The organism is Streptomyces sp. NPDC017225, assembly GCF_044331465.1.
GTDB lineage: Bacteria > Actinomycetota > Actinomycetes > Streptomycetales > Streptomycetaceae > Streptomyces.
Genome location: NZ_JBIRNE010000003.1, coordinates 342,219 through 396,577 on the forward strand (window position 1 = coordinate 342,219; position 54,359 = coordinate 396,577).

The 54,359-nt window shown below is 72.1% G+C and carries 52 protein-coding genes and 3 pseudogenes; 22 read left to right on the top strand and 33 right to left on the bottom strand.

The features are described 5' to 3' along the window. Positions 1 to 133: 133 nt before the first annotated feature. From ACH4NX_RS08760 to ACH4NX_RS08775, 4 genes are all read right to left on the bottom strand, one after another. Positions 134 to 1,822 carry a glycoside hydrolase family 13 protein gene (locus ACH4NX_RS08760; RefSeq protein WP_351388630.1) on the bottom strand — a complete coding sequence of 563 codons (1,689 nt, stop codon included), beginning with the start codon at positions 1,820 to 1,822 and terminating at the stop codon, positions 134 to 136. 120 nt (positions 1,823 to 1,942) lie between these two features. Further along, entirely contained in the window at positions 1,943 to 2,854 is a 912-nt protein-coding gene (locus ACH4NX_RS08765) for an ABC transporter permease subunit (protein WP_351388627.1), read from the bottom strand. A gap of 13 nt (positions 2,855 to 2,867) precedes the next feature. Next, a complete protein-coding gene (locus ACH4NX_RS08770; protein ID WP_398127768.1) occupies positions 2,868 to 3,872 on the bottom strand; it encodes a carbohydrate ABC transporter permease in 1,005 nt (334 codons plus the stop codon). Positions 3,873 to 4,016: 144 nt separating this feature from the next. After that, complete coding sequence (locus tag ACH4NX_RS08775) at positions 4,017 to 5,288, bottom strand: extracellular solute-binding protein (protein WP_351388621.1); 1,272 nt, start codon at positions 5,286 to 5,288, stop codon at positions 4,017 to 4,019. Positions 5,289 to 5,681: 393 nt separating this feature from the next. On the opposite strand from ACH4NX_RS08775, the gene ACH4NX_RS08780 reads away from it, so the two are divergent. Together ACH4NX_RS08780 and ACH4NX_RS08785 are read left to right on the top strand one after the other, a co-directional pair. Beyond that, positions 5,682 to 6,716 carry a LacI family DNA-binding transcriptional regulator gene (locus tag ACH4NX_RS08780; RefSeq protein WP_398127769.1) on the top strand — a complete coding sequence of 345 codons (1,035 nt, stop codon included), beginning with the start codon at positions 5,682 to 5,684 and terminating at the stop codon, positions 6,714 to 6,716. 84 nt (positions 6,717 to 6,800) lie between these two features. Beyond that, positions 6,801 to 7,661 (top strand): phosphatase PAP2 family protein, encoded by an 861-nt coding sequence (locus ACH4NX_RS08785; RefSeq protein WP_351388616.1) that lies wholly within the window; start codon positions 6,801 to 6,803, stop codon positions 7,659 to 7,661. 65 nt (positions 7,662 to 7,726) lie between these two features. Here the strand turns inward: ACH4NX_RS08785 and ACH4NX_RS08790 are convergent, their stop codons facing one another. Beyond that, positions 7,727 to 10,729, bottom strand: coding sequence for a bifunctional [glutamine synthetase] adenylyltransferase/[glutamine synthetase]-adenylyl-L-tyrosine phosphorylase (locus ACH4NX_RS08790; protein WP_351388613.1), 3,003 nt, complete (start codon positions 10,727 to 10,729; stop codon positions 7,727 to 7,729). 174 nt (positions 10,730 to 10,903) lie between these two features. Between ACH4NX_RS08790 and ACH4NX_RS08795 the strand changes: the two genes are divergently transcribed. The 3 genes from ACH4NX_RS08795 to ACH4NX_RS08805 all read left to right on the top strand — a co-directional run bounded on the left by ACH4NX_RS08795 (position 10,904) and on the right by ACH4NX_RS08805 (position 11,960). After that, positions 10,904 to 11,167: a type II toxin-antitoxin system prevent-host-death family antitoxin gene (locus tag ACH4NX_RS08795; protein WP_345594094.1), complete on the top strand. Its 264-nt coding sequence runs from the start codon at positions 10,904 to 10,906 to the stop codon at positions 11,165 to 11,167. Then, positions 11,164 to 11,418, top strand: coding sequence for a Txe/YoeB family addiction module toxin (locus tag ACH4NX_RS08800; protein ID WP_279563696.1), 255 nt, complete (start codon positions 11,164 to 11,166; stop codon positions 11,416 to 11,418). The genes ACH4NX_RS08795 and ACH4NX_RS08800 overlap by 4 nt, the downstream gene beginning before the upstream one ends. Before the next feature lie 95 nt (positions 11,419 to 11,513). Then, positions 11,514 to 11,960 (top strand): VOC family protein, encoded by a 447-nt coding sequence (locus ACH4NX_RS08805; RefSeq protein WP_351388612.1) that lies wholly within the window; start codon positions 11,514 to 11,516, stop codon positions 11,958 to 11,960. 69 nt (positions 11,961 to 12,029) lie between these two features. Here ACH4NX_RS08805 and ACH4NX_RS08810 read toward each other — a convergent pair whose 3' ends face one another. From ACH4NX_RS08810 to ACH4NX_RS08820, 3 genes are all read right to left on the bottom strand, one after another. Continuing rightward, complete coding sequence (locus ACH4NX_RS08810) at positions 12,030 to 12,656, bottom strand: DUF305 domain-containing protein (RefSeq protein WP_351388610.1); 627 nt, start codon at positions 12,654 to 12,656, stop codon at positions 12,030 to 12,032. Beyond that, positions 12,653 to 13,321, bottom strand: coding sequence for a DUF3105 domain-containing protein (locus tag ACH4NX_RS08815; protein WP_351388607.1), 669 nt, complete (start codon positions 13,319 to 13,321; stop codon positions 12,653 to 12,655). Before ACH4NX_RS08815 ends, ACH4NX_RS08810 begins: the two co-directional genes overlap by 4 nt. A gap of 63 nt (positions 13,322 to 13,384) precedes the next feature. After that, on the bottom strand, positions 13,385 to 14,629 hold the full coding sequence (locus ACH4NX_RS08820) for an RNA-guided endonuclease InsQ/TnpB family protein (RefSeq protein ID WP_398127770.1): 1,245 nt from the start codon (positions 14,627 to 14,629) through the stop codon (positions 13,385 to 13,387). Between the two features lie 604 nt (positions 14,630 to 15,233). On the opposite strand from ACH4NX_RS08820, the gene glnA reads away from it, so the two are divergent. Then, positions 15,234 to 16,595 (top strand): type I glutamate--ammonia ligase, encoded by a 1,362-nt coding sequence (gene glnA, locus ACH4NX_RS08825; RefSeq protein WP_351388604.1) that lies wholly within the window; start codon positions 15,234 to 15,236, stop codon positions 16,593 to 16,595. Here glnA and ACH4NX_RS08830 read toward each other — a convergent pair. The 5 genes from ACH4NX_RS08830 to ACH4NX_RS08850 form a co-directional block, all read right to left on the bottom strand. Then, a complete protein-coding gene (locus ACH4NX_RS08830) occupies positions 16,555 to 16,794 on the bottom strand; it encodes a DUF397 domain-containing protein (RefSeq protein WP_398127771.1) in 240 nt (79 codons plus the stop codon). The genes glnA and ACH4NX_RS08830 overlap by 41 nt on opposite strands. After that, positions 16,791 to 17,645 (bottom strand): helix-turn-helix domain-containing protein, encoded by an 855-nt coding sequence (locus ACH4NX_RS08835; RefSeq protein ID WP_398127772.1) that lies wholly within the window; start codon positions 17,643 to 17,645, stop codon positions 16,791 to 16,793. Before ACH4NX_RS08835 ends, ACH4NX_RS08830 begins: the two co-directional genes overlap by 4 nt. A gap of 168 nt (positions 17,646 to 17,813) precedes the next feature. Next, entirely contained in the window at positions 17,814 to 18,560 is a 747-nt protein-coding gene (locus tag ACH4NX_RS08840; protein ID WP_351388589.1) for a DUF3618 domain-containing protein, read from the bottom strand. Next, complete coding sequence (locus ACH4NX_RS08845) at positions 18,536 to 18,967, bottom strand: phage holin family protein (protein WP_398127773.1); 432 nt, start codon at positions 18,965 to 18,967, stop codon at positions 18,536 to 18,538. The genes ACH4NX_RS08840 and ACH4NX_RS08845 overlap by 25 nt, the downstream gene beginning before the upstream one ends. Before the next feature lies 1 nt (position 18,968). Continuing rightward, positions 18,969 to 19,655: a hypothetical protein gene (locus ACH4NX_RS08850; RefSeq protein ID WP_398127774.1), complete on the bottom strand. Its 687-nt coding sequence runs from the start codon at positions 19,653 to 19,655 to the stop codon at positions 18,969 to 18,971. Positions 19,656 to 19,918: 263 nt separating this feature from the next. On the opposite strand from ACH4NX_RS08850, the gene ACH4NX_RS08855 reads away from it, so the two are divergent. After that, on the top strand, positions 19,919 to 20,113 hold the full coding sequence (locus tag ACH4NX_RS08855; RefSeq protein ID WP_398127775.1) for a hypothetical protein: 195 nt from the start codon (positions 19,919 to 19,921) through the stop codon (positions 20,111 to 20,113). Positions 20,114 to 20,183: 70 nt separating this feature from the next. Here the strand turns inward: ACH4NX_RS08855 and ACH4NX_RS08860 are convergent, their stop codons facing one another. Further along, complete coding sequence (locus ACH4NX_RS08860) at positions 20,184 to 21,425, bottom strand: MFS transporter (protein WP_398127776.1); 1,242 nt, start codon at positions 21,423 to 21,425, stop codon at positions 20,184 to 20,186. A gap of 113 nt (positions 21,426 to 21,538) precedes the next feature. After that, positions 21,539 to 22,591 (bottom strand): endonuclease/exonuclease/phosphatase family protein, encoded by a 1,053-nt coding sequence (locus tag ACH4NX_RS08865; RefSeq protein WP_351388576.1) that lies wholly within the window; start codon positions 22,589 to 22,591, stop codon positions 21,539 to 21,541. A gap of 312 nt (positions 22,592 to 22,903) precedes the next feature. On the opposite strand from ACH4NX_RS08865, the gene panB reads away from it, so the two are divergent. The 3 genes from panB to ACH4NX_RS08880 all read left to right on the top strand — a co-directional run bounded on the left by panB (position 22,904) and on the right by ACH4NX_RS08880 (position 25,846). Continuing rightward, entirely contained in the window at positions 22,904 to 23,779 is an 876-nt protein-coding gene (gene panB, locus ACH4NX_RS08870) for a 3-methyl-2-oxobutanoate hydroxymethyltransferase (protein ID WP_351388573.1), read from the top strand. Between the two features lie 190 nt (positions 23,780 to 23,969). Beyond that, positions 23,970 to 24,995 (top strand): ATP-binding cassette domain-containing protein, encoded by a 1,026-nt coding sequence (locus ACH4NX_RS08875; protein WP_351388570.1) that lies wholly within the window; start codon positions 23,970 to 23,972, stop codon positions 24,993 to 24,995. After that, positions 24,992 to 25,846: an ABC transporter permease gene (locus ACH4NX_RS08880; protein ID WP_398127777.1), complete on the top strand. Its 855-nt coding sequence runs from the start codon at positions 24,992 to 24,994 to the stop codon at positions 25,844 to 25,846. The genes ACH4NX_RS08875 and ACH4NX_RS08880 overlap by 4 nt, the downstream gene beginning before the upstream one ends. 31 nt (positions 25,847 to 25,877) lie before the next feature. On the opposite strand, the gene ACH4NX_RS08885 is transcribed toward ACH4NX_RS08880, so the two are convergent. Next, positions 25,878 to 29,225: an AfsR/SARP family transcriptional regulator gene (locus tag ACH4NX_RS08885; protein ID WP_398127778.1), complete on the bottom strand. Its 3,348-nt coding sequence runs from the start codon at positions 29,223 to 29,225 to the stop codon at positions 25,878 to 25,880. A gap of 361 nt (positions 29,226 to 29,586) precedes the next feature. Between ACH4NX_RS08885 and ACH4NX_RS08890 the strand changes: the two genes are divergently transcribed. Then, positions 29,587 to 30,384 (top strand): site-2 protease family protein, encoded by a 798-nt coding sequence (locus ACH4NX_RS08890; RefSeq protein WP_351388561.1) that lies wholly within the window; start codon positions 29,587 to 29,589, stop codon positions 30,382 to 30,384. Positions 30,385 to 30,390: 6 nt separating this feature from the next. On the opposite strand, the gene ACH4NX_RS08895 is transcribed toward ACH4NX_RS08890, so the two are convergent. Both ACH4NX_RS08895 and npdG read right to left on the bottom strand, forming a co-directional pair. Continuing rightward, positions 30,391 to 30,582, bottom strand: coding sequence for a hypothetical protein (locus ACH4NX_RS08895; protein ID WP_351388558.1), 192 nt, complete (start codon positions 30,580 to 30,582; stop codon positions 30,391 to 30,393). A 94-nt stretch (positions 30,583 to 30,676) separates the two neighbouring features. Further along, the gene (gene npdG, locus ACH4NX_RS08900) at positions 30,677 to 31,384 is read right to left on the bottom strand and encodes an NADPH-dependent F420 reductase (RefSeq protein WP_351388556.1); all 708 of its coding nucleotides are present in this window, start codon (positions 31,382 to 31,384) and stop codon (positions 30,677 to 30,679) included. Positions 31,385 to 31,574: 190 nt separating this feature from the next. Here npdG and ACH4NX_RS08905 point away from each other — a divergent pair, with 190 nt between their 5' ends. Next, on the top strand, positions 31,575 to 32,177 hold the full coding sequence (locus ACH4NX_RS08905) for a hypothetical protein (RefSeq protein ID WP_351388553.1): 603 nt from the start codon (positions 31,575 to 31,577) through the stop codon (positions 32,175 to 32,177). A gap of 78 nt (positions 32,178 to 32,255) precedes the next feature. Here the strand turns inward: ACH4NX_RS08905 and ACH4NX_RS08910 are convergent, their stop codons facing one another. Next, positions 32,256 to 32,498 (bottom strand): hypothetical protein, encoded by a 243-nt coding sequence (locus tag ACH4NX_RS08910; protein ID WP_351388550.1) that lies wholly within the window; start codon positions 32,496 to 32,498, stop codon positions 32,256 to 32,258. Positions 32,499 to 32,564: 66 nt separating this feature from the next. On the opposite strand from ACH4NX_RS08910, the gene map reads away from it, so the two are divergent. Continuing rightward, positions 32,565 to 33,422 (top strand): type I methionyl aminopeptidase, encoded by an 858-nt coding sequence (map, locus tag ACH4NX_RS08915; protein ID WP_351388549.1) that lies wholly within the window; start codon positions 32,565 to 32,567, stop codon positions 33,420 to 33,422. A 155-nt stretch (positions 33,423 to 33,577) separates the two neighbouring features. After that, complete coding sequence (locus ACH4NX_RS08920) at positions 33,578 to 34,225, top strand: biliverdin-producing heme oxygenase (protein ID WP_351388546.1); 648 nt, start codon at positions 33,578 to 33,580, stop codon at positions 34,223 to 34,225. A gap of 77 nt (positions 34,226 to 34,302) precedes the next feature. Here ACH4NX_RS08920 and ACH4NX_RS08925 read toward each other — a convergent pair whose 3' ends face one another. Together ACH4NX_RS08925 and ACH4NX_RS08930 are read right to left on the bottom strand one after the other, a co-directional pair. Beyond that, positions 34,303 to 34,947 carry a PhzF family phenazine biosynthesis protein gene (locus ACH4NX_RS08925; protein ID WP_398127779.1) on the bottom strand — a complete coding sequence of 215 codons (645 nt, stop codon included), beginning with the start codon at positions 34,945 to 34,947 and terminating at the stop codon, positions 34,303 to 34,305. Positions 34,948 to 35,062: 115 nt separating this feature from the next. Further along, positions 35,063 to 35,206 (bottom strand): hypothetical protein, encoded by a 144-nt coding sequence (locus tag ACH4NX_RS08930; protein WP_351388542.1) that lies wholly within the window; start codon positions 35,204 to 35,206, stop codon positions 35,063 to 35,065. On the opposite strand from ACH4NX_RS08930, the pseudogene ACH4NX_RS08935 reads away from it, so the two are divergent. Both ACH4NX_RS08935 and ACH4NX_RS08940 read left to right on the top strand, forming a co-directional pair. Continuing rightward, positions 35,205 to 35,357, top strand: a pseudogene (locus ACH4NX_RS08935) (ABC transporter substrate-binding protein); the annotation flags it as partial. The gene ACH4NX_RS08930 and the pseudogene ACH4NX_RS08935 overlap by 2 nt on opposite strands. Then, positions 35,354 to 36,456, top strand: a pseudogene (locus ACH4NX_RS08940) (FecCD family ABC transporter permease). The pseudogenes ACH4NX_RS08935 and ACH4NX_RS08940, both read left to right, overlap by 4 nt. A gap of 94 nt (positions 36,457 to 36,550) precedes the next feature. Here ACH4NX_RS08940 and ACH4NX_RS08945 read toward each other — a convergent pair. Continuing rightward, complete coding sequence (locus tag ACH4NX_RS08945) at positions 36,551 to 37,708, bottom strand: RNA-guided endonuclease InsQ/TnpB family protein (RefSeq protein ID WP_398127780.1); 1,158 nt, start codon at positions 37,706 to 37,708, stop codon at positions 36,551 to 36,553. 175 nt (positions 37,709 to 37,883) lie between these two features. Here ACH4NX_RS08945 and ACH4NX_RS08950 point away from each other — a divergent pair, with 175 nt between their 5' ends. From ACH4NX_RS08950 to ACH4NX_RS08960, 3 genes and pseudogenes are all read left to right on the top strand, one after another. Beyond that, positions 37,884 to 38,723 (top strand): heme ABC transporter ATP-binding protein, encoded by an 840-nt coding sequence (locus ACH4NX_RS08950; protein ID WP_398127815.1) that lies wholly within the window; start codon positions 37,884 to 37,886, stop codon positions 38,721 to 38,723. A gap of 3 nt (positions 38,724 to 38,726) precedes the next feature. Beyond that, a pseudogene (locus ACH4NX_RS08955) lies at positions 38,727 to 38,849 on the top strand (iron transporter); the annotation flags it as partial. Next, on the top strand, positions 38,824 to 39,837 hold the full coding sequence (locus ACH4NX_RS08960; RefSeq protein ID WP_351388537.1) for a hypothetical protein: 1,014 nt from the start codon (positions 38,824 to 38,826) through the stop codon (positions 39,835 to 39,837). The pseudogene ACH4NX_RS08955 and the gene ACH4NX_RS08960, both read left to right, overlap by 26 nt. A gap of 52 nt (positions 39,838 to 39,889) precedes the next feature. Here the strand turns inward: ACH4NX_RS08960 and ACH4NX_RS08965 are convergent, their stop codons facing one another. Together ACH4NX_RS08965 and ACH4NX_RS08970 are read right to left on the bottom strand one after the other, a co-directional pair. After that, positions 39,890 to 40,621, bottom strand: a complete 732-nt coding sequence (locus ACH4NX_RS08965; RefSeq protein WP_351388535.1) for a bifunctional DNA primase/polymerase — start codon at positions 40,619 to 40,621, stop codon at positions 39,890 to 39,892. Positions 40,622 to 40,733: 112 nt separating this feature from the next. Then, positions 40,734 to 41,384, bottom strand: a complete 651-nt coding sequence (locus ACH4NX_RS08970) for a TetR/AcrR family transcriptional regulator (RefSeq protein WP_351388532.1) — start codon at positions 41,382 to 41,384, stop codon at positions 40,734 to 40,736. Between the two features lie 99 nt (positions 41,385 to 41,483). Between ACH4NX_RS08970 and ACH4NX_RS08975 the strand changes: the two genes are divergently transcribed. Continuing rightward, complete coding sequence (locus tag ACH4NX_RS08975) at positions 41,484 to 41,747, top strand: DUF6243 family protein (protein ID WP_351388530.1); 264 nt, start codon at positions 41,484 to 41,486, stop codon at positions 41,745 to 41,747. Here the strand turns inward: ACH4NX_RS08975 and ACH4NX_RS08980 are convergent. The 6 genes from ACH4NX_RS08980 to ACH4NX_RS09005 form a co-directional block, all read right to left on the bottom strand. Next, positions 41,742 to 42,749, bottom strand: a complete 1,008-nt coding sequence (locus ACH4NX_RS08980) for a type II CAAX prenyl endopeptidase Rce1 family protein (protein ID WP_398127781.1) — start codon at positions 42,747 to 42,749, stop codon at positions 41,742 to 41,744. The two genes, ACH4NX_RS08975 and ACH4NX_RS08980, sit on opposite strands and share 6 nt — an antisense overlap. A gap of 180 nt (positions 42,750 to 42,929) precedes the next feature. Continuing rightward, positions 42,930 to 43,592: a response regulator gene (locus ACH4NX_RS08985; RefSeq protein WP_398127816.1), complete on the bottom strand. Its 663-nt coding sequence runs from the start codon at positions 43,590 to 43,592 to the stop codon at positions 42,930 to 42,932. A gap of 37 nt (positions 43,593 to 43,629) precedes the next feature. Next, positions 43,630 to 45,054, bottom strand: coding sequence for a sensor histidine kinase (locus ACH4NX_RS08990; RefSeq protein WP_398127782.1), 1,425 nt, complete (start codon positions 45,052 to 45,054; stop codon positions 43,630 to 43,632). A gap of 24 nt (positions 45,055 to 45,078) precedes the next feature. Then, on the bottom strand, positions 45,079 to 46,098 hold the full coding sequence (locus tag ACH4NX_RS08995) for a small ribosomal subunit Rsm22 family protein (RefSeq protein WP_351388523.1): 1,020 nt from the start codon (positions 46,096 to 46,098) through the stop codon (positions 45,079 to 45,081). A 160-nt stretch (positions 46,099 to 46,258) separates the two neighbouring features. After that, complete coding sequence (locus ACH4NX_RS09000) at positions 46,259 to 47,317, bottom strand: serine hydrolase domain-containing protein (RefSeq protein WP_351388520.1); 1,059 nt, start codon at positions 47,315 to 47,317, stop codon at positions 46,259 to 46,261. Positions 47,318 to 47,394: 77 nt separating this feature from the next. Then, a complete protein-coding gene (locus ACH4NX_RS09005) occupies positions 47,395 to 48,900 on the bottom strand; it encodes a multidrug effflux MFS transporter (RefSeq protein ID WP_398127783.1) in 1,506 nt (501 codons plus the stop codon). A gap of 106 nt (positions 48,901 to 49,006) precedes the next feature. Here ACH4NX_RS09005 and ACH4NX_RS09010 point away from each other — a divergent pair, with 106 nt between their 5' ends. Further along, positions 49,007 to 50,050, top strand: coding sequence for a Gfo/Idh/MocA family oxidoreductase (locus tag ACH4NX_RS09010; RefSeq protein WP_351388516.1), 1,044 nt, complete (start codon positions 49,007 to 49,009; stop codon positions 50,048 to 50,050). On the opposite strand, the gene ACH4NX_RS09015 is transcribed toward ACH4NX_RS09010, so the two are convergent. Further along, positions 50,037 to 51,689 (bottom strand): alkaline phosphatase D family protein, encoded by a 1,653-nt coding sequence (locus ACH4NX_RS09015; protein WP_398127784.1) that lies wholly within the window; start codon positions 51,687 to 51,689, stop codon positions 50,037 to 50,039. The genes ACH4NX_RS09010 and ACH4NX_RS09015 overlap by 14 nt on opposite strands. A 132-nt stretch (positions 51,690 to 51,821) precedes the next feature. On the opposite strand from ACH4NX_RS09015, the gene ACH4NX_RS09020 reads away from it, so the two are divergent. Further along, on the top strand, positions 51,822 to 52,652 hold the full coding sequence (locus ACH4NX_RS09020; RefSeq protein WP_398127785.1) for an SDR family oxidoreductase: 831 nt from the start codon (positions 51,822 to 51,824) through the stop codon (positions 52,650 to 52,652). Between the two features lie 114 nt (positions 52,653 to 52,766). Here the strand turns inward: ACH4NX_RS09020 and ACH4NX_RS09025 are convergent, their stop codons facing one another. Further along, positions 52,767 to 53,762: an aldo/keto reductase gene (locus ACH4NX_RS09025; protein WP_351388507.1), complete on the bottom strand. Its 996-nt coding sequence runs from the start codon at positions 53,760 to 53,762 to the stop codon at positions 52,767 to 52,769. Between the two features lie 176 nt (positions 53,763 to 53,938). Next, positions 53,939 to 54,265: a nuclear transport factor 2 family protein gene (locus ACH4NX_RS09030; protein ID WP_351388505.1), complete on the bottom strand. Its 327-nt coding sequence runs from the start codon at positions 54,263 to 54,265 to the stop codon at positions 53,939 to 53,941. Positions 54,266 to 54,359: the final 94 nt, after the last annotated feature.

Here is a 54,359-nt window from a genome sequence, read left to right on the forward strand (position 1 = left end):
CGGACGGCGAGGGGCCGCCCCGGACGGCGAGGGGCCGCCCCGGACGGCGAGGGGCCGCCGCTTCCCTGGCGGGAAGCGGCGGCCCTCGGCCCTTCGGACGGTGAAACGCGTGGTCGGACGGTCGGACGCGCGGTCAGGCCGTCGTCCACCACACCGTCGTGTCCGCCGGGACCTTCGCCTCGCCGGCCGCCTCGGTCACCTCGCCGCTGGCCAGCAGCACCCGCCCGTACGCGGGCATCGGCACCGACTCGCCGGTGGTGTTGGCCACGCACACGAACTCGCCGCGCCGGAAGGCGACGACGCCCTCGGGGGCGCGCAGCCACTCGACGGTGTCGCCCGCGCCCAGGTCGGCCTGCTCGCGGCGGGCCGCCAGCGCGGCCCGGTACAGCTCCAGGGTCGAGCCGGACTCGCCGGTCTGCGCCTCGACGCTCAGCTCGCCCCAGCCCGCCGGCTGCGGCAGCCAGCTGCCGCCGTCTCCGAAGCCGTACGACGATCCCGTACGCGTCCAGGGGATCGGTACCCGGCAGCCGTCACGGAAGCCGTCCTGTCCGGCGCCGCGGAAGTACGCCGGGTCCTGGCGCACCTCGTCGGGAAGGTCGACGACGTCCGGCAGGCCGAGTTCCTCGCCCTGGTAGACGTAGGCCGAGCCGGGCAGCGCCAGCATGAGGAGGGTGGCCGCGCGGGCGCGGCGCAGGCCCAGCTCGCGGTCGCCGGCCAGGCGGAGCTGGGTGCCGAGGCCCGCCGGGTTGGCGAAGCGGGTGGCGTGCCGGGTGACGTCGTGGTTGGACAGGACCCAGGTGGCGGGGGCGCCGACCGGGCGCATGGCGTCCAGCGTGCGGTCGATGACCGTGCGCAGCTCCTCGGCGTCCCAGTGGGTGCCCAGGTACTGGAAGTTGAAGGCCTGGTGCAGTTCGTCGGGGCGGACGTAGTTCGCGGTGCGCTCGACGGTCGGGGTCCAGGCCTCGGCGACGAAGATCCGCTCGCCGGAGTACTCGTCGAGGATCGTCCGCCACTGGCGGTAGATGTCGTGGACGCCGTCCTGGTCGAAGAACGGCGTGACATCGTTGCCGAGCATCCGCAGCTCGTCGTGGGTGCCCAGGTCCGGCAGGCCCTCGGCCTTCACCATGCCGTGGGCGACGTCGATGCGGAAGCCGTCGACGCCCATGTCCAGCCAGAACCGCAGGATGGAGCGGAACTCGTCGCCGACGGCCGGGTGCTCCCAGTTGAAGTCGGGCTGCTCGGGGGCGAACAGGTGCAGGTACCACTCCCCCGGCGTGCCGTCGGGCTCGGTGACCCGGGTCCAGGCGGGGCCGCCGAAGATGGACTCCCAGTCGTTGGGCGGCAGTTCGCCGTTCTCGCCCTTCCCGGGACGGAAGTGGTAGCGGTCCCTGGAGGGGGAGCCGGGGCCCTCGGCGAGGGCGCGCCGGAACCACTCGTACTGGTCGGAGGAGTGGTTGGGGACCAGGTCGACGATGATGCGCAGGCCCAGCGCGTGGGCGTCGCGGATCAGCGCGTCGGCGTCCAGCAGGGAGCCGAACATGGGGTCGACGGCCCGGTAGTCGGCGACGTCGTAGCCGGCGTCGGCCTGCGGGGAGGCGTAGAAGGGGCTGAGCCACACGGCGTCCACGCCGAGGTCGCGCAGGTACGGCAGGCGGGTGCGGACACCTTCCAGGTCGCCCATGCCGTCGCCGTTGCTGTCGGCGAAGCTGCGCGGGTACACCTGGTAGATGACCGCCTCCCGCCACCAGTCGCGGCGCCCCGCGACGGTGGCGGTGGCGGAGGCGGAGGTGGGGGCCGGGGCGGCGGAGGGCTGCTGGCTCATGGCGTCCTTGATATGCGACGGAGTTCTGGTCATGGAGGCATGGGTGGGGGGAAGGGGTGGCCGGCCGCGGTGCTGCGGGGTCGGATGGGCACCGCGGCCGGACGTTTTCCCGGTCGGGCGTCAGCCCTTGGTGCCGCCGGCGGTCAGGCCGGTCACCAGGTTCTTCTGCACGAGGTAGAAGAACGCGGAGACGGGTATCGCGACGAGTACGGCGGTGGCGGCCATCAGATGGCGCTGCGCGTCGTGCTCACTGACGAAGCTCTGCAGGCCGACCGCGAAGGTGTACTTCGTGTCGGTCAGCATGAACGTCGAGGCGAAGGCGACCTCGCCGAAGGCGGTGATGAAGCTGTAGAAACCGGCGACCGCCAGGCCCGGCCGGGCGAGCGGCAGGATCAGCCGGAAGAAGGTGCCGAAGGGCGACAGCCCGTCGACCCGCCCGGCCTCGTCGATCTCGAACGGGATGGTGTCGAAGTAGCCCTTGAGCAGCCACGCGCAGTACGGCACCGCGGTCGAGCAGTAGACGAGGATCAGGCCGAGGTAGCTGTCGACGAGCCGGAACTCGGACAGGATCTGGTACATCGGCACGATCAGCACGGCGATGGGGAACATCTGGGTGACCAGCAGGACCCACATGAGCTTCTTGTAGCCCGGGAAGCGCATCCGCGAGACCGCGTAGCCGGTGGTGGCGGCGACCATGACGCCGATGACCGTGGTCCCCAGCGAGACGATCAGCGAACTCTTCAGCCAGTCGAAGAACTGCGTGTGCTGGAGCACGAACGCGTAGTTGTCGAAGGTCATCTTCGACCAGATGCGCTCGGGGTGCAGGTAGTCGTTCTTGTCCGGGCCGAGCGACAGGTAGACCAGCCAGGCGACCGGGAAGAGCGCGATGAGGCTCGCTACGGACAGGACGCCGTGGGAGGCGAGGGAGGCGGCGCGGCTGCGTTCGCCGCGGCCGCGCACCCGGCGCGACGGCGCGGTGGACGCGTCGGCCCGCTCCGCCGGGGCCTTGGTGGGCGCGGTTGTTGTACTCATGGCGGCTCCTGCCTCAGTTCGCGAGCTGCTGCTCATTGCGGTTCAGCCAGCGGCGGTAGAAGGAGGTGAAGACGATCAGGATGGCCAGCAGCAGGATGCCGTAGGCCGCGGACTGCGCGAAGTCGCGCGGCTGCTGTCCGAAACCGAGCTGGTAGGCCCAGGTGACGAGGATCTGTGCCTCGGGGGCGGTGTTGCCGAACAGCAGGAAGATCACGGCGAACTGGTTGAACGTCCAGATGATGCCGAGCAGGACGACCGTGGAGCTGACCGCCCGCAGACCGGGGAGGGTGACGTGGCGGAACCGCTGCCAGGCGTTCGCGCCGTCCATCTCGGAAGCCTCGTAGAGGGTGTTGTCGATGGACTGCAGGCCGCCGAGGAGGGAGACCATCATGAACGGCACACCGCACCAGGTGTTGACCATGATCGCGGAGAAGCGCTGCCAGAAGGTGTCCTCGAGCCACGCGGGGGTGGGCAGGTGCAGCCAGTCCAGGGCGGAGTTGACGATGCCGGCGTCGGCGAGCATGAAGCGCCAGCCGAAGACGGTGACGAAGGTGGGCACGGCCCACGGCAGGACCAGGATCAGCCGGTAGAAGGTGCGGCCGCGCAGCTTCTGGTTGAGCAGCAGGGCGAGGCCGAGGCCGATGAAGAAGTGCAGGCCGACACAGACCGCCGTCCACACGATGGTCCAGATGAAGTGCGACCAGAAGCGGTCGTAGGCGGTCGGGCCCCACAGGATGTCGGCGTAGTTGTCCAGGCCGATGAACTCGTAGGTGGCCTCGATCTCGTTGACGCCGATGGTGCGCCCCGTGTTGAGGCTGTTGGCGTCGGTGAGCGTGAGGTAGAGGCCGTACCCCAGCGGGTACAGCACGAGGACGCCGATCACGACGGCCACCGGCGCGATCATGGCGTAGGCGTACCAGTGCTTCTGGTAGCCGTCTTTCAGACGCCGGCCAAGGCCGGGCCGCGGGGTGCGGTCACCGCGGCGCTTGCCGGTCGCGCGGTCGATGGCGACTGTCATGGTTCGACACCTTCGGGAGCATCAGGACGAGAGGGGCGAGCTGAGCGAACTGGGCGAGCGGGACGATCGAGGGGCGCCGCGCACAGGCCGGTGGCCGCCGGGTCCCCTCCCCCCCCACGCGGGGGACCCGGCGGCCGCGCGGACCTACTTGCTGAAGTCCGGCACCAGCTTGGCGATCGCGGTCTCGACGTCGCCCAGGCCCTCGTCGAGGGACTTCTTGCCGCCGGCGATCTGCGGCAGCTCGTCGTCGAGCGGGACCAGCAGGGAGCTGTACTCCGGCAGCGCCGGGCGCGGCTGGGCGGCGGGCAGGACCGTCTGGAAGCCGGCGATGCCCGGGTCGGCCTTGACCTTGTCGGTGTAGGCGTCGTCGCGGGTGGGCAGCGTGGAGTTCTCCAGGGCGACGGTCTCCTGGGACTTCGCCGAGGTCATGAACTTCACGAACTTCAGCGACGCCTCCTGGTGGGCCTTGTCCGAGCCGGCGTACACCGAGAGGTTGTGGCCGCCGGTCGGGGCGCCCGCCTTGCCGGTGGAGCCGGCCGGGACGGTGGCGATGCCGAGGTTGTTCTTGTCCTTGAAGGCGGAGCCCTTGTAGAAGTTGGTGATCTCCCACGGGCCCTGGATGATCGAGGCGACCTTGCCGCTGACGAACGCCTCCTGGATGTGGGCGTAGGCGTCGGCGGTGACGTCGGCCTTGTGCAGGCCCTTGCCGTCGAACAGGCTCAGCCAGGTGCCGTACGCCTTCTTCGCCTCGGGCGACTTGACGGTGATCTTCTCGGCCTCGGCGTCGACCGTGTCGGTGCCCTCGCCGTACAGGAACGGCTGCGCGTAGTAACCGGCCGTGGAGGCCCAGTAGCCGTCGACGCCGGTCTCGTCCTTGATGGTGGCGGCGGCCTTCTTCAGGTCGTCCCAGGTCTTGGGGGCCTCGACGCCGGCCTTCTTGAAGATCTCCTTGTTGTACACGAAGGCGAGGGTGTCGGTGACGAGCGGGACGCCGTAGGTCTTGCCCTCGTACGTGGCCTGCTCGATCAGCTTGGGCTGGAACTTGTCCTGGTCGGCGAGGGCCTCGGTGCCGTCCAGCGGCAGGAAGAACCCCTTCTTGGCGAAGGCGGGGGTCCAGCCGACGTCCGTGCGCAGCACGTCCGGGGCGCCCGAGGCACCGGCGGCGGTGTCGAACTTGTTCTGCGCCTGGTCGAAGGGGACGTTGACGAAGTTGACCTTGATGCCCTTGTTGGCGGCCTCGAACTCCTTGGCCAGGGCCTTGTAGGCCGGCGCCTCGTTGGTCGCGTTCGAGGTGTCCCAGTACGTGATGGTGACCGGTCCGCCCGACTCGCTGTCGCTGCCGCCGTCCCCGCCGCACGCCGTCGCCGTGAGGGCGAGGGACGCCACCAGAGCGGTGGCCGCTATGCCACGCCGCATGAGTTCTCCTTGAGGGTGAAAGCCCGTGTGGTGCAGGGTGCGGGCTCGTCCGCCGCTCCTGCCGACTGCCGACCGCGCCTTTGCCGCCGTCGGGCGACGTGAACGTAACAGCGCCGCAACCTCGACGGAAAGGTCTTGCAGCAAAAAAGTGCAAGAAGTCTCCGAAGTTATCCGGGCGTGACCTCCTGGCGACCGTCGCGAGACGCTTGTTCATGGGGATCGAGCGGTATCTGGACGGTTGTGCAAGACTCTGCAAGCTCTTGCCGCCACTTTTCCTGAGGGAGCGCGATGACGCAGCAGCCCGCACCGGGCCGTCCGACGGGCCGTCCAACAGGCCGCCCACGACGCCCGATCGGTGTGCAAGGCGGCGGCCGACAGGTACAGTCCACCCCTGTGACCACACGGCTTGCCGACATCGCCGCCCAGGCGGGGGTGAGCGAAGCGACCGTCAGCCGCGTCCTCAACGGCAAGCCGGGCGTCGCCGCCACCACCCGCCAGTCCGTACTCGCCGCTCTCGACGTGCTGGGCTACGAGCGCCCCGTGCGGCTGCGGCAGCGCAGCGAGGGTCTGGTGGGCCTGATCACACCGGAGCTGGAGAACCCGATCTTCCCGGCCCTGGCCCAGGTCATCGGCCAGGCCCTGACCCGCCAGGGCTACACGCCGGTCCTCGCCACCCAGACCCCGGGCGGTTCCACGGAGGACGAGCTGACGGAGATGCTGGTCGACCGCGGGGTCGCCGGCATCATCTACGTCTCCGGTCTGCACGCCGACACCACCGCCGACATGCAGCGCTACGAACGGCTGCGCGCACAGGGCGTGCCCTTCGTCCTCGTCGACGGTTTCTCGTCGAAGGTGCAGGCGCCGTTCATCTCCCCCGACGACCGCGCCGCGATGAGCCTCGCGGTCACCCACCTCGTCTCGCTCGGGCACACCCGCATCGGGCTGGCCCTCGGCCCGAAGCGGTTCGTGCCGGTGCAGCGCAAGATCGAGGGCTTCGTGCGCACCGTCCACGACCAACTGGGCATGAACGCCGACACCGTGGAGAAGGAACTCGTCCAGCACTCCCTCTACACCCTGGAGGGCGGTCAGGCGGCGGCCACCGCGCTCATGGAGCGGGACTGCACGGCGGTGGTCTGCGCCAGCGACATGATGGCGCTGGGCGCGATACGGGCGGCCCGGCAGCGCGGTCTGCACGTGCCCAAGGACTTCTCCGTCGTCGGCTTCGACGACTCGCCGCTGATCGCCTTCACGGACCCGCCCCTGACGACCGTCCGCAAGCCGGTCCCGGCGATGGGGCAGGCGGCGGTGCGCACCCTGCTGGAGGAGATCGGCGGGACCCCCGCGCCGCACAGTGAGTTCGTGTTCATGCCGGAGCTGGTCGTACGCGGTTCCACCGCGTCGGCGCCGGGCGAGCGCAACCGCTCCTGACCCCCCCTCCCCCGGGAGTGGCCGGATGCGGCCCGGATCCTCCGGGGGGATGATCGGTGGGAGAAGGCTTTTCTGGCAGACTTCATGCCTATGGGTGACGCGACCGTGAGGACCACGGAACGCCTGGAAGAGGCCGTTCCGCACCCCGTCACGGAGGAGACGGGGCAAGGCCTCCTGCGCCGTCTCCGCGCGCCGCGCCGGCCCCGCCTGTGGTTCGAGATCCTGCTGATCGCGATCAGTTACTGGACGTACTCCCTCGTCCGCAACGCGGTACCGGAACAGCGGGCGCAGGCGCTGCGCAACGCCGACTGGATCTGGCGCGTCGAGCAGCAACTCGGCGTCGCCTTCGAGGAGTCGGTCAACCATGCCGTGAACTCGGTGACTTGGCTCATCATCGGCATGAACTACTACTACGCCACGCTGCACTTCGTGGTGACCCTGGGCGTGCTGGTGTGGCTGTACCGCAGCCACCCCGGGCGGTACGCCGCGACCCGGCTGGTGCTCTTCGCGACGACGGGCGTCGCCCTGGTCGGTTACTACCTGTATCCGCTCGCCCCGCCCCGCCTGATGAACGGCGGGCACTTCATCGACACCGTGATGGTCCACGAGACGTGGGGATCGATGGCGTCCGGCGACCTGAAGAACATGTCGAACCAGTACGCGGCGATGCCGTCGATGCACATCGGGTGGTCGGTGTGGTGCGGGCTGACGATCTTCGCGCTGGCCTCGGTGCCGTGGGTGCGGGTGCTGGGGCTGGTGTACCCGGTGCTCACGCTGGTGGTGATCGTCGCCACCGCCAACCACTTCTGGCTGGACGCGGTGGGCGGGGTCCTGTGTCTGGCATTCGGGTACGCGGTGGCGGCCTCCTGGTACGGGCGCCTGCCCCACGCACTGCCGCGGACGGTGCCGGCCCGGCGGGGGGCGTGGCTGCCCACCCGGCGGTAGTTCCGGGCCCGCCCCGGCCCCGAGCCGTTTCCCGGCGCCCTGTTTCCACGCCGGGTACCGGCGTACTAGTCGTAGAACAGCTCCTCCACCACCGTCCGGGCCCGGCGGGCCGTGCGGCGGTACTCGTCCAGCATGTCGCCCGCGTGCCCGGGGCCGTGGCCCAGGTAGCGGCCCACCGCCGCCAGCTCGCGGGGGTCGGTCGGGAAGGTGTCGGAGGCCCGGCCGCGCACCAGCATCACCGCGTTGCGGACGCGCGTCGCCAGGACCCACGCCTCGTCGAGTGTCCCGGCGTGCTCCGCCGAGACGAGGCCGGCGTCGCAGGCGGCGGACAGGGCCTGGCGCGTCCGGGTGGTCCGCAGCCCCGCCTCCGTGTGCCCGTACCGCAGCTGGAAGAGCTGCACGGTCCACTCCACGTCGGACAGTCCGCCCGGGCCCAGTTTGGCGTGCAGCTTGGGATCGGCGCCGCGCGGCAGCCGCTCGGACTCCATCCGGGCCTTGAGCCGCCGGATCTCCCGTACGGCGTCCTCCCCGAGCCCGTCCGCCGGGTACCGCAGCGGATCGGCCAGCTCGGTGAACCGCCGCCCCAGATCCGCGTCCCCGGCGACGAACTCGGCCCGCAGCAGCGCGTGCCGCTCCCACACCAGCGACCAGCGCCGGTAGTAGGCCTCGTACGACTTCAGGGTCCGCACCAGCGGCCCGGACTTGCCCTCGGGCCGCAGGCCGGTGTCGATGAGCAGGGGCGGGTCGGCGCTGGGCACCTGGAGCAGGCGGCGTATCTCGGCGACGACCCTGCCCGCCGCGTCCGCCGCCTCCCGCTCGTCGACCCCGTCCAGCGGCTCGTGCACGAAGAGCACGTCCGCGTCCGAGCCGTAGCCCAGCTCGTGCCCGCCGAACCGGCCCATGCCGATGATCGCGAACCGGGTCGGCAGCGTGTCGCCCCAGCCCTCCCGCACCACCGCCCGCAGCGTCCCCGCCAGCGTCGCCGCCGTCAGGTCGGAGACGGCGGCGCCGACCCGGTCCACCAGCGCGCCCTGGTCGACCTCGACGGGCTGCGCCTCGGTGCCGTAGGAACCGACGATGTCCGCGGCGGCCGTACGGAAGAGTTCCCGGCGCCGTACCCCGCGCACCGCCGTGACCGCCTGCACCGCGCCGTCCGCCCGGCGGACCGCGGCGAGGGCCTCCTGCTCCAGCTGGAGCCGCCCGCGCGGCGCCAGCCCCCCGGCGTTGCCGTCCCCGAGCAGCGCGACGGCCTCGGGTGCCCGCATCAGCAGGTCCGGGGCGAGCCGCCCGGCGGAGAGCACCCGGGCGAGGTTCTCCGCCGCCGCGCCCTCGTCCCGCAGCAGCCGCAGGTACCAGGGCGTCTTGCCGAGCGCGTCGGAGACCTTGCGGAAGTTGAGCAGACCCGCGTCCGGGTCGGCGGAGTCCGCGAACCAGCCCAGCAGCACGGGCAGCAGGGTGCGCTGGATGGCCGCCTTGCGGGTGACGCCGGACGCCAGCGCCTCCAGGTGCCTGAGCGCGGCGGCCGGGTCGGCGTACCCGAGGGCGACCATGCGTTCCCGGGCCGCCCCGGGACTCAGCCGGGCCTCGCCGGGGGCCAGCTGGGCGACGGCGTCCAGCAGCGGCCGGTAGAACAGCTTCTCGTGCAGCCTGCGTACGACGGAGGCGTGCCGCTTCCACGCGCGCAGCAGCCCGGGGACCGGGTCGGTGCGCAGGCCGAGGGAGCGGCCGAGACGGCGCAGGTCGGGCTCGTCCTCGGGCACCAGGTGGGTGCGCCGCAGCCGGTGCAGCTGGATGCGGTGCTCCATGGAACGCAGGAAGCGGTACGCCTCGTCGAGCTGGGCGGCGTCGGACCGGGCGACGTACCCGCCCGCGGCCAGCGCCTCCAGCGCGTCCAGCGTCGTACCGCTGTGCAGGGACGTGTCGGAACGCCCGTGCACCAGCTGGAGCAGCTGGACGGCGAACTCGACGTCGCGCAGCCCGCCCGGGCCCAGTTTCAGCTGCCGGTCGACCTCGGCGACGGGGATGGTCTCCACCACCCGGCGGCGCATCTTCTGCACGTCCGGGACGAAGTTCTCGCGATCTGCGGCCTGCCACACCAGGGGCTGGAGGGCGGCGACGTACTCGGCGCCGAGGACGGGGTCGCCGGCCACCGGGCGGGCCTTGAGCAGCGCCTGGAACTCCCAGGTCTTGGCCCAGCGCTGGTAGTAGGCGAGGTGGCTGCTGAGGGTGCGCACCAGCGGGCCGTTGCGTCCCTCCGGGCGGAGGTTGGCGTCGACGGGCCAGATGGAGCCCTCGACGGTCGTCTCGGAGCAGATCCGCATCAGGTGCGAGGCGAGTGCGGTCGCGGCCCGCATGGCCCTGGCCTCGTCGGCCTCGTCGGTTCCTTCCGCCGGCTCGGCCACGAAGATGACGTCCACGTCGGAGACGTAGTTCAGCTCGTGTCCGCCGCACTTGCCCATCGCGATCACCGCGAGCCGGCACAGCGCGGCGTCCTCGGGCGCGTCGGCCACGGCGAGGGCGAGGGCGGCGCGCAGGGTGGCGGTGGCGAGGTCGGCCAGCTCGGCGGCGGTCTCGGCGACGTCGATGGTGCCGCACACGTCACGGGCGGCGATGGACAGCAGGCAGCGCCGGTAGGCGACGCGCAGGGAGACGGGGTCGGTGGCCTCGGCGAGACCGTCCTCGAACTCCGCCACCCCGCGGTGCAGGTCCCGCGGCTCGTAGGTGACCAGGGCCTGCCAGTCGCCGGCGTGCCGGGCCAGGTGGTCGGCGAGCGCCTCGGAGGCGCCGAGCACACCGAGCAGGCGGTCGCGCAGCGGCTTGGCGGCGATCAGGGTGTCCAGCAGCTCCCGCCGGGCGGTGGGAGCGGGCTGCGCCTCCAGCAGCCGGACCAGGCCGTGCAGGGCGAGGTCCGGGTCGGCGGTGGCCCCCAGCGCCTCCAGCAGGACCGGGTCGTCGCGGACCCCGGCCAGCTCCACGCCGTCCAGCAGCCGCTCGGCGGCCGAGGGATCGGTGAAGCCGTGCCGCAGCAGCCGCGTGAAGGTACTGCTCCTGCGCCCCGGCGCCGTCATCCCGGCCTCCTGTCGCGTCCTGTCGCACTGGCGTTCCGTCGGATCAACCTGAGCGTAGCCGGGGAAGCGCGAGCGGGCGTCGGGGCGTACCGGCACCGGCCTCCGGCGACCGCTCCGGTGGACCGCTCCACAGTCGTACGATATCTTGTACAAGCCGCGAAGGGAGGCACCGGTATGTCCATTACCGCCAGCGAAGCCCGTCAGAACCTGTTCCCCCTGATAGAGCAGGTCAACGAGGACCACGCCCCGGTGCACATCACCTCCCGCAAAGGAAACGCCGTGCTCATGTCCGAGGAGGACTTCACGGCCTGGACGGAGACGGTGCATCTCCTGCGTTCCCCCAGGAACGCCCGCCGCCTGCTCGACTCCATCGCCGAGGCCGAATCCGGCGGTGCGCGCCGGCGTGAGCTGATCGACCCCGACGCGGAGCGCCCGTGAGGATCACTTTCACGACGCACGGCTGGGAGGACTACGTCCACTGGGCCGAGAGCGACCGGAAGGTGACCAAGCGGATCAACAAACTGATCACCGACATCACACGTGACCCGTTCAAGGGCATCGGCAAGCCTGAGCCGCTGAAGGGCGACCTGTCGGGCTACTGGTCACGACGCATCGACGACACCCACCGCCTGGTGTACAAGCCGGTCGACGGCGAACTGGTCATCGTCCAGGCGCGATACCACTACTGACGTGCGACTGCACGGACTACTGAAGCAACAGCTACCGACCTACGGCCACTGACAACCGACACCGTGCCCGACCAGGACGTCGAAGGAGCAACGCCATGGACTTCACCCTCGAAGTGATCCCGCTGCCCGTGACCGACATCGACCGCGCCCGGGACTTCTACCGGGACAAGGTCGGCTTCCACGTCGACATCGACCAGGAGGTCATGCCGGGTATGCGCATCGTCCAGCTGACGCCTCCGGGCTCGGGCTGCTCGATCGCCCTCGGCGAGGCCATCTGGGACATGGCACAGGGCCAGACCGCGCCGGCCCCCGGCACGTACCAGGGCCTCCAGCTGTGCGTCGCCGACATCAAGGCGGCCCACGCGGAGCTGGTCGGGCGTGGCCTGGACGTCTCCGAGCCGGTGCAGTACTCGCCGGACGACGGCGCCACCTTCATGTACTTCAAGGACCCGGACGGCAACGGCTGGGCGGTCCAGGAGTACCGGCGCCGGGAGACGGAGCCGCTGCACCAGCTGCTGGCGGACCTCGGGCGACAGCGCTAGCCGTGTCCGCGGGCGGGCCCGGCGCCGTGAGGGCGGGCCCGCCTTCGCGTCGGCCCGTCCGAGGCGGCCTCACTTCTCCGGTTTCGCGCCCCGCTCGGCCAGCAGGTCCGCCATCAGCCGGATCTCCGACTCCTGCGACTCCACCATCCCCTGGGCCAGCCGCTTCTCCACGCCGACCGTGCACCGTTCGGCGCACCCCTCGGCCATGTGGACGCCGCCCTTGTGGTGCTCGGTCATGAGCTGGAGGTAGTAGACCTCCGCCTGCTTGCCGTCCAGCGTCGCCAGCTTCTCCATCTGGGCGTCGGTGGCCATCCCCGGCATCAGCGAGCCCTCCCCCGCCGACGGCGTGTCGCCCATGCCCATCCAGGTCATCGGCGGGTCGGACGACACCTTCGGCAGCCCCCACAGGTCCAGCCAGCCGATCATCATGCCGCGCTGGTTGGCCTGGGTCTGCGCGATGTCGTACGCGAGCCGGCGCACCTCCTCGTCCTCGGTGCGGTCGCGCACGAGGTACGACATCTCCACGGCCTGCTGGTGGTGCACCGACATGTCCCGCGCGAAGCCGGCGTCCGCCGAGTCGGCGGACGGGACGCGGCCCGCGCCGTCGTCCCCGGCGACGGCGTAGGTGATGCCGCCGGCCAGGACGAGGGCCGCCGCGGCGGCCCCCGCGATCCAGCCGGCCTGTTTCGGCGTCACTCGGACAGGCCGTTCGTGCAGGCGGCACCCGGCTCGGGGGTCTGCTCGCCCTGGACGAACTTCTCGAAGAACTTGTCCACGTTCGGGTCGTCGGCGCCCGTCACCGTGCGCTGGTGGCCCCAGGCGGTGAGCATGATCGGGTCCTTCTGCTTGTCGTCCGGGCTCATCAGCGAGTACGGCGTCTTCTTCACCTTCGCCGCCAGCTTGTCCACCTCGGCCTTCGGCGCCTTGTCGGTGTACGTCACCCAGACGGCGCCGTGCTCCAGCGAGTGCACGGCGTTCTCGTTGTTCAGCGGCTCGGTGTAGACGTCGCCGTCGCAGTTCATCCACACCTGGTTGTGGTCGCCGCCGACCGGGGGCTCGGCGGGGTAGGACACCTTCTCGGTGACGTGGTTTCGGCCCAGGTCCCCCTCCCAGGTCCGCACCCCGTCGTCGCCCGTGACGAACTTGCCGGACGTCTTGCCGTCGGACGCCGTGTCGGCGGCGGAGTCGTCCGACTGCGACCGGACGAGGACGACACCGCCGACGACGAGACCGGCGACGACCACGGCACTGACCGCGACGGTGAGTATTCGGTTCCGGCGGTCGCGGGACTCCTCGGCGCGCCGCATCTCGGCTATCCGTGCCTGACGCGCCGTGTTGCTGCTCTTCTTGGCGGAACCCATGGGGTGTGCCCTTCTGGGTAAGGGGGGCCGATTGAGTCCGCTGATCTTGACGCGCTTCCTGGCCTAAAGTCCAGGGATTCCGGCCTGGGTCGTCCGACCCTTCCGGTGGCTTCCTGCTTCACCGCGCTGTGCGGGCACGTGTGCCCGTCTTACCGGCGCTCCACAGGCGTTTAGCGTCTCCGCCCGTCCGGCGGCGACGATACGGCGTCCTTCGAAGAGGACGTTGCGGGCTGCGTTGTGGTCTCGGTCGTGCATCGTGCCGCACGCGCCGCACGCCCACTCCCGGACATGGAGGGGCTTGGGGCCGTCCCTGAATCCGCAGGCCGAGCAGACCTGCGAGGAGGGGAAGGCCCGGCCCACCTTGGCGAAGGTGCGGCCGTGCTTGATCGCCTTGTACTCCAGCATGCCGACGAACGCGGACCATCCCGCGTCGTGCACGGACTTGGCGAGTCGGGTGCGTGCGAGGCCGGACACTGCGAGGTCTTCCACGTACACCGCTTGGTTGTCGCGGATGATCTGTGTGGATGCCTTGTGGTGCCAGTCCCGGCGCTGGTCCGCCACCTTGGCGCGCTGGCGTGCGACCTTGATGCGGGCCTTGGTCCGGTTCTTCGAGCCCTTGGCCTTGCGGGACAGTTCCCGCTGAAGGCGCTTGAGCTTCTTCTCGGCCCGACGCAGGAAGCGCGGGCTGTCGATCTTCCGGCCGTCGGACAGGACTGCGAAGGTGGACAGACCGAGGTCGATACCGGCTTCGGTCTCCGTCTCGGGGAGGGCGTCCGGCTCGGTGTCCACGACGAAGCTGAGGAAGTACCGGCCGGAGCTGTCCTTGGTGACGGTCACAGAAGTCGGGGCTGCGGGAAGCCGGCGGGACCACTTGACCTTGAGGTTGCCGACCTTGGCCACGTACACCGTGCCGTCGTCATGGAGGGAGAAGGCGTTGGTGTTGAGGCGGATCGACTGACGGGTGTCCTTCTTCGACTTGTACCGGGGCGGCCCCACCTTCCGGCCTTGCCGCTTGCCCTTGACCGAGTCGAAGAAGTTCTTGTAGGCGGTGTCCAGGTCTCGCAGGGACTGTTGCAGGACGACCGCTGACACATCGGCGAGCCAGGCACGTTCCTCGGTGCGCTTGGCCTGGGTGATGCGTATCCGGGACAGCTCGGTCGACGTCACGTACGGATGCCCCGCCGCGTGCGCTTCCTTGCGGTCGCGCAGGCAGTCGTTCCACACCACACGGGCGCACCCGAACGCACTCGCCAGCGCACGGCGCTGCGGAGCGTCCGGGTAGGCCCGGTAGTTGTAGCGAAGCTGCATGACCGAGATCCTACGACGCAATGGTCACACAAAGGAGCTAAAGGCTACAGATAGTGCTTTAAGCGTCGCTTCAGTGACGCAGACGCGGGTGCTCATCGCGACGGATCAGTGACACAGAGTGTTCAATGACGAGATACTGACGCGCCGCGAAGAGACCACACGCAAGGTCTACAAGAAACTCCGCAGCAGCGCGGAAGGGGTTCACCAGCGAACGCGACCACGTGCCCCTCGTGGCGCATCATCCACCCAAACACAGTCTCCCAGTCTGGCCAACAGCCTCAAGGGCACCTCCGCATGACAAATATGGCCGGGGCGCCTCCGTGGCGATGGCCGGGTGAAAGTCTTACCGGACAGAAGCTCTCTGAGAAGAACCCGGCGAAGGTGTCGGCGTGGTCCTTCGTAGGGGGTGACGGGATCTGTCGCGGCCCGGGCCTCAGGAATGGCCCGATCGAACACCCGGCCTCTACGCTGCGGGGAGGACCGGCGGGTGATCGAGGCCCGCAACGCGTACGAAACCGTGCTGTGGTCTGATGCTCAGGTGCAGGGCCGCCTCCCGCCGTACCGGAGACAGGCGGCCTGACCAGCGAGGATGGGGAAGCGGAAGATGGACAAGCAGCAGGAGTTCGTGATCCGGACGCTGGAGGAACGCGACATCCGGTTCGTACGCCTGTGGTTCACGGACGTACTGGGCTTCCTCAAGTCCGTCGCCGTGGCCCCGGCCGAGCTGGAGCAGGCCTTCGACGAGGGCATCGGCTTCGACGGCTCCGCGATCGAGGGCTTCGCCCGGGTCTACGAGTCCGACATGATCGCCAAGCCGGACCCGTCGACCTTCCAGGTCCTGCCCTGGCGCGCGGAGGCCCCCGGCACGGCCCGCATGTTCTGCGACATCCTCATGCCGGACGGCTCCCCGTCCTTCGCCGACCCGCGCTACGTCCTCAAGCGCGCCCTGGCCCGCACCTCCGACCTGGGCTTCACCTTCTACACCCACCCGGAGATCGAGTTCTTCCTGCTGAAGGACAAGCCCGTCGACGGCTCGGTGCCGACCCCGGCCGACAACTCCGGGTACTTCGACCACACCCCGCAGAACATCGGCATGGACTTCCGCCGCCAGGCGATCACCATGCTGGAGTCGATGGGCATCTCGGTGGAGTTCTCCCACCACGAGGGCGCCCCCGGCCAGCAGGAGATCGATCTGCGTTACGCGGACGCGCTCTCCACGGCCGACAACATCATGACCTTCCGCCTGGTCATGAAGCAGGTCGCGCTGGAGCAGGGCCTCCAGGCCACCTTCATGCCCAAGCCGTTCTCGGAGTACCCGGGCTCGGGCATGCACACCCACCTCTCCCTCTTCGAGGGCGACCGCAACGCGTTCTACGAGTCGGGCGCCGAGTACCAGCTCTCCAAGGTCGGCCGGTCCTTCATCGCGGGCCTGCTGCGGCACGCGGCGGAGATCTCCGCCGTCACCAACCAGTGGGTGAACTCGTACAAGCGCATCTGGGGCGGCAGCGAGCGCACGGCGGGCGCCGGCGGCGAGGCCCCCTCCTACATCTGCTGGGGCCACAACAACCGCTCCGCCCTGGTCCGCGTGCCCATGTACAAGCCCGGCAAGACCGGCTCGGCCCGCGTCGAGGTCCGCTCCATCGACTCCGGCGCCAACCCGTACCTGACCTACGCGGTCCTGCTGGCCGCCGGCCTCAAGGGCATCGAGGAGGGCTACGAACTCCCGCCGGGCGCCGAGGACGACGTCTGGGCCCTGTCCGACTCGGAACGCCGCGCGCTGGGCATCGAGCCCCTCCCCCAGAACCTCGGCGAGGCCCTCGCCCTGATGGAACGCAGCGACCTGGTCGCCGAGACCCTCGGCGAGCACGTCTTCGACTTCTTCCTCCGCAACAAGCGGCAGGAGTGGGAGGAGTACCGCTCCCAGGTCACGGCGTTCGAGCTGCGGAAGTCGCTGCCGGTGCTGTAGCGGCCGCGCCGACGAACCCTGCCCACGCCGTCCCGGTGACGGCGAGGCGGGGGCCGTGGGGGCGCTTGGAGTCGCGGACGTGGATGGTGGCGGGGGTTATCGCGACCTCTACGCAGTCGTTGCCGTCGCCACTGCTGCTGTAGCTGCTCTTGAACCAGACCAGTGTGGGCGCGTCCGGGGTTGCGGGGATGCGGGTCATGACTCTCCAAGCATCTGTTCGATGGCGGCCCGCGACTCTCGGGGCGTGAGAGCCTGGGCCCGGATCATGCCATAGCGCAGTTCGAGGATTCTGAGTTGCTTCGGATCGGTCACCGGCCGCCCGGCAAACGCTCCCTCGGAGCGCGCGACCGCACCGCCGTCGGGGAACTTGAGCACTTCGATGAGGCCGCCCGTCCCGACGTGCTCCTCGCAGTCGGTCGGCATTACCTGGATCGATACGTTCCGCAACTCTCCGATTTCCAGCAGGCGTTCGAGCTGTCGGCGCCAGACCATTCTGCCTCCGACTGGGCGGCGGAGCGTCGCTTCCTCCTGGACGAAGCTGAGGGTGGGCGCCGGGGACCGATCAAGGACCGAGCGACGGGCCAGCCGCGCGGCCACCATGCGTTCCGTCTCCTCTTCGGTGTAGGCGGGAAGCCACGCGTCGAACAGGGCGCGCATGTGGGCCTCCGTCTGCAACAGGCCATGGATGTTGAGAGTGCTGTACAGCCCGACCTCGACTGCGCTGGCCTCCACTTTCGCCAGTTCCCGGACACGCTTCGGGTATCGGACCTTCGCGACGTCCTCCCACATCGCCGTCAGCAGCCCGCATGCCTCCAGCACCTCATCAGCCCGCTGCAGGTACTCCCTCCTCGGAATCCGCTTCCCGCCCTCGACCTTGTAGACGAGGTCCTCCCCGTATCCGACCGCCACCCCGAAGTCGCCCGCCCGCATCCCCGCGGCCTCGCGGCGCAGCTTCAGTTGCCTCCCCACGGTGGTGAGGACGGCCACGCCCCACTCGTCGTCCGGGTCGACCTCCCAACCCGGCTCGTCCGTCTCGCCGTTCACCGGCATCCGCCCCTCCGTCGTACGCGTCGTATCGCGATGGACGTCACCGTAGACGGACACGCCACGCTCGGTGAGGGGATGCGGTCGCTCTGTCACCCCAACGTGGGATGGCGACCGGCATGCCGGAGCCCCGAACCCGCCGGCTCGGGGCTCGGGGCTGCTCCGTCGTACGCGCTAGGTGGAGCCGGGGCGCTGTTGCCGGGCCTCGTCCTTGAGGTGCCGGCCGGAGTCCCGTGCCTGCCCGGCGACGTCGCCGCCGCGGTCGCGGGCCTCGTCCTGCGTGGTGCGGGCGGCCTGCGCCGCGCTGTCCTTCACCTCGGCGGCCGCGCTCTGCGTCACCTCCCTGGCGCCTTCCTTCAGGTGCTGCGCGGACTCGGCGGCGGCCTGCTTCACCGGTTCCAGGGCCTCGCCGCCGCGCTCCATCAGCTCGGTGGCCTTCTCCTGCTCGGTCCGGGAGGCGGGCAGCAGCGAGGAGGCCAGCAGGCCGACGCCGAAGGCGACCAGCCCGGCGGCCAGCGGGTTGCCCCGGGTCCGGCGGCGGGCCATGTCGGGCGCCTGCTGTGCGGCCTCTCCCGCCTGGCCGGCCGCGCCGCGCGCCGCCTCGGCAGCCCGTCCGGTGCCTTCCTGCACCGAACCGGCCGCGGAGTGCGCGGTGTCCGAGACGGAGCCCGCCGCGGAGTGCGCGGTGCCGGAGACGGAACCGGCCGCGGAGTGCGCGGTGCCGGTGACGCTGTGGACGGTGTGCGACGCCGTGCCCATGACCCGGTCGCGCACGCCCGACACCGCGCCGCGCATCCTGGCCCGGCGCCGGCGGACCGCCCGCCGGGGACTGGTCCGCTCGGCGAGCTGGTCCACGTCCGTGGAGAGCTGGCCGCGCGTGGCCTCGATCTCGGCCCTCATCTGGTCGGGTGACGTGCCCATTCCGCGTTCTCCTTCATGGTCTCGACGGTTCGCTCGGGCTTCGGGGAGACGGTGCGCATCCCCGCGCGGCCCTTCATGTACAGCACGGCAGCGACGACGGCCCACACGGCGGTGACGATCAGGGCCGCCCAGCCCCCGTCCATGACGTTGGCCAGGCCCAGCACGGCGGCCAGCGAGAGGAACAGGAGGACCATGTAGCCGGCGAAACCGGCTCCGCCGAACATTCCGGCGGCCTTGCCCGCCCTCGTCCCCTCCTCCTTGATCTCGGCCTTGGCCAGCTCGACCTCCTGCCGGAAGAGGGTCTGCAGGTCCGCTGTCACTCCGGACATGAGCTGCCCGACGGACCTGTCGTCGGCCTGCGGTTCGACGGGGCGCGTGGGGCGGGGCGCGGGTCGTACGGTGGCCATCTCACACCTCCGGGTGGGCACGTCCCGGCACACCGCCCGGCGGCGTACCGGTGGCGGGCGAGACCGGCGCGCCGGTGCTGGCCACCCTCGGCGGGGCACCCGGCGCGGGGCCGGGCGGCAGCGGCGCGGTGTCCGGGGCGGCGGCCAGACCGTCGCGGTCCGCGGAACCGGTGGCAGGCCCCTGCCCGGAGCCGTCCGACCGGGCGGCGCTGCCCACCTTGGCCAGGCGCCCGACGGCCAGTCCGGCCAGCACCGCGCCGCCCAGGAAGGCTCCGGGGCGCCTGCGTGCGAAGCCCTGGAGGTCGGTCACGAGCCCTTCGGCCCCCTCCTTCTCCAGATAGCCGGCCGCGCGGTGGCCCCGGTCGGCCGCGTGCCGCGCCAGGCTGCGGGCCGCGGAGTCGTTCCGGGCGTGCTCGGCGAGGTCGGAGAGGTCGTCCGCCCACTGCCGCAGCGTGCCGGCCGCGCGCCTGGTCTGACCGTTGGCCTCGTCCATCGCACGGCCGCGCAGGTCCTGGATGGCCGTACCGGCCTGCTGACGAGCCTCGTCGGCCACGTGCCGGGCCTGTTCCGCCGCGGTTCCGGCGACCTGGCCCGCGGCCTGCCCGGCCTGCCCGGCCGTCGCGGAGGCCTCTGTTCTGACCTTGTCCCCGGTCCCGCTCCTGGGGCCGGTCTTCACGGACTCACTCATCGGCGACTTCCCCTCATCGGATGTCCTGTGGGGTCTCACATCCCGAGTGGCTGTTCGTCCGCTTTTGACACACTTTCCGGTCCGGGAATCTCCCGCCTCGGCGCCGCCCTGCCCGCGTCGCCCCACGTGGCCGTCTCCCACGTGGCCGTCGGTCCGCTCCAGCCGGTTTTCGGACCGCCGGGCCGCCGGGCCTCCGTCGGCGCTACCGTGACCGGCACATCCACCGACTTCAGGGAATCACCGGCTGCACACAGGCCGAGCCCGTGTCGGACGGTCCCACCAGGTCCCCGGCGGAAGCCGCCCGGTACGAGGGCAGCACGGAGGTACGCCAGGCCCACTGCGCCGCGTACGACGCGCACGATCCGCAGCGACCCATCGAGTTCCCCGCGCACCGGTCGGACCGGACGTCCGAGGAGTTCGCCGACGACTTCTACGAGGTGCTGGGGGAGGAGTGCTGACCCGAGCGGCCCGGGGCGTCGCGCGCGGACGGCGCCGCCGGGGGCGCGCCCCGGCGAACGAGCGCCGCCGTCAGCGCCGTACCGGCTCCCCCGTCTCCACTGTCTCCGGCACGTGCCCCGCGATCACGCGGGCCCGCCCGGGTGCGGAAGCGGAAGCCGCGGCGGCCCGGCGGCGGTCCACCGCGTAGGCCGCGCCCGCGACCCCCACGCCGAGTACCGCCAGCCCCGCGCCCGCCGTGGCCGGGGAGGTGGCGCCGAAGCCCGCCGCGAGGGCGATGCCGCCGACCCAGGCGCCGCCGGCGTTGGCGAGGTTGAAGGCGGCCTGGTTGGCGGAGGAGGCCAGGGAGGGGGCCGCGGACGCCTTCTCCATGACCATCAGCTGGAGCGGGGAACCGGTGAGGAAGGCGGCCATGCCCAGGAGGGCCACGGCGAGGGCCGCGGTGATCTCCGTACGCATCAGGAGCGGGAAGAGGGCGAGGACCAGGACCAGCGAGGCGAGGCCGCCGAAGAGGGTGCCGCGCAGGGCGTGGTCGGCCAGCCGGCCGCCCAGCAGGTTGCCCGCGGTGGCGCCGACGCCGAAGAGCGCCAGCAGCAGCGTCACGCTGGCCTCGGCGAACCCGGCGGCGTCCGTGAGCATCGGCGTGATGTAGCTGTACGCCGAGAAGAGCGCGCCGAAGCCGGCGACCGTCGTGCCGAGCGCCAGCCAGACGGGGAGGGAGCGCAGGGCGGCCAGTTCGCCGCGCAGGCCCGTGGTGGGGGCGGGGGCGTGATCGCGCGGGATCAGCGCGGCGAGCGCCGCTATCGCCGCGACGCCGATCGCGCTCACGCCGAGGAAGGTGGCCCGCCAGCCGAGTTGCTGGCCCATGGCCGTGGCCGCGGGCACGCCCACGATGTTGGCGACGGTGAGGCCGAGGAACATCAGGGAGACGGAGCGGGCCTTGCGTTCCGGCGCCACCATGCCGGTGGCGACCACGGCGCCGACGCCGAAGAAGGCGCCGTGCGGCAGGCCGCTGACGAAACGGGCGGCCAGCAGGGAGCCCTCCCCCGGCGCGACGGCCGACAGGGCGTTGCCGGCCACGAACAGCACCATCAGGGCGACGAGGACCGTGCGGCGCGGCATCCGCGCGGTCGCCGCCGCGAGCAGCGGGGCGCCGATGACGACACCGAGCGCGTAGGCCGAGACCAGGTGTCCGGCGGAGGGGATGGAGATGTGCAGGTCGTCCGCGACGTCGGGCAGCAGGCCCATCATCACGAACTCGGTCGTACCTATGCCGAAGGCGCCCACGGCAAGGGCGAGCAGGGCCAGGGGCATGAAGGGCCTCGCCTTTCGAGAGCTTTCGCGAGCGGAGTGCGTACGGGGAGGGGATGTCGTTATGTTCCCGTACGGAACAAAGCCTCTCAGGGCGAGTATTCCGGCGGCGAATCTCAGGACGCCGTTGTGTCGACCTTCACACGCGCGGCGATCGGGAGGTGGTCGCTGCCGGTCGCCGGGAGGGTCCAGCTGGTCTTCGGTTCGACGCCGGTGACCAGGATCTGGTCGATGCGTGCCATCGGGAACGACGCCGGCCAGCTGAAGCCGAACCCGCTGCCCGCCGCACCCTGCGGGGAGCGCATCTGGGAGGTGATCGCGGTGAGAGCGCGGTCGTTCGTGGTGCCGTTGAGGTCGCCGAGCAGGATCTTGCGGGGCAGCTTCTCGTCGGCGATGGCCTCACCGAGCGCCTCGGCGCTCTTGTCCCGCTGCCGGGCGGTGAAACCGGCCTCGAGTTTCACCCGTACGGAGGGCAGGTGGGCGACGTACACCGCGACCGGCCCGGACGGGGTGGCGACGGTGGCGCGCATCGCGCGCTTCCAGCCCAGCCGGATGTCGACGGCCTTCACGTCGCTCACCGGGTACTTGCTCCACAGCCCGACGGTGCCGACGACCGCGTGATGCGAGTACTTCCGCTCCAGCGCCTTCTCGTACGTCGGCACGGCGGACGCCTTCAGCTCCTCCAGGGCCAGCACGTCCGCGCCGGACGCGGCCACGGCGCGGGCGGTGCCGGAGGGGTCGGCGTTGTCGGCGTTGACGTTGTGGGTGGCCACCGTGAGGTCACCGCCGGTGCCGGTCTTGTCGAACAGCAGACCGCCGAAGTTGTTGAGCCACACGCTCACCGGCAGCACCAGCGCGATCAGCGCCGTCGCCGACCTGCGGACGAAGGCGATCACCAGCAGGACCGGGATGAGCAGGCCGAACCACGGCAGGAAGGTCTCCGTGAGGCTGCCGAGGTTGCCGATGACGTTCGGGATGCGCGAGTGGCCCGCCATGACCCCGGCCAGCAGGACGGCCACCACGGCGGTGATCAGGCCCCGGCGCCAGATCCGCCGGTCACCGCGCCAGCCGGTGGTCACCCGGTCGAGCAGGCGCCGAATCCGGGTATCCCGGCGCTCTGGATCCGAGCCGCCGCTGTCCGTCTCCGTCATGTACGCCTGCTGCGCCATACCGTCGCCTCACTAGCCTGCCGTGCACACCGTCGCCCCCCCGTGACTCAGCACCTTAGGGGATGATCGGTTCCGATCCCGCCGTCCCATGACGGCCGTACGACACGAGGACGTACGGGCCGGCGTTCGAGGTTCCGAACACCGCCGATCCGGGCGACTCTGTGACACAACGGGCACATCCGCCCCTCGGGTGACACATGCCGGAGGGCCCCAGCCGGGGCCTCTAGCCGCCCGGGCTCTCGAGGTGCCACCATGGGAGGGATCCGGGGACGCCGTCAGGGCGCCTCGAGATGACATGAAGGAGCCGTTGCCATGACGCAGCTTTCGGCTGCCCAGACGCCGCAGCGCACCCCCGGGGACGGGAGCAGGGCGCTGTACGGGGGCAAGAGCAACCGTCGCATCACCGTCCGGGACATCACCGCCGCCAAGGAGCGCGGCGAGAGGTGGCCCATGCTCACCGCGTACGACGCGATGACCGCGTCCGTCTTCGACGAGGCCGGTATCCCGGTCATGCTCGTCGGCGACTCCGCGGGCAACTGCCACCTCGGCTACGACACCACCGTGCCCGTCACGCTGGACGAGATGACGATGCTCTCGGCCGCGGTCGTACGGGGCACCAGCCGCGCCCTCATCGTCGGAGACCTGCCCTTCGGCTCCTACCAGGAGGGTCCGGTGCAGGCGCTGCGCTCGGCGACCCGGCTGGTGAAGGAGGCGGGCGTGGGGGCCGTGAAGCTGGAGGGCGGTGAGCGGTCGCACGAGCAGATCCGGCTGCTCGTCGAGTCCGGCATCCCGGTGATGGCGCACATCGGCCTCACCCCGCAGTCCGTCAACGCCATGGGCTACCGGGTGCAGGGCCGGGGCGAGGAGGCGGCCCAGCAGCTGCTGCGCGACGCCAAGGCCGTGCAGGACGCGGGCGCCTTCGCGGTCGTCCTGGAGCTGGTGCCGGCCGAGCTGGCCGCAGAGGTGACGCGGACGCTGCACATCCCGACCGTCGGCATCGGCGCGGGTGCGGACACGGACGCGCAGGTGCTGGTCTGGACCGACATGCTCGGGCTGACCGGCGGCCGGATGCCGAAGTTCGTCAAGCAGTACGCCGACCTGCGGCAGGTCATCGGCGACGCGGCGAAGGCGTACGCCGAGGACGTCGTCGGCGGAACGTTCCCGCAGGAGGAGCACTCCGTCCACTAGACCATCGCGGTACGACACCGGCCCCGTCGATCTTCCCCCGTCGGCGGGGCCGGTGGTTTCCCGACACCCCTCGCGTCCCGCACGCCCCGCGCGTCCCTGTCGGCGGGACGTCGGTGGAGCGGCGGTGGTGCCGGGCGGCTGTCGGTGGCATGTCGGTCGTTTGTCGGCGGGGGCTGACAACGTCGTCGGCATGAAGCGAATCGACGGCAACCCCCCGGCCGCGGGCAGCGCGGTCACCGTGCGGGGGCTGGTCAAGCACTACGGCGAGACCAAGGCGCTGGACGGCGTCGACCTGGATGTGCGCGAGGGCACCGTGATGGGTGTGCTCGGGCCGAACGGGGCCGGCAAGACCACCCTCGTCCGCATCCTGTCCACCCTGATCACGCCCGACGCCGGCCAGGCGCACGTCGCCGGCTACGACGTCGTACGACAGCCGCGGCAGCTGCGGCGGGTGATAGGACTCACCGGGCAGTACGCGTCCGTGGACGAGAAGCTCCCCGGCTGGGAGAACCTCTACCTGATCGGCAGGCTGCTCGACCTGTCCCGCAAGGACTCGCGCGCACGGGCCGACGAGCTGCTGGAGCGGTTCTCGCTCACCGAGGCCGGCAAGCGGCCCGCGGCCACCTACTCGGGCGGCATGCGGCGGCGGCTGGACCTGGCGGCCTCCATGATCGGCCGCCCGGCCGTCCTCTTCCTCGACGAGCCCACCACGGGCCTGGACCCGCGCACCCGCAACGAGGTGTGGGAGGAGGTCAAGCGCATGGTCGGCGACGGCGTCACCGTGCTGCTCACCACCCAGTACATGGAGGAGGCCGAGCAGCTCGCCTCCGAGCTGACCGTCGTCGACCGCGGCAAGGTCATCGCCAACGGCGGCATCGAGGCGCTGAAGGCCAAGGTCGGCGGGCGCACCCTGCGCGTCCGGCCGGCCGACCCGCTGCAACTGCGCCCGCTCGCCGCCTCCCTGGACGAGCTGGGCATCACCGGGCTCGCCGGCGCGACCGTGGACGCGCGGCACGGTGCCGTCCTGGTGCCGATCCTCAGTGACGAGCAGCTGACCGCCGTGGTCGGCGCGGTCACCGCGCGCGGCATCACGATCGCCTCCATCACCACCGAACTGCCCAGCCTGGACGAGGTCTTCCTGTCTCTCACCGGCCACCGCGCCAGTGCCCCGCAGGATCCCGCGCCCGCCGACGCCCGCGAGGAGGTCGCCGTATGAGCGCCACCACCACCACCGAGACCCCGGCCTCCGCCGCTCCCGCTCCGGTGCCCGTGCCGCTGTCCGCCGACGCCCGGATCTCGGTGCGCGGGCATCTGCGGCACACGAGCGCGCTGGTCCGCCGCAACCTGCTGTGGATCCGGCAGGACCCGGAGTCGATGTTCGACGCCGTCCTGTTCCCGATCGTCTTCACACTCCTGTTCGTGTACGTCTTCGGTGGCTCCATCGGGCAGTCGCTGGGCGGCGGGCAGCAGGCTTACGTGCAGTACGTCATCCCCGGCCTGATGGCCATGATGGGCATGAACATGGCCCAGGGGGTCGGCACCGGCTTCAACCAGGACTTCAACTCCGGTGTCATGGACCGCTTCCGGTCCCTGCCGATCGGGCGCGGCTCGGTGCTGTTCGCCAAGATCGCCGTCGAGCTGCTGCGGATGCTGTTCGCGACCGTGGTGCTGATGGTCGTCGCCCTGCTCGTCGGCTTCGACATCACCAACTGGGCCGGCCTGCTGGCTGCGATCGGGCTGTCCGCGGTGTTCGGTTCGGCGCTGATGTGGGTGTTCATCACCCTCGGCGTGATCATGAAGAACGCCCAGTCCGTGCAGGCGATGGGCTTCCTGGTGCTGATGCCGCTCCAGTTCGGCTCGTCGATCTTCGCGCCGACCGACTCGATGCCGGGCTGGCTGCGGTCGTTCACCGACTACAACCCTCTCTCCGCCCTCGCGGACACCGCGCGCGGGCTGATGGTGGGCGGCCCCGTCACCCACGACCTGTGGGTGACGCTGGCCTGGTCGGCGGCCCTGACGGCGGTGATGGCGCCGGTCGCCATCCACAAGTTCCGTACGAAGAGCTGATCACGCCCGCGTCGGCTGAGCCACGTACGCGTCAGACGAGGGCGACGGCCTCCTCCGCGGAGAGACCGGCGCCCTCGGCGTACGCAGCGTCGTACGCCTCGGTGCCGAGCGCCGCGCGGACCCGCTCGACGGCCCGGATCTCCGCGTCCCGTTCCAGGCCCGTCGCGATGTGGTGGGGCGGCAGCATCGCGTCGGCGGCGCCGAGGCACCGTGCGGCGTCCGTGGCCCGGCGCCCGCCGTCCACCCGGGCCAGCGCCATCGCGGCGATGGTCAGGTACGCGGACCGCATGTGCGGGGCCACGGCCTCGGACAGCGGGTCACCGGCCCGTGCCAGCGACTCCCGGATCCTGGCCAGGGACTCCTCGTGCCGTTCCTCCAGCGTCGCGATCCAGGCCTCGGCGGCGAGGATGAAGGCGTCGAAGACGACGAAGTGCGCGATGGAGAACTCCTCGCGCAGCAGCCTCAACTGCTCGCCGGCCTCGGCGGTCCGGTCGGTCATGCCGAGCCACCCGGCGAGGAACAGCCGGGCGGCGGGCATCGCGGCGTTGTGGCCCCTCCCCGCCGACCGGTCGATCACGTCGCGCAGGAGGCGCTCGCCCTCCTCGGTGTCGCCCGCCTCCAGCAGCACGCTGCCGAGGCGGGCGCCGAGGACGTCCACCTGGGCATGTGCGCCGAGCCGTTCGGCGTGTTCCGCGGCGGCCCGGTAGTCGGCGGCGGCGAGCAGGTACTCGCCCTTGCGTTCCCGGGCCTCCGCGCGGGCGGAGAGGGCCTCGGCGGTGCCCCAGGCGTCACCGAGGCGGCGGTAGATCTCCAGCGCCTCGTCGGCGTCGCGGGCCGCGTCGCCCGCCCAGTCGGTGCGGTTGGCGAGCGCGTTGGCGCGCATCTGCAGACTGCCGGCCAGCTCCCACTCGTATCCCGGCGTCTTTCGGCAGGTGCGCACGGCGGCGTCCATGATCTCGCGCAGCCGCTCGACGTCGCCGGTGAGCATCACCGCGAAGAACCAGAGCAGGCCGGGGCTGGCGCAGGTCTGCGGCATGCCGGGCTCGTAGGTGTCGGCGATGGCCCGCAGTTTCCGCTGGGCGGACGGGGTCTGCCACTTGTCCAGCTCCGTGTCCATGCAGGCGAGGTGGGCCAGGTGCACGCCACGCCGGGCCTCGGCGAGGACCTCGCCGGTCATCGGCGGCGGGGCCGCCGTGCACCGCTCCCACACCGGCTCCGCGCGGCGGACCGGTTCGGTGAAGGGGTCGGGGCCGAGGGTCATGACCGCGCCGAGCCAGTTCCGGGCCTCCACCCGCAGGTCTCGCATCTGCCAGTACCAGACGAGCGACAGCGACAGGCTCAGCGCCTCCTGCTCGTCGCGCGCGGCGACGGCGTGGCGCAGGGCGGTGCGCAGGTTCTCGTACTCGCGCTCCAGTCGCCCGATGGCGGTGAGTTGCTCGGTGCCGCGCAGCAACCTGTCGGTGGTGCGGGCGACTTCACGGTAGTGCATCAGGTGCGCGCGCTCTGCCCCGGCGCGTCCGCCGGCCTCGTCGAGGCGTTCGCCGGCGTACTCGGCCACGGTCTCCAGGAGCCGGTAGCGCATGCCGTCGCTTCCGGACGGCGCGGCCACCACCAGGGACTTGTCGACCAGGGAGCCGAGGGCCTCCAGTGCGGCGGGCCCGCACACCGCCTCGGCGGCGGCGAGGTCGCAGCCGCCCGCGAAGACGGACAGGCGTCCCAGTACGTCCCGTTCGTCCTCGTCGAGCAGGTCCCAGGACCAGTCGACGACCGCGCGCAGCGTCTGCTGGCGGGGCAGGACGGTGCGGCTGCCGGAGGTGAGCAGGCGGAACCGGTCGTCGAGGCGGCCGGCGATCTGGCGCGGGGTGAGCACGCGCAGCCGGGCGGCGGCCAGTTCGATGGCCAGCGGCAGCCCGTCGAGTCGTCGGCAGATCTCCGCGCAGGCGGCCGCGGTCTCCTCGTCGGCGTCGGTGCGGAAACCGGGGCGGGCGGCGGCACCCCGGTCCGCGAGCAGCCGCAGCGCGGCCGGCTCCGGCAGCGGCTCCACCGGGCGCAGCACCTCGCCCGGTACACCGAGGGGTTCGCGGCTGGTGGCGAGGACGGTCAGGTTCGGGCAGCGGGCGAGCAGTTCCTCGGTGAGGCGGGCGGCGGCGTCGACGACGTGCTCGCAGTTGTCGAGGACGATCAGCATGCGGCGCCGTCCGCAGTGCTCGACGAGACGCTCGACGGCGGTGTCCTGACGGTCGACGGTGGCCAGCCGCTCGGCGACGGCCCGCATCTCCTCGGCGCCGGCGCCGTACAGCACGGTCTCGCGGGCGCCGACGGCGGTCAGCACGGCCTCCGGTACGGCACCGGGGTCGTCGACGGGGGCGAGCTCGGCCAGCCACACGCCGTCCCGTGCCGTGTCCCCGGCGCCCTCGGCGGCCTCCTGCGACAGCCGGGTCTTGCCGGCGCCGCCGGGTCCGAGGAGGGTGACCAGGCGTGTGGCGGCCAGGTCGGCGCGCAGGGCGTCCAGGTCGGCGTCCCGGCCGACGAAGGAGGTGAGCCGGGCGCGGAGGTTGCCACGGGGGCGGGGCGCCACGGCAGGGGCGTCCGGGGGTGCGGAGGGCGTGAGGGCCGTGAGGGGCGCGGATGCCGAGGAAGTCGGGGATGTCGGGGGTATCGGGGGATTGAGCAGTGCCGCGTGCAGCGTCCGCAGTTCGGGCCCGGGGTCGGTGCCGAGCCGGTCCGCGAGCAGCCGGCGTACGGCCTCGTAGGCGGCCAGCGCCTCGGCGGTGCGGCCGGTGTCGCGCAGGGCGCGCAGCCGCAGGGCCTGGAGGGGCTCGTCCAGGGGGTGTCCGTCGCACAGCGCGGTCAGCTCGGGCAGGGAGTGCTCGGCCTGCCCGAGGTCCAGGGCGGCGGTGTGGCGGGCACGCAGGGCGTCCAGGCGCCGGGTCTCCCAGCGGGCCGCCCCGGCGGTGCGGTCGGGCAGGTCGGCGAGGGCGGGGCCGCGCCACAGGGCGAGTGCGTCGTCGAGCACGACGGCCGCCTTGGCGGGGTCGCCGTCGGCGAGGGCGCGGGTGCCCTCGCCGACCAGCCGGTCGAAGAGGTGCAGGTCGATGTCGTCGGGGACGGCGGTGAGCCGGTAGCCGCCGTCGGCGGAGGCGACCGCGTCCGCGCCGAGCGTCCGGCGCAGCCGACCGACCAGTGCCTGCAACGCGCCCGGCGCGTCGGCGGGCGGGTCGCCGTCCCACACCTCCTCCACCAGCAGCCCCGTGGGCACGGCGCGGCCGGGCCTGAGGGCGAGCACGGTCAGCAGCGCGCGCAGCCGCGCACCGCCGACCGGGACGACTGTGCCGTCGGGGCGGATTGCCTGCGTGGTGCCGAGGATGCGATAGCGCACGGGTCCATTGTCCCCGGTGCCGTCGGAGCCGGTCACGGGGTTTTGGCGGCGCGGCGTGTGGCGCCGTGACTCCGAGGCGCTCCCGCACCGCCGTCGGGGCGCCGTCGGGACCGTGCCCGTAGGTCCCACCGGTTCTCCGGAGCCCCGCACCCGCCCGCGGAGCCGCGCACCCGCCCGCCCACGGACCTTTCCGCCCGTGCCGCGGAACCTCACGCCGCCCGCGAGACGTTCTCCCGGTGCGCCCGGTACGGTCGGGCAGTCCCACCGACCCCGGTCCGATCCCGGTTCGCCCCGGTCGGGCCCCGGTCCGGTCCCGGTCCGGCCCGCGGGTCCCATGTGTGTCCGACAGCCAGGGAGTCCCATGACCAGCGCCACCGCCCGCCCCAGTGACCGGCGGATCAGTCCGGTGTTCCTCGGGATCGTCGCCGTCGCCGCGGTCACGGGCTGGGCCACCTGGACCGGGTTCGCCGAGCAGCCGGGCGTCGCCGTGTTCCTGTTCGTGACGGCCGCGTGGGTCGTGTCGCTGTGCCTGCACGAGTACGCGCACGCCCGCACGGCGCTGCACAGCGGCGACATCTCGGTCGGCGCGAAGGGCTATCTCACGCTGAACCCGGTGAAGTACACGCACGCGCTGCTGAGCATCGTGCTCCCGGTGCTGTTCGTGATCATGGGCGGTATCGGTCTGCCGGGCGGGGCCGTCTTCATCGAGCGCGGGCGGATCCGGGGCCGCTGGCGGCACAGCCTGATCTCGGCCGCGGGCCCGCTGACGAACGTCCTGTTCGCCGTGGTGTGCACGGCCCCGTTCTGGCTGGACGCGCTGGACGGCGTGCCGCGCGACTTCCGGATCGCGCTGGCTTTCCTGGCGCTGCTCCAGGTCACGGCCGCGATCCTGAACTTCCTGCCGGTGCCGGGCCTGGACGGCTACGGGGTGATCGAGCCGTGGCTGTCGTACAACGTCCGGCGGCAGGTGGAGCCGCTCGCGCCGTTCGGACTGCTGATCGTCTTCGCGCTCCTGTGGATCCCGGCGCTCAACGGCGTCTTCTTCGACGCCGTCGACGCGATCCTGCGCGGCCTCGGGATCAGCGAGATCGACACCTACTGCGGCTTCGAGCTGTACCGCTTCTGGCAGACGGACGAGCTGTGCTCGGTCGTCGGCTGACGCCCCTCAGCCCGTGACGGACGTGGCGCGGCGGGCGTCCCGGCCGCGCTTGACGTAGTACCAGCACATGTTGGACGACACCCCCGACAGCAGCACCCACACGACGCCGATCAGCACGCTGCCCCGCACGAAGGAGACGACGGCGGCGGCCACGGCGAGTACGCAGACGGCCAGGGCGTAGAGGGCGAGACGGGGCATGGTGCGGGCTCCTGTCGGGGGACACGTGCGGGTACTGCGGCGAACACGGGCGGTACGGGTACCGTTCCGGCACCCACCAGTGTCCCCCATCGCCTCACACGTCGGTGACGCGGAGCCCGGCGTGTGCCTTGTAGCGGCGGTTGACGGAGATCAGGTTGGCGACGAGCGACTCGACCTGGTGGGCGTTGCGCAGCCGCCCCGCGAAGACGCCGCGCATCCCAGCGATGCGTCCGGCGAGGGCCTGCACGATCTCCACGTCGGCCCGCTCCTCGCCCAGCACCATGACGTCGGTGTCGATCTCGTCGATCTCCGGGTCCTGGAGGAGGACGGCGGACAGGTGGTGGAAGGCGGCGGCGACCCGGCTGTCCGGCAGCAGGGCGGCGGCCTGCTCGGCGGCGCTGCCCTCCTCGGGCTTGAGCGCGTAGGCGCCCTTCTTGTCGAAGCCGAGCGGGTTGACGCAGTCGACGACGAGCTTGCCGGACAGTTCCTCGCGCAGGGACTCGAGGGTCTTGCCGTGGCCGTCCCACGGCACGGCGACGATCACGATGTCGCTGCGGCGGGCGGTCTCCGCGTTGTCGGCGCCCTCGACGCCGTGCCCGATCTCCTCGGCGGCGGCCTCGGCGCGCTCGGCGGCGCGCGAGCCGACGATCACCTTCTGGCCGGCCTTGGCGAGGCGGTAGGCGAGGCCCTTGCCCTGCGGGCCGGTGCCGCCGAGCACGCCGACGACGAGTCCGGAGACGTCGGGCAGGTCCCAGGGGTCCTTGGCGGGGGCCTTCTGTGCAGCACTGTCGGTAGAGGTCATGGGCCGACCCTACGTCCGCCCCGGCCGCCCGGCGGGTCCAGGTCTCACCCGGTGCCGGTGCGTTCCCGGGCCGTCCTCACCCGGCCCCGGCCGTCCTCACCCGGCCCGGCTGTCCTCCAGCCGTCCCCGGTCGGGCGAATCCGGGGCGAACCCCGGGCCGCGCGGACCGGGTTGCGGCAGTATGCGGCCCATGGACGCCGTACGGGTCGCGCTGTTGCGGGAAGTACTCGCCGGGACCGAGTGGCTGGGGGCCACCCGGAGGTTCGCGGGGGCGCTACGGGGGTCCGTGGTCCCGCACGGGGGCGGGCTGCTGCTGGTGGGCACCGCCGGGTACGAGCCCTGGCATCTGGCGGCGCACCTGGTGGACGAGGCCGCCTGGTCGGGGACTCCGGGGCTGGCCCCCACGCTCGTACGGCACGACGCGCGCCCGTCGGACCCGGCGCATCTCGCGGTGGGCCTGGGACGGCTGGCGGCGGCCCGGCGCGGGGAGACGCTGCTGGTGGTGACGCCCGACGATCCCGGCGCCCCGCTCCTGGAGCGGGTGCACGACGCCCGCCGGGCCGGCGCGACGGTGCTGGCGCTCGGCACGGGCGAGCGGGAGCTGACGGCCATGGCGCACGAGACGCTGACCGTGCCGGACGGCGCCGAGCTGGACCTGGACACGGTGCAGCACCTGGTGAGCGCGGCGGCCGGGGAGAACGCGGTGCCCCCGTCCCGGGGCCGCCACCGCTTCCGGGACCGTCTCTCCCGCCTGGCCGACCAGCTGACGGCCCCGCCACCGCCCCGCTGGTGACCGGACGTCGCCCCGGCCGTCAGTCGTCGACCGCGCGTCGCCCGGCCGCACATCCTCGTCCGCACGTCGCCCCGGCCGTCAGGTCTCGTCCGCGCGCCCCGTGGCGGAGGGGTCGTGCGAGTCGTGCCACTTCGGGTCGTTCTCCCATTCGAGGTTTCGCTCGCGGGCGGTCTCCATCGCGTGCTCGGCCTCCGTGCGGGACGCGTACGGCCCGAAGCGGTTCTTTCCCGGACAGTCCGGGCCCTCCTCGACCTTCCGGTGCTCCAGGCAGTAGTACCACTCGCCCGGTTTTCCGACGGTGCGCTTCTTGAACAAGGCCATGACCGGCTCCTTTCGTCCACCTGCCGGGGACATGCTCTCGTATGCCCGCTGGTTAGACTCGCTGACATGTCTGGCCAGTCGCTGCTCGTACCAGGGGAGCTGTCTCCCACCCGTTCCGTACCCGGAAACATCCGTCGGCCCGAGTACGTCGGCAAACCCGCGCCGACGCCGTACACCGGGCCGGAGGTGCAGACGCCCGAGACGATCGAGGCGATGCGCGTGGCCGGCCGGATCGCGGCGCGGGCGATGGAGGAGGCCGCGAAGATCATCGCGCCCGGTGTGACGACCGACGAGCTGGACCGGGTGGCACACGCGTACATGTGCGACCACGGCGCCTACCCCTCGACGCTCGGCTACCGCGGTTTCCCCAAGTCCCTGTGCAGCTCGGTCAACGAGGTCATCTGCCATGGCATCCCCGACTCCACGGTGCTGCGCGACGGTGACATCGTCAACCTCGACGTGACGGCGTACATCGGCGGTGTGCACGGCGACAACAACGCGACCTACCTGGTCGGTGACGTGGACGAGGAGAGCCGGCTGCTGGTCGAGCGCACCCGCGAGTCGCTGGCCCGCGCGATCAAGGCGGTCAGGCCGGGCCGGCAGATCAACATCATCGGCCGGGTCATCGAGTCGTACGCCAAGCGGTTCGGGTACGGGGTGGTGCGGGACTTCACCGGTCACGGGATCAACTCGTCGTTCCACTCGGGACTGATCGTCCCGCACTACGACAGCCCGCACGCGACGACCGTCATCCAGCCCGGGATGACCTTCACCATCGAGCCGATGCTGACGCTCGGGACGCACGAGTACGACATGTGGGACGACGGCTGGACGGTCGTGACGAAGGACCGGAAGCGGACGGCCCAGTTCGAGCACACGCTGGTGGTGACGGACTCGGGGGCGGAGATCCTGACGCTGCCGTAACGCCGCCCGCCCGTACCGGTCCAAAGGTTCGCAGGCAGGATTCGAAGGCCCGCTCTCCTCGGAGGGCGGGCCTTCTCGTGTCCGGGTACGCTTTTACCGACAGGGCGTCGGAAAAGTATTGACTTAGGTAAGCCTAACCATAGAAAATCGGCCCCATGGACTCCTTCTCGACCCTCATCCGCACGGCCTCCCACGAGCAGCACGTGGAGGCGGAGACCTCCACCTTCATGAGCGACCTGCTCGGCGGCCGGCTCGGCGTCGACGCGTACGCGCGCTACACCGAGCAGCTGTGGTTCGTCTACGAGGCCCTGGAGGCCGGTGCCGGCCGGCTGGCGTCGGATCCGGTGGCCGGGCCGTTCGTGCGGCCGGAGCTGATGCGGCTGGCCTCGCTGGAGCGGGACCTGGCACACCTGCGCGGCCCCATGTGGCGCACGGGACTGACGGCCCTGCCCGCGACCGAGGCGTACGCGGCCCGGGTGCGCGAGTGCGCCGAGCAGTGGCCGGCCGGGTACGTCGCCCATCACTACACGCGCTACCTCGGCGACCTGTCCGGCGGGCAGATCATCCGCGACAAGGCGGAGCGGACGTGGGGCTTCGCCAAGAAGGGCGACGGGGTCCGCTTCTACGTCTTCGAGGAGATCGCCAACCCGGCCGCGTTCAAGCGCGAGTACCGCGAGCTGCTGGACGGCATCCACGCGGACGACCTGGTCAAGCAGCGGGTCGTCGCCGAGTGCAAGCGGGCCTTCGCACTGAACACGGCGGTCTTCCAGGGGCTGGGCGAGGAGTTCCCGCTCTCGGCGTGACTCCACGAGGAGGCGCCGGGAACGCGGCCGGCTCCCGGCGCGCTCCCGGCGCTCACTCCCCAGGGCCGGCGTCGGCGTCAGCGTTCCAGGTACACCCGTCCGCCGATCTCCGTCCAACCCTGCGGCTGCGGTGCGGTCAGGATCTGTGAGCCCGTTCCCTGCGTGATGTTCAGGGCGCGTCCCAGCCGGTCGGTGAGCAGGAGGGCGGCGGCGCCCGTCGCCTCGTCCTCGTCGATGCCGTCGTCCCGTCCCGGGAAGGCACGGGCGCGGACACGGCCCGCCGGCTCGTCGTCCCAGGCCCAGGCGTAGACCCACTCCCCCTTCGGCGGCACGGCGAGGTCGTCCACCTCGGCGACGGTGGCGTACTGGCGCAGGGTGCGCGGGGGCACCCACTCCGCCCGCGCCTCGATCCAGCAGAACTCCCCGTCCTGCCGGGCGCCCACCACTCCCGCCGGGGTGACGAGTTCGGGCACGTCGAGCAGCCAGGCCGTGCCGACGCAGGGGTGGCCGGCGAACGGCAGGCGCAGGGTGGGCGTGTAGATGTCGACGACGCCGCGCTCGGGGTCGTCGACGAACACGGTCTCGCTGAAGCCGAGTCTCGCGGCGAGCTCCTGCCGCTCGGCCCGGTCCGGCAGCACGGAGCCGTCCCGGACGACACCGAGCTCGTTGCCGTATCCGCCGTTCGGCGCGCAGAAGACGCGCAGTACGTCGTAGTCAGTCACCGGGGCATTCAATCAAGCGTCACTCCGACGGCGGGCCGGGGCGGCCCCGGACGGCTAGGTCCAGCGGCCCGGCCGTCCCTTCCCTCACCGCCTGCCTACGCCTGCCTACGTACGTCTACTCCTGCGTCCGCCGCTTGCGTGCCGCGAACACCGCGCCCGCGCCGATCGCGACCGCGGCGCCCGCCGCCGCGCCCAGGGCCGGGCCCGGGAGGTCCGCGCCGGTGGAGGCCAGGCTGCCGCCACCGAGCGCGCCGCCCATGGACCGCCGGATCGTCTCGGTCGAGGACGGCGTACTCCTCAACTACGGCCCGCGCACCGACCAGGTGCTGAAGTCGGTCGTGGCCCAACTGTACGCCGAGAACGGCGAGAACGGCGCAGGCAATGACGGCAGTGAAGGCGGCGACCGATGACCGTACTGGACAAGCGGGCCCACCCCCGGACGCCCGCCGAGCCGCCCCCGTCCACGCCCCCGCCGCGCGGCCGACGCGCCGTCCCCTGGCTGCTGACCGCATCCCTTGCCGCCGGTCTCCTCGTCCTCGTCCCGGTCCCGGCCGGTACCGGCGCCTACCCGGTCCAAGTCGGCGACGTACTCGGCTCGCTGCTGCACCGGGCCGGGCTCGGCGGTACGGAACTGGACCGGGTCGCCGAGTCGGTGCTGTGGAACGTGCGGTTCCCGAGGATCGTGCTGGCGCTGCTCGTCGGCGCCTCCCTGGGCTGCGCGGGCGCGCTGATGCAGGGCGTGTTCGGCAACCCGCTCGCCGAGCCGGGGGTCATCGGCGTCTCCTCGGGCGCGGCGGTCGGCGCGGTCGCCGCCATCGCGTTCGGCCTGAACTTCCTCGGCAACTGGACGGTGTCCGTCTTCGCGTTCGTCTCCGGCCTGGTCACCGTCCTGGTGGTGTACGCGATGTCCCGCTCGGGCGGCCGTACGGAGGTCGTCACGCTGATCCTCACGGGCATCGCGGTGAACGCCTTCGCGGGCGCGTTGATCGGCCTGTTCCTGTTCTTCGCGGACACGGCGGCGGTCAACCAGATCACCTTCTGGCAGCTGGGCTCGCTCGCCCAGGGGACCTGGCCGAAGGTGCTGGCGGTACTGCCGTGCGCGGCGGCCGGTCTCGGGCTGGCCCCGCTGTACGCCCGCCGGCTCGACCTCCTCGCGCTCGGCGAACGCCCGGCCCGGCACCTGGGTGTGGACGTGGAACGGCTGCGGATCGTACTGGTCCTGGTGATCGCGCTGCTGACCGCGGCGGCCGTGAGCGTGGCCGGGGTGATCGGCTTCGTCGGACTCGTCGTCCCGCATCTGCTGCGGATGGTGGCGGGCCCCGGGCACCGCTTCCTGATCCCGGGCAGCGCCCTGCTCGGCGCGCTCGTGCTGCTCGCCGCCGACCTGGCCGCCCGTACGGTCGCGGACCCCGCCGAGCTGCCGCTCGGGTACTGACGGCGCTGCTGGGCAGCCCGTTTTTCTTCTGGCTGCTGCGTCGTACCCGGCGCAGGCAAGGGGGTTGGGCATGAGAGGCGTCAACTGCCTCCCCCTGAAGGGGGAGGCTTGCAGGCAGAGAGGAACGTGGTGCTGATGTCCCCCTATGGAACCCTGCGTCCGGAACGCCTATGGCGTTCTGGGGCGGTTGACTGCGCCCCGCTGCCACGCAGCATCGGCCCGGTGGGCGATGTTGCGGGAGCCGTTATGGTCCGCGTGCAGGACGATCCCGCAGGACCGGCAGGCGAACCGTGCTTGATCCACTCTGTTCGAGCGGTGGGTGTGCCAACACTCGGAGCACTGGCGGGAGGTGTTGCGCGGGTCCACATGGACCACAGCAACACCCGCCCGCTTGGCCTTGTACTCGACAAAGGCGCCGAGCTGGGCGAAGGCCCAGGAGTGCAGTCGTGCCCGCTGGTCTTTCCTGGCCGTAACCCTCTGCCGAATACCGGTCAGGTCTTCCAGACCGATACCCCGCGAGGTGCGTTCAGCAGTGTGCACGAGCTTCTTGGCGATGATGTGGTTGCGCTGGGTGGCGTACCGGGCTTCCTTGCGCCGCTGGCGCTTGAGGACACGAGCCGCGCTTTTGGTGCGCTTCTTCTGGAGCTTGCCGCGCAGGTCGCGCTTACGCTGCCGGTACCGGTTCACCTGACGGCTGGACATGGTCTGGCCGTCCGAGGTGGTGGCGATGTTCATGATCCCGAGGTCCACCCCGAGGAAGCCGTCAGGCTCAGAAACCTCGGGTTCGGGGATGTCAATGGTGGCGATGAGGAAGAACATGCCGTCCCGCATCACCAGGTCGGACTCGCCCTTGCGCTGCGCGAGGAGCCGCATCGCCTCCGGGGAGCAGTCGAACGGGATGCCCTTGAGCCGACCGGCCACCGTCCAGACCGACACCGTCTTGGTGCCCAGGTTCCAGGTCAGCATCCGGTCATCGAACGGTTGCGCCGACGTCTCACGGAAGCGGATGGGCTTCGACTCGGCCTTGATCCGTCGCTTCGAGCCCTCGGGGCCGTAGTTCCCGGCCCGAAGGTTCGCCTTGAACGTGGCGTAGGCGTCGCACACCTTCTTTACCGTGCGCACAGCGGCCTGTGCCCCGAGATCGAAGTCAGCCTTGATCCGGTGGTACACGGCCTCTTGCAGCACGTTCCGGCGTTTGAGGTCCTTCGCGAACGCCACCTGCGAGGCCGCGTTCGCGGCCCGGTTGCAGGCACGCAGGGTCGCCGCCAGTGCGCCCGCGTCATGCGCGGACGCAGGCAACAACTTCACCTGCACAGTTATCTTCACGCAAGTGACACTAGTAACGCCTTGATCGACGATTCAACTCGTGGGCCTCTGCGGCAGTCCGAGGTCAACGGCGATCCGCCCTGGCGGCGGATCGCCGCTCCTTGCCCTGCTCCGCAGGAGCTTCGATTCCTCCCCGCCCTAAAGGACGGGGCATCCTCGAAGGAGACAGGTGAAGCTGCGGGGGAAACTGGCGCGGCTGGTGCCGCCCCGCCCGGTGCCGCCGTCCCCGGCCGCGCCCGGCGACGTCCTCGCCGAGGCCGACGGCCTGCGCGTCCGCCTCGGCGGGCGGCCGGTCCTGGACGGCGTGGGCGTCACCGCCCGCGCGGGTGAGGTGCTCGCCCTGGTCGGTCCCAACGGCGCGGGCAAGTCCACCCTGTTGGGCGTCCTGGCCGCCGACGTCCCGGCCACCGAGGGGGCCGTACGCGTCCACGGCCGCCCGGTGGCCGAGTGGTCCGCGCCCGAACTCGCGCTGCGCCGGGCCGTGCTGCCGCAGTCGGCGTCGCTGTCCTTCCCGTTCCCGGTCGAGGAGGTGGTCCGGATGGGCCGGGCGCCCTGGGCGGGGACCGGGCTGGAGGACGAGGACGACGCGGCGGTGGTCGAGGCGATGGCGCGCACGGAGGTGGCGGGCTTCGCCGGGCGGCCGTTCTCCGCGCTCAGCGGCGGCGAACGGGCCCGGGTCGCGCTCGCCCGCGTGCTCGCGCAGCGAACTCCCCTGCTGCTGCTCGACGAACCGACCGCGGCACTGGATCTGCGCCACCAGGAACTGGTACTGCGGCTGTGCCGGGAGCGGGCGCGGGCCGGGGACGCGGTGGTCGTCGTACTGCACGACCTCTCGCTGGCGGCGGCGTACGCGGACCGGGTCGCGATCCTGCGCGCCGGCCGGGTCGCGGCCGACGGGCCGCCGGCGGAGGTCCTCTCCGAGGGGCTGCTCTCCGAGGTCTACGACCAGTCGGTGGAGGTACTGCCGCACCCGCGCACGGGGGCGGTGCTGGTCGTCCCTCACCGTGCGCCGTGACGGGAGGTCACGGTGTGGCCGCTGTACCCGGTCCCGGCGTCCGGTCGCCACCTCGCCCCGGTAGGGTTCGCCTCCGGGAAGGGGAAGGTGAAGGAACCTGATGAGCAGGGATCGCGGCCCTCGTAGGCCCCGCAGGCTTGGCACGTGCGCGCTCATATCCGCCTCGGTGACCACTTTGTCGGTCACGGCGAGCGGCTGCGTCGTGGTGCACGGCGAACGCGAGGTGCTCCCGGCGACCACCCGGGCCGAGGCCGCCAAGGCGCTCCAGGAGTTCACCTCCGCGTACAACGCGGCCGACAAGGCCTTCGACGCCTCCCTGGACGCCGAGCACACCACCGGCGCGCTCGCCGCCATCGACTCGGCGCGGCTGAAGGCGGGCCTGGCCAACAACCCGGACGGCAACGCGTCGCACACGCCGCTGGAGCTGACGGACGCGGAGTTCACCATTCCGAAGAAGGCGGGCTGGCCTCGCTGGTTCGTCGCGGACGCCAAGGGCAACAAGGGCGGCGACGCGCGCTGGCTGCTGGTCTTCACCCGCGACGGCCTGGAGGAGACCTGGCAGGCGGCGTACCTGACGCTGGTCGCCCCCGACAAGATGCCCGAGTTCCGGACGGACCGGGACGGCTGGGCCGAGGCCGTCCCCGCGAACTCGACCGACCTGGCCGTTCCTCCCGCCGACCTGAGCAAGGGCTACACGACGTACCTGAAGGACGGCGGCGAGACCTTCGCGGACGGTGCCCACACCAGTTCCTGGCGGGAGCTGCGAGAGAAGCGGTCGATCCGCCCCGGCCTGGTCACCCAGTACATCGACGAGCCGCTGACGAACGGCGACTACGCGCCGCTGGCGCTGCGCACGCGGGACGGCGGCGCGCTGGTGTTCTTCAGCACGCGGCACTACGAGAAGCAGACCGCCGCGCAGGGTGCGTCCGTGCCCACGCCGAACAAGGACGTGCTGGCGCTGACGGACGGCGAGATCAAGCAGTCCCTGACGATGGAGTTCGTCTCCAACGAGGTCGCCCTCGACCCGGCGGGCGGCTCGGGGGGCGGTTCCGGGGACGGTCAGGTCTCGGTCCTGGGGCGGGTCCAGGGGCTGACGTCGGCGAAGGGCGAGTAGCCGCCGGTGACGCCGGGCGCGCTCAGCGGCGCGGGGGCCGGGCCGGGTGCGCTCAGCGGCGCAGGGGCCAGGCCGTGCCCGCGTGGTCGCTCTCCTCGCCGGCGTGCCGGGCGCACGCGTCGGTGAGGGTCTCCAGCAGGGTCAGCGGGTCCGGCAGCGGGTGCTCGGGGCCTCGCACCCAGCGCACCGCCCGGTCCTCACCGGGCAGGCGGGCTGGCGGTACGAGGACGTAGGAGCCTCGGCAGTGCCAGCGCAGGCCGGGATGCTCGTCCATCGTCTCGGGGTGGCAGTCCAGCTCGCAGGGCCACCACTCGTCCTCCTGCGCGGGGGTGCCGCGGGTGAGGGTGAACAGGAGCATGCGGCCGTCGTCGCTCTCGGCGACCGGGCCGACCTCGATACCGGCGTCGAGCAGGCGCTGAAGCGCCTCGCGACCGGCCTGGAGGGGGACGTCGAGGACGTCGTGCACCATGCCGGTCGCGGTGATGAAGTTGGCCTCGGGCTGGTGGCGGGCCCAGCGCTCGATCTGCGCGCGGTCGGTGGTGGACTGCGTCTGCCAGGCGAACGACACCGGGTGCCGGGCGGGGGTGGGACAGCCGACGCGGTCGCAGGAGCAGCGGTATCCGGCCGGGTGCGCGGCGGGCGCCAGGGGCAGTCCCACACCGGCGGCGGCGAGCAGCAGATCCTCCCGGCCACCGTCACCGGCGGCCTCCTTGGGGCGGCGTCCGCGCAGCCACTGGGAGAGTTTGCCCTGCAGACCGCTCCGACCGCCGAACTCCGCGCTCATCTATCCCCTTCGCCTCGCCGTCGTGCGCACCAGCATGCCCTATGGTCGCACCATTCCGCGCTTCGGGGTCGGGAAGGGACAAACTTCCCTGGTCAGTCCTGGCCCTTCCCGGTCACCGCGGGGCGAGACCGTGGAGCGCGTAGTCGACGAGCGTGTCGGTGTACTCGTGGGAGATCGGCCCCGTGCGCTGCAGCCAGCGCTGGGCGAGCGGCGAGACGAAGAGTTCGAGGCCGATGCGCGGGTCGATCTCCGGACGGACCGCGCCCGTGTCCTGTTCCGCCCGCAGCCGGTCGGCGAAGAGCTGGAGCGACGGCTCCAGGAGCCCGGTCACGAACTCCCTGCCGAGCTGCTCGTTGACCACGCCCTCCGCGGCGAGGGCGCGGTAGGGGGCCTCGAACCTCGGGTCGCCCAGCTCGTCGACGGTGGAGCGCAGCACGGCCTTGAGGTCGGCGGCGAGGTCGCCGGTGTCCGGGATGCCGTGGCTCCGCTCCCCGGCGGTCTGCACGGCCTGCTCACCAAGGTCGAGGAAGGCCTCCAGCAGGACGTCGGCCTTCGAGGACCACCAGCGGTAGATGGTCTGTTTGCCGACGCCGGCGCGGGTGGCGATGCCCTCGATGGTGGTCCTCGGGTAACCGACCTCCGCGACGAGCGCGAGGGCCGCGCTGTAGATGGCCCGGCGGGACCGCTGATTGCGACGGGTGGCGTCGGGATGCTGCCGGTCGGGGGCGGGTGTCGGGACGTGGGCTGATTTCTGGGCGGCCATGGCTCGAATTTATCAGGTTGACAAGACGGTGCGTCTCGCCGGACAGTAAAGTCGAGAGAAAGAGCGAGACGCAACGTCTCGTATCGAGAGGAGAAGCCCATGGCCCGAGGTGGAGCCGGAAACATGCTGGGTGTCGGCGGCACACGCCGGACGCTCAGCCGCAACGCCCTGCGCGGCGGCGACCGGAACGGACGGATCGGCGGCGGACTGGACCCGCAGGCCCAGAAGCGGGAACTGCTGCGAAAGCTCCAGGCACGACAGCAGGAGCAGGACCGGCAGGACCAGCGCGACCAACCCGGCCGGCAGGACCGGAAGGAGCAGCAGGACCGGCGGGGAGCAGGCACCGCCGGCGAGGCGTCATGAGGGCACCGTGTCGGGGGCCGGCTCGTAACCGAGCCGGCCCCTCGTCGCGATCAGCAGGACCGCCGCCACGACGACGGAGCTGACCAGGAAGGTGTGGGCGGCGTGCTCGCGGCCCAACTCCGGGAACATGTCCGACCAGAGGACGGAGTTGAAGTTGTTGACCCCCACGTGCAGCAGCATCGTCACCGGCAAGCTCTGACCGGTGCGGTTGAACACCCAGGTCATCACCAGGCTGAAGGCGATCGTCGTGGCGACGAACTCCACCGGCTCCCACCAGGCCACGTCCGGGTACTCGGCCCACTCGGTCAGGAACAGCGGCAGGTGCCACAGGCCCCACAGCAGGCCGACGACCAGGGAGCCGAGCAGGGCGCCCGATCGGCGCTGGATGATCGGCATGGCGAAGTCGCGCCAGCCGGGCTCCTCGGCGAGACCGGTCGTCACCATCTGCATGATCAGGCCGGGCACGAACCCGGCCAGCGCCACCGCACCGGGCACGACCGGTGAGTCGCCGCCGACCACCGTCGCGGTCACGGTCAGCACCGCGGGCACCGCGACGATCACCCCGACGTACCACCGCCAGCCGACGCGCCACTTCGTCAACCGCCCCGCCCAGGCCCGCAACCCCGGCCGGCCCTCGGTCGCCGCGGTGACCAGCAGCGCCGACAGGATGGGGCCGAGGTAGGCACCGGGCAGCATGCCCAGCAGCTGACCGCCGGCCAGGCCGCCCGGGAAGGTGAAGCCCAGGACGCCCAGGCCGTTCCCGCCGAGGACGTACGGGGTCCACGCCACCCAGCTCAGCCCGAAGGCCAGGGCGAAGAACCAGGTCAGCGGGTGTCGGCGGAGGCTGCCCCGCAGACCGCGCGACCCGCCGTCCGGGCTGTCGTCGGGGCTGTCGTCGGGGCCGGTTCCCCGGCTCTCCCGGTGCGTGGGGGCGATGCGCGGCTCCGGAGCGTCTCCGGTGCCGGAGCCGGAGCCGGAGCCGGCCTGTGCGTGCGTGCTCACCGCGATGTCCTTTCGGGGTGGCTGAACCGATGTGCTGAACCGGTGTGCTGAACCATCGTGTTCAGCACACCAGTCGCACCCCCGGGAAACATTGCCGCGCACGCCCCGACCCGGAGTACAGCAGGCTGTACTCCGCGGGTCGGTGCGGGTTGAGGGCGGGTCGGTGCGGGTCGGTACCGGTCAGCGGGGCTGCGCCCGCGCGTTCTCCAGGTAGTGCAGGACGGCCGCCACGCGCCGGTCGACCTGGTCGGCCGGGGACAGGTCGAGCTTGGCGAAGATGCTGCGGATGTGCTTGTGGACCGCTCCGTCGGTGACGACGAGCCGTCCGGCGATCGCGCTGTTGCCCAGGCCCTCGGCCATCAGGGCGAGCACCTCGCGCTCACGGCGGCTCAGACGCTCCAGGCGGGTGTCCTGGCGGGTCCAGGTGAACAACTGGGCGACGACCTCGGGGTCGATGGCGGTGCCCCCGGCCGCGACCCTGCGCAGCGCCCGCATGAACTCCTCGACCCGCCCGACGCGTTCCTTGAGCAGGTAGCCGATGCCGCCCACCCCGCCGGTCAGCAGGTCGGTGGCGAAGGACTGCTCGACGTACGCGGACAGCACCAGGACGGCCAACTCGGGGCGGCGGCGCCGGGCCTCGACGGCCGCGCGGACGCCCTCGTCGGTGTGGGTGGGCGGCATACGTACGTCCAGGATGGCCACGTCGGGCTCGTGCTCGTCGATGGCGTCGAGCACCGACTCGCCGGTGTCCGCGGTGGCCACCACGTCCAGGCCCTCCGCGCGCAGCAACAGGGCGAGCCCCTCGCGCAGCAACGGGTCGTCCTCGGCGATCACGATCCGCAGGGCGCGGCTCGCGCCGTCGGTCGTGCCACGGTCCACTTCATGTTCCACGGGGGAGGTCCACTTCCAGGGTCGTCGGTCCGCCGGGCGGGCTGGCCAGGCGCAGGGTGCCGTCATGGGCCGCGACACGACGCCGGATACCGGTCAGACCCGAACCCCCGCCCTCGTCCGCACCGCCCCGGCCGTCATCCTCGATCACCAGCCGCAGCCGCCCACCACGCCCCCGCACCCACACCGCCGCCCGCCCCGCGCCACTGTGCCTCGCGACGTTCGTCAGCGCCTCCGCCACCACGAAATACGCCGTCGCCTCCACCGACGCCGCACACCGCTCGGGCACGTCCGCCTCCACCCGGCACGGCACCCCGCAGTCCGCCGCCAGCCCGGACAACGCCCCCGCGAGCCCACGATCCGCCAGCACCGGCGGCAGAATGCCCCGAGCCACCGCCCGCAACTCCCCCAACGCCTCCTCCGCCGCCGACTGCGCCCGCTCCAGCAGCGCGTCAGCACCGGCGGGATCACGCACCGCCATCCGACGCGCCGCACCCAGCAACACCGTCACCGACACCAACCGGTTCTGCGCACCGTCGTGCAACGACCGCTCGATCCGCCGCAACTCCGTCGCATGCGCGTCCAACGCCGCCGCCCGCGTCGCCGTCAGCTCCGCCACCCGCAACGACAGATCCGTACCCGGACCCGCCACCAGCAACCGCCGCCCCGGGCCCGCCTGCAACCCCGCCATGCCCGGCCCCAGCCCCAGGACGATCGCGATCCAGCCCACGCCCAGCAGCACCACCGCGACGGCGTCCGGCCAGGACTGCGCGGTACCGATGCCCACGGAGGTGGCCGTCGGCTCCCCGGGCCCGAGCCGCCACCACAGGGGGAAGGTGATGTCGCGGACGGCGAAGAGCGGGAGCAGGAGACCGAGCAGCCCCAGCAGAAGACCGAGGGTGGCGTGCCGGGCCAGCCAGCGCAGCTCACGCCGGGTGGTCCCGTCGGCCAGGGCGACCCGCAGCCGGGTGGGCGGCGGGTCGGGGGCGACGATCTCGGGCCCCCAGCGGCCGAGCCGCTTCCGTTCCGTCGCGGCGAGGGCGTGCAGCGCCCGCAGCGCCGCCGGGGCCATGAGCAGGCCGACGCCGACCAGGCAGGCCAGGGCGATGAGGGTGAACGCGCAGAGGAGGAACAGGGCGAGGACCGCCGTGCCGAGACCACCGGTGAGCTGCCGCACCGCCGCGAGCGCGGCGGAGAGGGTGGCGGTCACGGTGGCGGAGACGGACGGAGTGGCGGAGGCGGACGGGGTGGCGGAGGCGGACGGAGTGGCGGAGGCGGACGGAGTGGCGGAGGCGGACGGGGTGGCGGAGGCGGACGGGGTGGCGGAGGCGGACGGGGTGGCGGAGAGAGAGGCGGAGGCGGTGTCCCCCCGTCCGTGGAGCCGGTCGCCGGCCGTGCTGTCCCGTGGTGTCTCCATCCGCGCCTCCCTCAGTCAACGACCTTACTGGCTGGGCGGGTTGGACTCCGCCGGGGGCCAGGAACCGCCCCAGTCCGCGTCGCGTGCGGCCTTGTACAGGTCGCCGTGGCGCTTGGTGACCGTCCGGCGGCGAAGCTGCTCGTGCGGGCTGGACGGCGACGTCTCGCACAGGTCGAGCAGGACCTGGCCCTTGCGGATCTGCGGACGCCGGACCACCCGGGAGGGGGCCGGGGCGACCGGCAGGCGAGTGGCGGCGACGTAGCTGAACTTCTCGTCCTCGTAGGCGAGGGAGCCGCCCTTGACCTGGCGGTGCAGGGAGGAACGGCTGACCCGCGCGGCGAAGTGGCACCAGTCCGTGCCGGGCACGATGGGGCAGGCGGCGCTGTGCGGGCAGGGGGCCGCGACCTGGAACCCGGCGGCGATCAGCCGGTCGCGGGCCTCGATGACACGGGCGTAACCGTCGGGGGTACCGGCCTCGACGATCACGACGGCCCGCGCGGCGGTGGCGGCGGCGTCGACGAGCGCGGCGCGGTCGGGGCCGGTCAGCTCGTTGAGGACGTAGGAGACGGTGACGAGATCAGTGCTCTCGATGGTGAGCGCCGCTCCGATACGAGAGCGCTGCCAGCGTACGTCGCGCAGGGCGGGGTGGGCGGCGGCGATCTCCCGGCCGAGGGCGAGCGCGGGCTCGGCCCAGTCGAGCACGGTCACCGGACGCGCACCGCCCCAGGTGGCACCGGCGGCCCAGGTCGCCGCGCCGGTCCCGCCGCCGACGTCGACATGGCTCCCGGGCACCCACCCGGGCACGGCGTCCGCGAAAGCCGCCAGCGCCGACCGCACCGCGGCGAAGGTCGCCGGCATGCGGTACGCGGCGTAGGCGACGACGTCGGCGCGGTCACGCAGGATCGGGGCGTCGGTCGGGGTGTCCCCGCGGTAGTTGGCGATCAGCCGTTCCACAGCCTGGGCGGCCTGCCGGGGCGGCAGCCCGTCGACCAGGCCGGCGAGGGCGGCACGCAGGGCGTCGGCGGGGTTGGCGGGGTCGTTCACCCGTTGATTCTACGGGTCGGGTCATACGGGTCGGGCCGAGTGGGCCGACGGCGTACAGGGGCCCTCCGGGCGCCCTGCTCAGTCCTCCCTCACCTCAGTCCTCCCTCACCTCAGTCCTCCCGCACAGCTCAGTCCTCCCGCACCTCGGTCCCCCCGCACCTCAGTTCTCCCGCACCGCCCGCACGGCCCGCGCCACCCGCGTTGCCAGCGCCGCCCGGGGACGGCTGTCCGGGGCGCGGCGACGGGGATGGACCGTATTGGCGAGAAGGATCGCGAAGGTGTCCGTCGCCCGGTCGAGGACCAGCATCGTGCCCGTGAAGCCGGTGTGTCCCGCCGCTCCACGCCCCGCCAGCTCGCCCATGAACCACGGCTGGTCGAGGGCGAACCCGAGCCCCGGCTCGGTCAGGAGCAGTTCCACGAAGTCGGGGCCGAGGATGCGCGCGGGCCCGTACGAGCCGCCCGCGAGCAGCGCCCGGCAGAAGACGGCGAGGTCCCGGCCCGTCGAGAACAGCCCCGCGTGACCGGCCACCCCGCCCAGCGCCCACGCGTTCTCGTCGTGGACGACGCCCCGCAGCATCCCGCGGTCCGCCTTGGCCCACGGCCGCCGCTGGTACTCCGTCGCCGCCGCGCCCGGGCACGGCCCGAAGTGTGTCGCCGTCATGCCCAGCGGCCGGGTGATCCCGTCGCGGACCAGGACGTCGAGGCCGCGGCCGGTGATGCGTTCCAGGACCTGCTGGAGGAGCAGCATGTTCAGGTCCGAGTAGCAGTACGTGCCGGGCACCTCCACCGGCGGCTCCTCGCGCAGCCGGCGCAGCCGGTCCTCGCCGTCGGCACAGTCGTACAGCGGGAGTTCGGGCCGCAGCCCGGAGGTGTGGGTGAGCAGCTGCCGTACGGTGACGCGGTGTGCGGCGGCCGCCCGGAAGTCCGGCAGATAGGCGCCGACCTCGGCGTCGATGCCGAGCGTGCCCCGTTCGATCTGCTGCACGGCGGCGACCGCCGTGAACACCTTGGTGAGGGAAGCCAGGTCGAAGGGCGTGCCGACGGTCGCCTCCACCCGGGAGGGGGCGGGCAGCTCCACTCCCGTGTCGGTGCGCGGGTCGTAGGACGCATAGCGCACGGCCCAGCCCGCCGCCTCCTCGACGGCGAGCACGGGTCCGCGACCGACGGCCACGACGGCACCCGCCGCCCAGGGACGCTCGCCGGTGGTGAGGTCGTGCACCTCCTCGACGACACGGCGGAGCTGCTCGGGGTCGAGCCCGGCCCGCTCCGGCGTGTCACTGCGCAGCCTCGGAGCGCTCAGCTCTCCTCTCCCTCCCCGGTCGTACGCCTTGCCGTGCTTCCAGCGGTGCTTCCCGCCGTGCCTTCTTCTGCCGTGCCTTCTGCCGTGATTCCTGCCGTACTTCCCGCCGCGCCTTCTGCCGCACGCACTGTCGCCCGTCCCGTGGCAGGACGGCACATCCCCACCAGGAAGGCGAGTGCGATCAGCGCCGCCACCAGCTGGACGACGGCCATCGGCAGGGCGGTGTCCTCCCCCGCGATCCCGACGAGCGGGGAGGCGACGGCGCCGATGAGGAAGGAGGACGTGCCGAGCAGCGCGGAGGCGGATCCCGCGGACTTCTTGACCCGCATCAGGGCGAGCGCCTGGGTGTTGGGCATGCTGATGCCCATCGCGGACATCAGCACGAACAGCGCGACGGCGACCGGCACGAGGCCGACCTCGCCGAAGACGCCCAGGGTCATCAGCAGCAGGGCGGTCGCGGCGCCGATGACGATCAGGAGGCCGAGGCCCAGCACCCGGTCCAGCCGGACCCGTCCGACCAGGATCTTGCCGTTGATCTGTCCGACGACGATCAGGCCGATCGAGTTGAGGCCGAACAGCAGGCTGAACATCTGCGGGGAGGCGCCGTAGATCTCCTGGATGACGAACGGGGACGCCGAGACGTAGGCGAACAACGCGGCGAAGGTGAAGCCGCCCGCGAGCATGTACCCGGTGAAGGCGCGGTCGGCGAGCAGGCCGCGCATCGCGCGGACGGTGTCGCCGACGCCGCCCGCGTGCCGTTCGGCGGCCGGCAGCGTCTCGGGCAGCTTGGCCCAGACGGTCACGCCCAGCACCACCCCGACCACGGTGAGCACGACGAACACGCCCCGCCAGTCCGTGATGCGCAGGACCTGCCCGCCGATGAGCGGCGCGACGACCGGGGCGACGCCGGAGATCAGCATGAGGGTGGAGAAGAAGCGGGCCATGGCCATGCCGTCGTACAGGTCGCGGACGACGGCCCGGGCGATGACTATCGCGGCGGCGCCCGCGAGCCCCTGCGCCAGCCGGAAGGCGATGAGGAGTTCGACGGTGGGGGCGATCGCGCACAGGACGGTGGCGACGACGTAGGCGGCGAGGCCTGCCAGCAGCGGGCGGCGGCGGCCCCACTTGTCGCTCATCGGTCCTACGACGAGCTGGCCGAGTGCCATGCCGGCCAGGCAGGCGGTGAGCGTGAGCTGGACGGTCGCGGCGGGCGCGCCCAGGGACCGGGTGACCTCCGGGAGCGCGGGGAGGTACATGTCGAGCGCCAGCGGCGGCGTGGCGGTCAGGCTGCCGAGGATGAGGGTGACGAGCAGGCCGGTGCGGCGGGTGGCGCGCAGCGAGCGGGCGGCCGGTCCCGTCTCCGGTCCGGCCGCGTGGGGCGTGTGCGGTTGTGGGGCGGCCGGTTTCGGGGTGGCCTGATGTGAGGTGACCTGGTGGGGGGTGGTCGGTTGTTGGGTGGTCGGTTGCGGCGTGCGCCGTATGGACGGCCCGCGCTCGGGCATGTGCCCCTCCCTGTTCGACAGATCCGGCACCTATGCTCTCAGCTCGTACGGACTTGAACGAACAGACTCGAACGAATCTGAGCGAGGGTGGGGCAGGGTGTCAGCGGTGAGCGGGCAGAAGGTGCGCTGGGGGATTCTGGCGACCGGAGGTATGGCGGCGAGGTTCACGGCGGATCTGGTCGATCTGCCGGACGCGGAGGTCGTGGCGGTGGCCTCGCGGACCGAGGCCTCGGCGAAGGCGTTCGCGGAGCGGTTCGGGATACCGCGGGCGTACGGCGACTGGGAGACACTGGCGCGGGACGAGGACGTCGACGTGGTGTACGTCGCGACCCCGCACTCGGCGCACCGGACGGCCGCCGGCCTGTGCCTGGAGGCGGGGCGGAACGTGCTGTGCGAGAAGCCGTTCACGCTGAACGCGCGCGAGGCGGAGGAACTGGTCGCGCTCGCCCGCCGGAGCGGCAGCTTCCTGATGGAAGCGATGTGGATGTTCTGCAACCCGATGGTGCGACGGCTGAAGACACTGGTCGACGACGGCGCGATCGGCGAGGTCCGCAGTCTGCAGGCGGACTTCGGACTGGCCGGACCCTTCCCTCCCGCGCACCGGCTGCGGGACCCGGCACAGGGCGGCGGGGCGCTGCTCGACCTGGGCGTCTACCCGGTGTCGTTCGCCCAGCTGCTGCTCGGTGAGCCGTCGGACATCGCGGCGCGAGCCGTGCTCTCGGAGGAGGGCGTCGATCTCCAGACAGGTGCACTGCTCTCCTACCAGAGCGGTGCTCTCGCTTCGGTGCACTGCTCCATCACCGGCGGTACGCCCAACTCCGCCTCGATCACGGGCTCCAAGGGCCGTATCGACGTCCCGGACGGTTTCTTCTTCCCGGACCGCTTCGTCCTGCACCGGGACGGCCAGGAGCCGCAGGAGTTCCGCGCCGACCCGGCCGACGGGCACCGGGACAGCCTCCACCACGAGGCCCGGGAGGTGATGCGCGCCCTGCGCGCCGGTGAGACCGAGTCCCCGCTGGTCCCGCTCGACGGCACCCTGGCCGTGATGCGGACGCTCGACGCGATCCGGAACCGCGTCGGCGTCCGCTACCCGGGAGAAACGGGCGCGCACCCGGAAGAGACGGGCGCGCCGGTCGTCACGCCGGCTTGAGCCCCTGCTCCCCCACCTCCGTCACGAAGGACGCGGCGGTCGTGAGCGGCGCGCCCTCGGTGGTCACATGGGACACCGTCTTGAAGTCGGCGCGCGCCAGCTCACGGCCGAGCGACACCGTCGTGTAGCCGCGCCGTCCGTCGAAGAACCTCAGGTGCGGGTTGGCGGCCATGAGGGTGTCCCAGTTGGACGGCTTCTCCGCGCCGTCGCGGCCGCTGGTGACGGAGGTGGTGACGATCTCGGTGCCCAGGGTCCGGGACCCGGGGTCGTCGAAGTCGCGCTTGATGTCGAAGCCGTAGTGCACGTGCACGTCGCCGGTGAGGACCATCAGGTTCTCGACGCCGGCGGCCTGCGCGCCGGCCAGCACCCGCTCGCGGGAGGCCGGGTAGCCGTCCCAGGAGTCCATGGAGACCTTCGACGGCAGGGTGGTGGAGTTGTGGCGCCGGGAGAAGGTGACCTGCTGGGGCACCACGTTCCACAGGGCGTTCGACCGGTGCCAGCCGTTGATCAACCAGCGTTCCTGGGCGCCGCCGGTCAGCGTGCGCGAGGGGTCCTCGGACTTTGGCCCCGGGAACTGCCAGCCGTCGCCGTAGGCCTGGTTGGAGCGGTACTGCCGGGTGTCGAGCACGTCGAACTGGGCCAGCCGGCCCCAGTGCAGGCGGCGGTAGAGCCGCAGGTCGGCGCCGTCGGGCAGTTGCGGTCGGCGCAGCGGCATGTTCTCCCAGTAGGCACGGTAGGCGGCAGCGCGGCGGATGAGGAACTCCTCCGCCGGAACGCTGTTCTCCGGCGTCTCGTCGGCGTAGTTGTTCTCGGTCTCGTGGTCGTCCCAGGTGACGACGAACGGGTGCGCGGCGTGCGCGGCCCGCAGGTCGGGGTCCGACTTGTAGAGGGCGTACCGCAGTCGGTAGTCCTCCAGCGTCACCGTCTCGCGGTTGAACAGGGCGGGCAGGGTGCCGGCCGGATAGGCGCGGGAGCCGGCGACGTCGTTGACGGCGTACTCGTAGAGGTAGTCGCCGAGGTGGAAGACGACGTCCACGTCCTCCTGGGCGAGGTGCCGGTACGCGGTGTAGTAACCCTGGTCGTAGCGCTGGCAGGAGACCAGGCCGAAGGTGAGGTCGGACACCCGGCCGCGCTCGGCGGGCGCGGTGCGGGTGCGGCCGGCCGGGCTGACCCAGCGGCCGGCGCGGAAGCGGTAGTAGTAGACGTGGCCGGGGGCGAGGTGGTCGACCTCGACGTGGACGGTGTGGTGGAACTCGGGGTGGGCGGCGGTTCTGCCCCGTCTGACGACACGACGGAACCGTTCGTCCAGGGCCAGTTCCCAGCCGACGTCGACGCGTTTGGCGGGCAGCCCGCTGTCGGCCTGGTACGGGACGGGGGCCAGGCGCGTCCACAGCAGGACGGAGCCGGGCTGCGGGTCACCGGAGGCGACGCCGAGCGTGAAGGGGTCGTCGGTGAGCTGTGCCGCGTCGAGTTCGGCGGCGCTCGCGGTGCCGGCGCCCGGCAGGTTCACGGAGAAGGCGAGCGCGGCGGCGGCGCCGGTGACGGTCAGGAAGCGGCGGCGGCCCAGTTTCCGGGCGGCGGCACGGAGTTCGGGGGCGTGTGAGGGCTGGGGCCGGGGCTGGTGGTTCGCGGGTGTCATCCGTTCCTCCCCTTGCGGTGGTTGCAAGGGGCATTCGAATGGCCGGGGACGACGACCCCTTGGCGCGGACATGTCGAATTCACATCGGAAGGATGAGTTCCGCATGATCGGTCACGCGTACGCTGCCGACTCATGAACACCGTGAAAACCAATACCGGGGAACAGGCCGGCCAGGAGCATTCCGGCGAGACGCGCGTCGGCGGGGAAAGGACGCCGCGCGTCGCCGTCGTCACGGGCGCCGGGTCCGGCATCGGCCGGGCGGTCGCCGTCGAACTGCTGGCGGCGGGCTGGTCGGTGGCTCTCGCCGGCCGGCGTCCCGAGACGCTGGAGGAGACGGCCGCCCTGGCACCCCCGGGCAGCGCGACGGCACTCCCCGTCCGCGCCGACGTGTCACGACCGGCGGACGTGGACGCCCTGTTCGCCGCCGTGCGCGACCGCTTCGGACGACTGGACCTGCTGTTCAACAACGCCGGGACGTTCGGCCCGGGCGGTGTGCCCGTCGAGGAACTGCCCTACGAGGCGTGGCGGCACGTGGTGGACACCAACCTCAACGGCGCGTTCCTGTGCGCGCAGGCGGCGTACCGGCAGATGAAGGAGCAGGACCCGCGGGGCGGGCGGATCATCAACAACGGCTCGATCTCGGCCCACACTCCGCGCCCCCACTCGGTGGCCTACACGGCGACGAAGCACGCGCTGACGGGCCTGACGAAGTCGCTCTCGCTGGACGGCCGGCCCCACAACATCGCGGTCGGCCAGATCGACATCGGCAACGCGGCGACCGACATGACGGCCGGCATGCGGACCGGCGCGCTCCAGGCCAACGGGGAGACGTCGCCCGAGCCGGTGATGGACGTCGCCGACGTGGCGCGCACGGTGCGGCACATGGCGGAGCTGCCGCCCGAGGCGAACGTGCAGTTCGCGACGGTCATGGCGACGGCGATGCCGTACGTGGGACGGGGCTGAGCGTCCCACGCGCCGCCCTCGCCGTTCCGCCCCACCGAATGCGGTGGTTCCCGCGTGGGACCGCGGGACACGCACCGGTGGGCGGAACGGCTGCCGCGAGGACCACCGCCCGTGTCAGCGGCCCAGGGCCCGGTCGACGGCCGCCATCTGCTCACCGCTGAGCGGCCCCTTGGCCAGCGCGCCCGCGTTCTCCTCGGCCTGCGCGACGGAACGGAACCCGGGGATCGGCACGGTGCGCGGGCTGCGTGCCCACAGCCAGGCCAGGGCGCCCTGGGCGGGCGTACGGCCGTCCGCGGTGAGGACGTCCCTGAGCGCCTCGACCCGCGCCACCCACCGCGGGTCGGCGCCGGCACCGTCCCTGAACCCCGGCAGCCAGGCGGGCGGCCTGCTGCGGATGTCCCCGGACTCCAGGGCCCGGCTGCCCGCGTGTCCGCCGCTGAGCAGCCCCATGGCGAGCGGACTGCGGTTGACGCTCGCCAGCCCCGAGGCCTCGCACAGGGCGATCATCTCGGGCGCGTCCTGGAGCACGTTGGCCCGGTGCTGCATGGCCGCGCAGTGCTCCCCGGCCGCGAACACGGCGGCGCGCTCGGGGTCGTCCGTGCTCCAGGCGTAGGCCCGCACGAGTCCTTCCCGTACGAACTCCTCGCAGACGTCACGCAGTTCCGCCGCACGCTGTGGATCGACGTCGCCGAGGTGCAGCTGGTAGAGGTCGACGTGGTCGGTGCCCAGGCGCTCCAGCGACGCGGTGAGCGCTTTGCGGGCGTACGCCGGTGAGTCGTCGACGCCGGTGAGGGTGCGGGTGTCCGGGTCGAAGACGAGGCCCCACTTGGTGGCGACGACCACGTCGTCCCGCCGCCGGCCGAGGGCGCGGCCCAGCAGGCGTTCGCTGTGTCCGGTGCCGTAGACGTCGGCGGTGTCGAAGAAGGTGACGCCCAGGTCGAGGGCGCGCCGGATCGCCCGTACGGACTCCTCGTCGTCGACGCGGCCCCAGCCGAGCGGGTGCCCGTCGGTGTCCTGCCACTCCCCGCCGATCGCCCAGCAGCCGAACCCGAGCGCGCTGACCTCGATACCGCTGCGGCCGAGGGTTCTGGTGGTCCCGTTCTTTTCCATGCCGGGGACTCTAGGAATTGAAGCGCACACGAAGGCAAGGCCCGAGCGGACCGAAACGGACGCGGCCGGAGCGAAGAGGATGGGGCTGCTTCGGTCTGGTCAAAAGCGGTCCGACGCGGACCGACGCGGTCCGACGCGGCCCGTCGCGGACCGGAGCCCGGCGTGCGGGTGGGGGGCTACGCCTGCCCGGTCTCGAACCGCGCGATCCGCCCGTCCTCGCCCACGGTGAAGCTCCACCGCGTACGCATCTCGCCCCAGGTGTCGTTGCTGTAGCGGGCGATGAGGGCCCGCCCGCCGTTCGACTCGTTGTCGACCTCCATATGACCGTGGGAGGAGAAGATCTCCTGGTCGATCCACTGGTCGAGGTCCCTGTCGTCCCCGTCGTCGGCCATGGTGGCGTCCGGCGCGAGCAGCGCGAGGAAGGCCTCGCGGTCGTGGGCGTTGACGGCGGCGACGAAGGCGCGGACGGCCGGGTCGCTGAGTCGCGTGGTCTGAATGGTCATGCCGGCCAGCGTCACACCGCCCCCGGACCTCCGCCACCCGGCCCGCCACCCGGCCCACCACCCGAACGGCGCCCGGAGCGGGCCCGCGCGACGC

Excerpts from the sequence above, each read along its gene's own strand:
- ACH4NX_RS08760 (WP_351388630.1), bottom strand. The coding sequence starts at position 1,822 with ATGAGCCAGCAGCCCTCCGCCGCCCCGGCCCCCACCTCCGCCTCCGCC.
- ACH4NX_RS08765 (WP_351388627.1), bottom strand. The coding sequence starts at position 2,854 with ATGAGTACAACAACCGCGCCCACCAAGGCCCCGGCGGAGCGGGCCGAC.
- ACH4NX_RS08770 (WP_398127768.1), bottom strand. The coding sequence starts at position 3,872 with ATGACAGTCGCCATCGACCGCGCGACCGGCAAGCGCCGCGGTGACCGC.
- ACH4NX_RS08775 (WP_351388621.1), bottom strand. The coding sequence starts at position 5,288 with ATGCGGCGTGGCATAGCGGCCACCGCTCTGGTGGCGTCCCTCGCCCTC.
- ACH4NX_RS08785 (WP_351388616.1), top strand. The coding sequence starts at position 6,801 with ATGCCTATGGGTGACGCGACCGTGAGGACCACGGAACGCCTGGAAGAG.
- ACH4NX_RS08790 (WP_351388613.1), bottom strand. The coding sequence starts at position 10,729 with ATGACGGCGCCGGGGCGCAGGAGCAGTACCTTCACGCGGCTGCTGCGG.
- ACH4NX_RS08795 (WP_345594094.1), top strand. The coding sequence starts at position 10,904 with ATGTCCATTACCGCCAGCGAAGCCCGTCAGAACCTGTTCCCCCTGATA.
- ACH4NX_RS08805 (WP_351388612.1), top strand. The coding sequence starts at position 11,514 with ATGGACTTCACCCTCGAAGTGATCCCGCTGCCCGTGACCGACATCGAC.
- ACH4NX_RS08815 (WP_351388607.1), bottom strand. The coding sequence starts at position 13,321 with ATGGGTTCCGCCAAGAAGAGCAGCAACACGGCGCGTCAGGCACGGATA.
- ACH4NX_RS08820 (WP_398127770.1), bottom strand. The coding sequence starts at position 14,629 with ATGCAGCTTCGCTACAACTACCGGGCCTACCCGGACGCTCCGCAGCGC.
- glnA (WP_351388604.1), top strand. The coding sequence starts at position 15,234 with ATGGACAAGCAGCAGGAGTTCGTGATCCGGACGCTGGAGGAACGCGAC.
- ACH4NX_RS08830 (WP_398127771.1), bottom strand. The coding sequence starts at position 16,794 with ATGACCCGCATCCCCGCAACCCCGGACGCGCCCACACTGGTCTGGTTC.
- ACH4NX_RS08835 (WP_398127772.1), bottom strand. The coding sequence starts at position 17,645 with ATGCCGGTGAACGGCGAGACGGACGAGCCGGGTTGGGAGGTCGACCCG.
- ACH4NX_RS08840 (WP_351388589.1), bottom strand. The coding sequence starts at position 18,560 with ATGGGCACGTCACCCGACCAGATGAGGGCCGAGATCGAGGCCACGCGC.
- ACH4NX_RS08845 (WP_398127773.1), bottom strand. The coding sequence starts at position 18,967 with ATGGCCACCGTACGACCCGCGCCCCGCCCCACGCGCCCCGTCGAACCG.
- ACH4NX_RS08850 (WP_398127774.1), bottom strand. The coding sequence starts at position 19,655 with ATGAGTGAGTCCGTGAAGACCGGCCCCAGGAGCGGGACCGGGGACAAG.
- ACH4NX_RS08860 (WP_398127776.1), bottom strand. The coding sequence starts at position 21,425 with ATGCCCCTGGCCCTGCTCGCCCTTGCCGTGGGCGCCTTCGGCATAGGT.
- ACH4NX_RS08865 (WP_351388576.1), bottom strand. The coding sequence starts at position 22,591 with ATGGCGCAGCAGGCGTACATGACGGAGACGGACAGCGGCGGCTCGGAT.
- panB (WP_351388573.1), top strand. The coding sequence starts at position 22,904 with ATGACGCAGCTTTCGGCTGCCCAGACGCCGCAGCGCACCCCCGGGGAC.
- ACH4NX_RS08875 (WP_351388570.1), top strand. The coding sequence starts at position 23,970 with ATGAAGCGAATCGACGGCAACCCCCCGGCCGCGGGCAGCGCGGTCACC.
- ACH4NX_RS08880 (WP_398127777.1), top strand. The coding sequence starts at position 24,992 with ATGAGCGCCACCACCACCACCGAGACCCCGGCCTCCGCCGCTCCCGCT.
- ACH4NX_RS08890 (WP_351388561.1), top strand. The coding sequence starts at position 29,587 with ATGACCAGCGCCACCGCCCGCCCCAGTGACCGGCGGATCAGTCCGGTG.
- ACH4NX_RS08895 (WP_351388558.1), bottom strand. The coding sequence starts at position 30,582 with ATGCCCCGTCTCGCCCTCTACGCCCTGGCCGTCTGCGTACTCGCCGTG.
- npdG (WP_351388556.1), bottom strand. The coding sequence starts at position 31,384 with ATGACCTCTACCGACAGTGCTGCACAGAAGGCCCCCGCCAAGGACCCC.
- ACH4NX_RS08905 (WP_351388553.1), top strand. The coding sequence starts at position 31,575 with ATGGACGCCGTACGGGTCGCGCTGTTGCGGGAAGTACTCGCCGGGACC.
- ACH4NX_RS08910 (WP_351388550.1), bottom strand. The coding sequence starts at position 32,498 with ATGGCCTTGTTCAAGAAGCGCACCGTCGGAAAACCGGGCGAGTGGTAC.
- map (WP_351388549.1), top strand. The coding sequence starts at position 32,565 with ATGTCTGGCCAGTCGCTGCTCGTACCAGGGGAGCTGTCTCCCACCCGT.
- ACH4NX_RS08920 (WP_351388546.1), top strand. The coding sequence starts at position 33,578 with ATGGACTCCTTCTCGACCCTCATCCGCACGGCCTCCCACGAGCAGCAC.
- ACH4NX_RS08930 (WP_351388542.1), bottom strand. The coding sequence starts at position 35,206 with ATGGGCGGCGCGCTCGGTGGCGGCAGCCTGGCCTCCACCGGCGCGGAC.
- ACH4NX_RS08960 (WP_351388537.1), top strand. The coding sequence starts at position 38,824 with ATGAGCAGGGATCGCGGCCCTCGTAGGCCCCGCAGGCTTGGCACGTGC.
- ACH4NX_RS08965 (WP_351388535.1), bottom strand. The coding sequence starts at position 40,621 with ATGAGCGCGGAGTTCGGCGGTCGGAGCGGTCTGCAGGGCAAACTCTCC.
- ACH4NX_RS08970 (WP_351388532.1), bottom strand. The coding sequence starts at position 41,384 with ATGGCCGCCCAGAAATCAGCCCACGTCCCGACACCCGCCCCCGACCGG.
- ACH4NX_RS08975 (WP_351388530.1), top strand. The coding sequence starts at position 41,484 with ATGGCCCGAGGTGGAGCCGGAAACATGCTGGGTGTCGGCGGCACACGC.
- ACH4NX_RS08990 (WP_398127782.1), bottom strand. The coding sequence starts at position 45,054 with ATGGAGACACCACGGGACAGCACGGCCGGCGACCGGCTCCACGGACGG.
- ACH4NX_RS09005 (WP_398127783.1), bottom strand. The coding sequence starts at position 48,900 with ATGCCCGAGCGCGGGCCGTCCATACGGCGCACGCCGCAACCGACCACC.
- ACH4NX_RS09015 (WP_398127784.1), bottom strand. The coding sequence starts at position 51,689 with ATGACACCCGCGAACCACCAGCCCCGGCCCCAGCCCTCACACGCCCCC.
- ACH4NX_RS09020 (WP_398127785.1), top strand. The coding sequence starts at position 51,822 with ATGAACACCGTGAAAACCAATACCGGGGAACAGGCCGGCCAGGAGCAT.
- ACH4NX_RS09025 (WP_351388507.1), bottom strand. The coding sequence starts at position 53,762 with ATGGAAAAGAACGGGACCACCAGAACCCTCGGCCGCAGCGGTATCGAG.
- ACH4NX_RS09030 (WP_351388505.1), bottom strand. The coding sequence starts at position 54,265 with ATGACCATTCAGACCACGCGACTCAGCGACCCGGCCGTCCGCGCCTTC.